The 54,894-nt window shown below is 73.4% G+C and carries 55 protein-coding genes and 3 pseudogenes (1 of these 58 only partly in view); 34 read left to right on the top strand and 24 right to left on the bottom strand.

The annotated features are described in order from the left end of the window. Both ACFV6E_RS27835 and ACFV6E_RS27830 read right to left on the bottom strand, forming a co-directional pair. Positions 1-261: the 5' end (the start) of a PP2C family protein-serine/threonine phosphatase gene (locus ACFV6E_RS27835; RefSeq protein WP_385465291.1), read on the bottom strand. The gene continues 1,152 nt to the left of window position 1, outside the view; only the first 261 of its 1,413 coding nucleotides appear in the window; the start codon lies at positions 259-261; its stop codon lies off the left edge, out of view. A 303-nt stretch (positions 262-564) separates the two neighbouring features. Next, the gene (locus ACFV6E_RS27830) at positions 565-1,578 is read right to left on the bottom strand and encodes a Gfo/Idh/MocA family protein (RefSeq protein ID WP_385168579.1); all 1,014 of its coding nucleotides are present in this window, start codon (positions 1,576-1,578) and stop codon (positions 565-567) included. A 112-nt stretch (positions 1,579-1,690) separates the two neighbouring features. On the opposite strand from ACFV6E_RS27830, the pseudogene ACFV6E_RS27825 reads away from it, so the two are divergent. From ACFV6E_RS27825 to asnB, 3 genes and pseudogenes are all read left to right on the top strand, one after another. Continuing rightward, positions 1,691-2,068: pseudogene (locus tag ACFV6E_RS27825) on the top strand (amino acid permease); the annotation flags it as partial. 2 nt (positions 2,069-2,070) lie between these two features. Further along, positions 2,071-2,622, top strand: a pseudogene (locus tag ACFV6E_RS27820) (arginine deiminase family protein); the annotation flags it as partial. 387 nt (positions 2,623-3,009) lie between these two features. Then, a complete protein-coding gene (gene asnB, locus ACFV6E_RS27815; RefSeq protein ID WP_385168576.1) occupies positions 3,010-4,851 on the top strand; it encodes an asparagine synthase (glutamine-hydrolyzing) in 1,842 nt (613 codons plus the stop codon). On the opposite strand, the gene ACFV6E_RS27810 is transcribed toward asnB, so the two are convergent. Both ACFV6E_RS27810 and ACFV6E_RS27805 read right to left on the bottom strand, forming a co-directional pair. Next, positions 4,844-5,392 (bottom strand): DUF4232 domain-containing protein, encoded by a 549-nt coding sequence (locus tag ACFV6E_RS27810; RefSeq protein WP_385465287.1) that lies wholly within the window; start codon positions 5,390-5,392, stop codon positions 4,844-4,846. The two genes, asnB and ACFV6E_RS27810, sit on opposite strands and share 8 nt — an antisense overlap. Before the next feature lie 205 nt (positions 5,393-5,597). Further along, positions 5,598-7,175: an alpha/beta hydrolase gene (locus ACFV6E_RS27805; protein ID WP_385465284.1), complete on the bottom strand. Its 1,578-nt coding sequence runs from the start codon at positions 7,173-7,175 to the stop codon at positions 5,598-5,600. A 307-nt stretch (positions 7,176-7,482) separates the two neighbouring features. Here ACFV6E_RS27805 and ACFV6E_RS27800 point away from each other — a divergent pair, with 307 nt between their 5' ends. Next, positions 7,483-8,196 carry a chaplin gene (locus ACFV6E_RS27800; RefSeq protein ID WP_385465281.1) on the top strand — a complete coding sequence of 238 codons (714 nt, stop codon included), beginning with the start codon at positions 7,483-7,485 and terminating at the stop codon, positions 8,194-8,196. Between the two features lie 142 nt (positions 8,197-8,338). Beyond that, positions 8,339-9,187, top strand: coding sequence for a GNAT family N-acetyltransferase (locus ACFV6E_RS27795; protein ID WP_385465279.1), 849 nt, complete (start codon positions 8,339-8,341; stop codon positions 9,185-9,187). A gap of 21 nt (positions 9,188-9,208) precedes the next feature. On the opposite strand, the gene ACFV6E_RS27790 is transcribed toward ACFV6E_RS27795, so the two are convergent. Continuing rightward, entirely contained in the window at positions 9,209-10,306 is a 1,098-nt protein-coding gene (locus ACFV6E_RS27790; protein ID WP_385465276.1) for an acyltransferase family protein, read from the bottom strand. 118 nt (positions 10,307-10,424) lie between these two features. After that, a complete protein-coding gene (locus ACFV6E_RS27785) occupies positions 10,425-11,639 on the bottom strand; it encodes an MFS transporter (RefSeq protein WP_385465273.1) in 1,215 nt (404 codons plus the stop codon). A 151-nt stretch (positions 11,640-11,790) separates the two neighbouring features. Here ACFV6E_RS27785 and ACFV6E_RS27780 point away from each other — a divergent pair, with 151 nt between their 5' ends. Beyond that, positions 11,791-12,174: a MerR family transcriptional regulator gene (locus ACFV6E_RS27780; RefSeq protein WP_385166861.1), complete on the top strand. Its 384-nt coding sequence runs from the start codon at positions 11,791-11,793 to the stop codon at positions 12,172-12,174. Here ACFV6E_RS27780 and ACFV6E_RS27775 read toward each other — a convergent pair. Further along, positions 12,171-12,917, bottom strand: a complete 747-nt coding sequence (locus tag ACFV6E_RS27775; protein WP_385166860.1) for an MBL fold metallo-hydrolase — start codon at positions 12,915-12,917, stop codon at positions 12,171-12,173. The genes ACFV6E_RS27780 and ACFV6E_RS27775 overlap by 4 nt on opposite strands. Before the next feature lie 267 nt (positions 12,918-13,184). Between ACFV6E_RS27775 and ACFV6E_RS27770 the strand changes: the two genes are divergently transcribed. The 6 genes from ACFV6E_RS27770 (at position 13,185) to ACFV6E_RS27745 (ending at position 16,787) form a co-directional block, all read left to right on the top strand. Continuing rightward, a complete protein-coding gene (locus ACFV6E_RS27770; RefSeq protein WP_385166858.1) occupies positions 13,185-13,745 on the top strand; it encodes a quercetin 2,3-dioxygenase in 561 nt (186 codons plus the stop codon). Positions 13,746-13,749: 4 nt separating this feature from the next. Continuing rightward, positions 13,750-13,896, top strand: coding sequence for a DUF1427 family protein (locus ACFV6E_RS27765; RefSeq protein ID WP_385166856.1), 147 nt, complete (start codon positions 13,750-13,752; stop codon positions 13,894-13,896). Beyond that, positions 13,893-14,333, top strand: a complete 441-nt coding sequence (locus ACFV6E_RS27760; protein WP_385166854.1) for a DUF1427 family protein — start codon at positions 13,893-13,895, stop codon at positions 14,331-14,333. The genes ACFV6E_RS27765 and ACFV6E_RS27760 overlap by 4 nt, the downstream gene beginning before the upstream one ends. Further along, complete coding sequence (locus ACFV6E_RS27755) at positions 14,330-15,310, top strand: amidohydrolase family protein (RefSeq protein ID WP_385166852.1); 981 nt, start codon at positions 14,330-14,332, stop codon at positions 15,308-15,310. Before ACFV6E_RS27760 ends, ACFV6E_RS27755 begins: the two co-directional genes overlap by 4 nt. Positions 15,311-15,360: 50 nt before the next feature. After that, positions 15,361-16,275, top strand: coding sequence for an alpha/beta hydrolase fold domain-containing protein (locus ACFV6E_RS27750; RefSeq protein ID WP_385166850.1), 915 nt, complete (start codon positions 15,361-15,363; stop codon positions 16,273-16,275). 68 nt (positions 16,276-16,343) lie between these two features. Next, entirely contained in the window at positions 16,344-16,787 is a 444-nt protein-coding gene (locus tag ACFV6E_RS27745) for a MarR family winged helix-turn-helix transcriptional regulator (protein WP_385166848.1), read from the top strand. A gap of 42 nt (positions 16,788-16,829) precedes the next feature. Here ACFV6E_RS27745 and ACFV6E_RS27740 read toward each other — a convergent pair whose 3' ends face one another. Beyond that, positions 16,830-17,519, bottom strand: a complete 690-nt coding sequence (locus ACFV6E_RS27740; protein ID WP_385166846.1) for a response regulator — start codon at positions 17,517-17,519, stop codon at positions 16,830-16,832. A gap of 220 nt (positions 17,520-17,739) precedes the next feature. Between ACFV6E_RS27740 and ACFV6E_RS27735 the strand changes: the two genes are divergently transcribed. After that, entirely contained in the window at positions 17,740-18,558 is an 819-nt protein-coding gene (locus ACFV6E_RS27735; protein ID WP_385465271.1) for a GNAT family N-acetyltransferase, read from the top strand. 175 nt (positions 18,559-18,733) lie between these two features. Here ACFV6E_RS27735 and ACFV6E_RS27730 read toward each other — a convergent pair whose 3' ends face one another. Beyond that, positions 18,734-18,997 (bottom strand): GlsB/YeaQ/YmgE family stress response membrane protein, encoded by a 264-nt coding sequence (locus ACFV6E_RS27730; protein WP_385166842.1) that lies wholly within the window; start codon positions 18,995-18,997, stop codon positions 18,734-18,736. A 394-nt stretch (positions 18,998-19,391) separates the two neighbouring features. On the opposite strand from ACFV6E_RS27730, the gene ACFV6E_RS27725 reads away from it, so the two are divergent. Next, positions 19,392-20,162, top strand: a complete 771-nt coding sequence (locus tag ACFV6E_RS27725) for an ArsR/SmtB family transcription factor (protein WP_385166873.1) — start codon at positions 19,392-19,394, stop codon at positions 20,160-20,162. 189 nt (positions 20,163-20,351) lie between these two features. On the opposite strand, the gene ACFV6E_RS27720 is transcribed toward ACFV6E_RS27725, so the two are convergent. Together ACFV6E_RS27720 and ACFV6E_RS27715 are read right to left on the bottom strand one after the other, a co-directional pair. Further along, on the bottom strand, positions 20,352-21,098 hold the full coding sequence (locus ACFV6E_RS27720) for a hypothetical protein (RefSeq protein WP_385465268.1): 747 nt from the start codon (positions 21,096-21,098) through the stop codon (positions 20,352-20,354). 81 nt (positions 21,099-21,179) lie between these two features. Next, positions 21,180-21,914, bottom strand: coding sequence for a sigma-70 family RNA polymerase sigma factor (locus ACFV6E_RS27715; RefSeq protein ID WP_385166838.1), 735 nt, complete (start codon positions 21,912-21,914; stop codon positions 21,180-21,182). 152 nt (positions 21,915-22,066) lie between these two features. Here ACFV6E_RS27715 and ACFV6E_RS27710 point away from each other — a divergent pair, with 152 nt between their 5' ends. Together ACFV6E_RS27710 and ACFV6E_RS27705 are read left to right on the top strand one after the other, a co-directional pair. Then, entirely contained in the window at positions 22,067-23,104 is a 1,038-nt protein-coding gene (locus ACFV6E_RS27710; RefSeq protein WP_385166836.1) for a MerR family transcriptional regulator, read from the top strand. A 160-nt stretch (positions 23,105-23,264) separates the two neighbouring features. Next, positions 23,265-24,509: an NAD(P)/FAD-dependent oxidoreductase gene (locus tag ACFV6E_RS27705; protein ID WP_385166834.1), complete on the top strand. Its 1,245-nt coding sequence runs from the start codon at positions 23,265-23,267 to the stop codon at positions 24,507-24,509. 7 nt (positions 24,510-24,516) lie between these two features. On the opposite strand, the gene ACFV6E_RS27700 is transcribed toward ACFV6E_RS27705, so the two are convergent. Continuing rightward, positions 24,517-25,890 (bottom strand): cryptochrome/photolyase family protein, encoded by a 1,374-nt coding sequence (locus ACFV6E_RS27700; protein WP_385166833.1) that lies wholly within the window; start codon positions 25,888-25,890, stop codon positions 24,517-24,519. A 131-nt stretch (positions 25,891-26,021) separates the two neighbouring features. Further along, entirely contained in the window at positions 26,022-27,551 is a 1,530-nt protein-coding gene (locus ACFV6E_RS27695) for an SDR family oxidoreductase (RefSeq protein ID WP_385166831.1), read from the bottom strand. A 157-nt stretch (positions 27,552-27,708) separates the two neighbouring features. Here ACFV6E_RS27695 and ACFV6E_RS27690 point away from each other — a divergent pair, with 157 nt between their 5' ends. From ACFV6E_RS27690 to ACFV6E_RS27680, 3 genes are all read left to right on the top strand, one after another. Continuing rightward, on the top strand, positions 27,709-28,230 hold the full coding sequence (locus ACFV6E_RS27690; RefSeq protein WP_385166829.1) for a MarR family winged helix-turn-helix transcriptional regulator: 522 nt from the start codon (positions 27,709-27,711) through the stop codon (positions 28,228-28,230). 116 nt (positions 28,231-28,346) lie between these two features. Next, positions 28,347-30,440 (top strand): MMPL family transporter, encoded by a 2,094-nt coding sequence (locus tag ACFV6E_RS27685; RefSeq protein ID WP_385465265.1) that lies wholly within the window; start codon positions 28,347-28,349, stop codon positions 30,438-30,440. Between the two features lie 75 nt (positions 30,441-30,515). Then, the gene (locus ACFV6E_RS27680; protein WP_385166825.1) at positions 30,516-30,683 is read left to right on the top strand and encodes a hypothetical protein; all 168 of its coding nucleotides are present in this window, start codon (positions 30,516-30,518) and stop codon (positions 30,681-30,683) included. A gap of 27 nt (positions 30,684-30,710) precedes the next feature. Here ACFV6E_RS27680 and ACFV6E_RS27675 read toward each other — a convergent pair whose 3' ends face one another. Continuing rightward, positions 30,711-31,133, bottom strand: coding sequence for an ATP-binding protein (locus tag ACFV6E_RS27675; RefSeq protein ID WP_385465262.1), 423 nt, complete (start codon positions 31,131-31,133; stop codon positions 30,711-30,713). Positions 31,134-31,140: 7 nt separating this feature from the next. Further along, positions 31,141-32,016 (bottom strand): MEDS domain-containing protein, encoded by an 876-nt coding sequence (locus tag ACFV6E_RS27670; RefSeq protein WP_385465259.1) that lies wholly within the window; start codon positions 32,014-32,016, stop codon positions 31,141-31,143. Between the two features lie 372 nt (positions 32,017-32,388). On the opposite strand from ACFV6E_RS27670, the gene ACFV6E_RS27665 reads away from it, so the two are divergent. From ACFV6E_RS27665 to ACFV6E_RS27645, 5 genes are all read left to right on the top strand, one after another. Next, positions 32,389-32,472, top strand: coding sequence for a putative leader peptide (locus ACFV6E_RS27665; RefSeq protein ID WP_385166871.1), 84 nt, complete (start codon positions 32,389-32,391; stop codon positions 32,470-32,472). Between the two features lie 409 nt (positions 32,473-32,881). Then, entirely contained in the window at positions 32,882-34,204 is a 1,323-nt protein-coding gene (locus tag ACFV6E_RS27660) for an aldehyde dehydrogenase family protein (protein ID WP_385465257.1), read from the top strand. Between the two features lie 226 nt (positions 34,205-34,430). Further along, positions 34,431-35,321, top strand: a complete 891-nt coding sequence (locus tag ACFV6E_RS27655) for a glycoside hydrolase family 19 protein (protein ID WP_385166817.1) — start codon at positions 34,431-34,433, stop codon at positions 35,319-35,321. 103 nt (positions 35,322-35,424) lie between these two features. After that, positions 35,425-36,798, top strand: a complete 1,374-nt coding sequence (locus tag ACFV6E_RS27650; protein WP_385166869.1) for an RICIN domain-containing protein — start codon at positions 35,425-35,427, stop codon at positions 36,796-36,798. A 79-nt stretch (positions 36,799-36,877) separates the two neighbouring features. Further along, positions 36,878-37,783, top strand: a complete 906-nt coding sequence (locus ACFV6E_RS27645) for an aldo/keto reductase (RefSeq protein ID WP_385166816.1) — start codon at positions 36,878-36,880, stop codon at positions 37,781-37,783. A gap of 30 nt (positions 37,784-37,813) precedes the next feature. On the opposite strand, the gene ACFV6E_RS27640 is transcribed toward ACFV6E_RS27645, so the two are convergent. After that, entirely contained in the window at positions 37,814-38,524 is a 711-nt protein-coding gene (locus tag ACFV6E_RS27640; RefSeq protein WP_385166815.1) for a dienelactone hydrolase family protein, read from the bottom strand. Positions 38,525-38,720: 196 nt separating this feature from the next. On the opposite strand from ACFV6E_RS27640, the gene ACFV6E_RS27635 reads away from it, so the two are divergent. After that, complete coding sequence (locus ACFV6E_RS27635; RefSeq protein ID WP_385465255.1) at positions 38,721-39,119, top strand: VOC family protein; 399 nt, start codon at positions 38,721-38,723, stop codon at positions 39,117-39,119. 49 nt (positions 39,120-39,168) lie between these two features. Further along, positions 39,169-40,251: an adenosine deaminase gene (locus ACFV6E_RS27630; protein ID WP_385465253.1), complete on the top strand. Its 1,083-nt coding sequence runs from the start codon at positions 39,169-39,171 to the stop codon at positions 40,249-40,251. A gap of 19 nt (positions 40,252-40,270) precedes the next feature. Here ACFV6E_RS27630 and ACFV6E_RS27625 read toward each other — a convergent pair whose 3' ends face one another. The 3 genes from ACFV6E_RS27625 to ACFV6E_RS27615 all read right to left on the bottom strand — a co-directional run bounded on the left by ACFV6E_RS27625 (position 40,271) and on the right by ACFV6E_RS27615 (position 43,399). After that, positions 40,271-40,774, bottom strand: coding sequence for a DinB family protein (locus tag ACFV6E_RS27625; protein ID WP_385166810.1), 504 nt, complete (start codon positions 40,772-40,774; stop codon positions 40,271-40,273). Between the two features lie 66 nt (positions 40,775-40,840). Then, positions 40,841-42,352, bottom strand: a complete 1,512-nt coding sequence (locus ACFV6E_RS27620; RefSeq protein WP_385465251.1) for a carotenoid oxygenase family protein — start codon at positions 42,350-42,352, stop codon at positions 40,841-40,843. A 99-nt stretch (positions 42,353-42,451) separates the two neighbouring features. Then, positions 42,452-43,399, bottom strand: a complete 948-nt coding sequence (locus ACFV6E_RS27615) for a LysR family transcriptional regulator (protein WP_385166806.1) — start codon at positions 43,397-43,399, stop codon at positions 42,452-42,454. A 112-nt stretch (positions 43,400-43,511) separates the two neighbouring features. Here ACFV6E_RS27615 and mgrA point away from each other — a divergent pair, with 112 nt between their 5' ends. After that, entirely contained in the window at positions 43,512-44,513 is a 1,002-nt protein-coding gene (mgrA, locus tag ACFV6E_RS27610) for an L-glyceraldehyde 3-phosphate reductase (protein ID WP_385166804.1), read from the top strand. A 52-nt stretch (positions 44,514-44,565) separates the two neighbouring features. Here the strand turns inward: mgrA and ACFV6E_RS27605 are convergent, their stop codons facing one another. Beyond that, positions 44,566-44,952, bottom strand: a complete 387-nt coding sequence (locus tag ACFV6E_RS27605; RefSeq protein WP_385166802.1) for a nuclear transport factor 2 family protein — start codon at positions 44,950-44,952, stop codon at positions 44,566-44,568. A 398-nt stretch (positions 44,953-45,350) separates the two neighbouring features. On the opposite strand from ACFV6E_RS27605, the gene ACFV6E_RS27600 reads away from it, so the two are divergent. Beyond that, positions 45,351-45,761 (top strand): hypothetical protein, encoded by a 411-nt coding sequence (locus ACFV6E_RS27600; RefSeq protein WP_385166867.1) that lies wholly within the window; start codon positions 45,351-45,353, stop codon positions 45,759-45,761. Between the two features lie 74 nt (positions 45,762-45,835). Here the strand turns inward: ACFV6E_RS27600 and ACFV6E_RS27595 are convergent, their stop codons facing one another. From ACFV6E_RS27595 to ACFV6E_RS27580, 4 genes and pseudogenes are all read right to left on the bottom strand, one after another. After that, positions 45,836-47,095 (bottom strand): streptophobe family protein, encoded by a 1,260-nt coding sequence (locus ACFV6E_RS27595; RefSeq protein ID WP_385465249.1) that lies wholly within the window; start codon positions 47,093-47,095, stop codon positions 45,836-45,838. Positions 47,096-47,150: 55 nt separating this feature from the next. After that, the gene (locus ACFV6E_RS27590; RefSeq protein ID WP_385465247.1) at positions 47,151-47,576 is read right to left on the bottom strand and encodes a PRC-barrel domain-containing protein; all 426 of its coding nucleotides are present in this window, start codon (positions 47,574-47,576) and stop codon (positions 47,151-47,153) included. A 317-nt stretch (positions 47,577-47,893) separates the two neighbouring features. Then, positions 47,894-48,445 (bottom strand): annotated as a pseudogene (locus tag ACFV6E_RS27585) (PRC-barrel domain-containing protein); the annotation flags it as partial. After that, entirely contained in the window at positions 48,442-48,600 is a 159-nt protein-coding gene (locus ACFV6E_RS27580) for a hypothetical protein (protein WP_385465244.1), read from the bottom strand. The pseudogene ACFV6E_RS27585 and the gene ACFV6E_RS27580, both read right to left, overlap by 4 nt. Before the next feature lie 229 nt (positions 48,601-48,829). On the opposite strand from ACFV6E_RS27580, the gene ACFV6E_RS27575 reads away from it, so the two are divergent. From ACFV6E_RS27575 to ACFV6E_RS27550, 6 genes are all read left to right on the top strand, one after another. Further along, positions 48,830-49,171, top strand: coding sequence for an STAS domain-containing protein (locus ACFV6E_RS27575; RefSeq protein ID WP_385166797.1), 342 nt, complete (start codon positions 48,830-48,832; stop codon positions 49,169-49,171). Positions 49,172-49,314: 143 nt separating this feature from the next. Beyond that, on the top strand, positions 49,315-49,767 hold the full coding sequence (locus ACFV6E_RS27570; protein WP_385166795.1) for an ATP-binding protein: 453 nt from the start codon (positions 49,315-49,317) through the stop codon (positions 49,765-49,767). 154 nt (positions 49,768-49,921) lie between these two features. After that, positions 49,922-51,160, top strand: coding sequence for a PP2C family protein-serine/threonine phosphatase (locus ACFV6E_RS27565; protein WP_385166793.1), 1,239 nt, complete (start codon positions 49,922-49,924; stop codon positions 51,158-51,160). Continuing rightward, entirely contained in the window at positions 51,157-52,812 is a 1,656-nt protein-coding gene (locus ACFV6E_RS27560; RefSeq protein ID WP_385465241.1) for an ATP-binding protein, read from the top strand. Before ACFV6E_RS27565 ends, ACFV6E_RS27560 begins: the two co-directional genes overlap by 4 nt. Beyond that, positions 52,809-53,252, top strand: a complete 444-nt coding sequence (locus ACFV6E_RS27555; protein WP_385166789.1) for a response regulator — start codon at positions 52,809-52,811, stop codon at positions 53,250-53,252. The genes ACFV6E_RS27560 and ACFV6E_RS27555 overlap by 4 nt, the downstream gene beginning before the upstream one ends. Before the next feature lie 151 nt (positions 53,253-53,403). Beyond that, a complete protein-coding gene (locus ACFV6E_RS27550; protein ID WP_385166787.1) occupies positions 53,404-54,864 on the top strand; it encodes a diacylglycerol/lipid kinase family protein in 1,461 nt (486 codons plus the stop codon). Positions 54,865-54,894 lie beyond the last annotated feature (30 nt).

Below are 54,894 nucleotides of genomic sequence, written 5' to 3'. Positions count from 1 at the left end.
GGCCGGGGAAGCCACGGGTACGGGTGGAGGGCCGTCCCGGAGCTGCGCCAAGTGCTGGTCCAGGTCGTCGAGCTGGTGCAGTGCGAGATCGCACAGCGCGCGCTGCCAGCGGCCCTGGAGATCGGCCGTACCGGCCCGCGCGTCCCGCCGCACCGCGTCCATCTCGCCCCGCAGCCGCCGTGTCTGCGTGATGAGCGCGTCGACCGTGCCGCGCAGGGGCGGCTGGTCGGCCTGGCTGTCCGCAGAGACATGGGGTGGCATTCACGTACTCCGTTGCGGGGTCGGTGCGACCGGGCTGGGGTCCGTTACGACTGTCGCACAGCTCGACACTCCCTGTAAGGGATTTGGCGACACGCAATGCGGACATGCATGTGGCATATGCCTAAGGCTTCGCGGGGTCCGTGCATCACCGTCCTCGGCCGCCCGGCGGACCGTCAAGTGCGCTCAGCTTGTATCGACTTGACGGCCCGTCGGAAGTCGGGAACCGGCCCAATCGCATGTTCGAGGAACATGTGCACGGCCGCGGGTGTGCGCGGTCCGGTCGTGCACAGGCCCGGCTCCCGGTCACCCGTACAGAGCGGGACGCGGTACGAGGTCCACGGTCACCCGGTCGCCGCTCAGCTGGGCGCGGACGCCGGCCTCGGCCACGGCGGCGGCCGCGTATCCGTCCCAGGCGCTCGGCCCGGTGACCAGGCCCCGCCGGGTGGCGTCGACCCAGGACCGCACCTCGCGGTCGTAGGCGTCCGCGAACCGTACGAGGTAGTCCTCGGCCACGTCCTCGCGGGCGCCGTCCGCCGTCGTGACGACCATGGTGTGCTCGTCGCCGATCCGGGCGCTGCCCCGCTCGCAGACCGCCTCGCACCGCACCTGGTAGCCGAAGCCGGAGTTGACGAAGATCTCCACGTCCACCAGCGCGCCCCCGGCGGTCTCGAAGAGCACGAGCTGCGGATCGCCGAGTCCCTCCGGTGCGTGCGCGGTCGGCCGTGGACGCAGCACCGATACGGCCGTCAGCTCCTGCCCCAGCAGCCAGCGCGCCGCGTCGATCTCGTGCGAGACGGAGCTGTTGACGAGCATCGCCGTGGTGAAGCCGGGCGGGGAGGCGACGTTGCGGTGCGTGCAGTGCAGCATCAGCGGGCGGCCGAGGCGGCCGGTGTCCAGCAGGTCCTTCAGGCGCATGTACTCGGCGTCGTAGCGCCGCATGAAGCCCACCTGCGCCAGCCTGCGGCCGAGCCGCGCCTCGGCCTCCACCACGCGCAGCGCCCCGGCGGACTCCGGCGTCATCGGCTTCTCGCACAGGACCGGCAGCCCGCGCTCGAAGGCGGCGAGAAGCGCCTCCTCGTGCGCGGGCCCCGGGGACGCGATCAGCACCGCGTCCACCCCCGGCGCGTCGAGCGCTGCCGCCGCCTCCGCGTGCACCCGTACGCCGTCGATCCCGGCGGCCGCCTCCGCGGCCCGGCCGGTGTCCGGATCCGCCACCGCCGCGACCCTGGCGCCGCTCACCAGCCGGTCGAGCCGGCGTATGTGGTCGGCTCCCATGTGTCCGGCCCCCAGTACCGCCACACCCAGTAGCTCACTCATGTGCTCCGCACCTCCCGCGCCTACGGACCGGTCCATGTGATCACGTGTGCTCGCCCTCCGGCGACTACGCTTATCGGGCATAAGGGATGTTCCGCTGATAACGTAAGAGCTCATGACGCAGATCGAGGCGGACGGCCGGGCGGCCGCGGCCAAGCTGTCGCTGCCGACGCTCACCACGATGGTCGTCGGCTCCATGGTCGGCGCGGGTGTCTTCTCGCTGCCGCGGCTGTTCTCCGCGGAGACGGGTGTCGCCGGTGCCCTGATCGCCTGGGCCGTGGCCGGTACCGGCATGCTGATGCCGGCCTTCGTCTTCCAGCGGCTCGCGGTCCGCAGACCCGATCTGGACGCCGGGGTGTACGCCTACGCCAAGGCGGGCTTCGGCGAGTGTCTCGGCTTCTTCTCGGCGTTCGGGTACTGGGCCAGCGCCTGCGTCGGCAACGTGACCTACTGGGTGCTCATCATGTCGACCGTGGGCGCGGTCGTGCCCGCGCGGTCCTGATGGGCATGAGCGAGCGCACCTCGCGCCAGGCCATCACCCAGGTCGCCGCGGCGCTGTTCCGGCAGGGCGCCGCCGAGCACGTCGTCGTGGCGGGCATGTCCCGGCTGCGCTCCGCGATGCACCTCGACACCGTGTTCACCTTCGCCGACCGCGACCTCGGCACGCTGTACCCGGCGATCATGGACGGCGTCCGCACCTTCTCCCTGCGGCCCTCCGACAGGGCCCCGGGCATCGAGATCACCGACGAGGGCGGGCGCCCCTCCATCGAGGTCGTCGCCCGCACGCTCGGGCTGCCCGGACTGCGCGTCGTGGAGACCGGCGGCGACGTCTGCGCCTCGGAGCGCCGGCAGTGGGACAGCGGCAACAACGCGGTGGCCCTGGAGCCCGGCGTGGTGTTCACCTACGACCGCAACACCCAGACCAACGCGCTGCTGCGCCGGGCGGGCATCGAGGTGATCACCATCGTCGGGGCCGAGCTGGGGCGCGGCCGGGGCGGCGGGCACTGCATGACGTGCCCGATCGTGCGGGACCTGGTGGAGTTCTGAGTGCCGTGCGACGGGGCGGAACCCGTCACTTCCCGGGGTCCGTGCGGCGGGCCGGGCCCTGTCACTTCCCGGGGTCCGTGCGGCGGGCCGGAACCGTCACCGGCGCCGGTTTCCGCGCTGTTGGGCGAATCTTTGCCGATGGCCGGATCATGCTCCGCCGGGCCCGCAACCACGGGGATCGAAGGGTCGGCGGCGGGCAAAGCCCGGCTGGAATCGGGAGGGTGCGCGGGGCCCCTCAGGTTACGGACGTGTTGACTGCGCTTCGCCGGCTGACCGAACCTCGATATATAGCTGCTAGATACAACTGGTTTGCCGGATGTGCTCGCACCTCCGCGAAACCGCTGGTGGGCGCGGTGCTTCGGGTGAACCGGACGCGGGAGGTAACGCATGTGCGGCATCACCGGATGGGTCTCCTTCGACCGCGATCTGCGCGCCGAGGCGGCCACATTGGATGCGATGACGGAGACGATGTCCTGCCGCGGCCCCGACGACCGGGGCGTGTGGAGCGAGGGGCCCGCGGCCCTCGGACACCGCAGGCTCGCGATCATCGACCTGCCCGGCGGGCGCCAGCCGATGACCGCCGGCACCCCGGACGGCACGGTCGCCCTCGTCTACTCGGGCGAGGCCTACAACTTCACCGAACTGCGCCGTGAACTGACCGGCCGCGGCCACCGCTTCACCACCGACTCCGACACGGAGGTCGTGCTCCGCGGCTATCTGGAGTGGGGCGAGGCGGTCGCCGAGCGGCTCAACGGCATGTACGCCTTCGCCCTCTGGGACGGCCGCCACGACAAACTCGTGATGATCCGCGACCGCATGGGCATCAAGCCCTTCTACTACCACCCGACGTCCGACGGCGTCCTGTTCGGCTCCGAGCCCAAGGCGATCCTCGCCAACCCGCTGGCCCGCCCCCGGGTCCGCCTCGACGGCCTGCGGGAACTGTTCGCCATGGTCAAGACGCCCGGGCACGCCGTGTGGGACGGCATGCGCGAGGTCGAGCCCGGCACCGTCGTCACCGTCGACCGCAACGGCATCCGGCGCAGCGTCTACTGGGAGCTGCCCACCCGGCCGCACACCGACGACCGGGACACCTCCATAGCCACCGTCCGCTCGTTGCTCGACGACATCGTGCGCCGCCAGCTCGTCGCCGACGTGCCGCGCTGCACCCTGCTCTCCGGCGGGCTCGACTCCTCCGCGATGACCGCGCTGGCCGCACGGCAGCTCGCCGAGCACGGCGAGAAGGTCCGCAGCTTCGCCGTCGACTTCGTGGGCCAGGCCGACCACTTCGTCGCCGACCAGCTGCGCACCACCCCCGACACCCCTTACGTGCACGACGTGGCCCAGGACTCCGGCACCGAACACCAGGACATCGTGCTCGACTCGCACGCCCTCGCCGACCCCGAGGTGCGCGCCAAGATGATCCGCGCCCGCGACCTGCCCATGGGCTTCGGCGACCTGGACGCCTCGCTGTACCTGCTGTTCCGGGCCATCCGCGAGCACTCCACCGTCGCGCTGTCCGGCGAGTCCGCCGACGAGGTCTTCGGCGGCTACCTCCAGTTCTTCGACGAGGAGGCCCGCAAGGCGGACACCTTCCCCTGGCTCGTACGGTTCGGCAAGGACTTCGGCGACGACGCCGACGTACTGCGCCCGGAGCTCACCGGGAAGCTCGACCTCACGTCGTACACCGCCGACAGCTACCGCACGGCCGTCTCCGCGGTCCGGCGCCTGGACGGCGAGAGCGACTTCGAGTACCGCATGCGGCAGATCTGCCACATGCACCTGACCCGGTTCGTCCGGGTCCTGCTCGACCGCAAGGACCGGGCCAGCATGGCGGTCGGCCTGGAGGTACGGGTACCGTTCTGCGACCACCGGCTCGTCGAGTACGTCTACAACACGCCCTGGTCCCTGAAGTCCTTCGACGGACGGGAGAAGAGCCTGCTGCGCGAGGCGACCGCCGACCTGCTCCCCAAGTCCGTGTACGACAGGGTCAAGAGCCCGTACCCGTCCACCCAGGACCCCAAGTACGCCGTCGCCCTCCAGGACCACGTCAAGGATCTGCTGGCCGACCCCGCGCACCCGGTCTTCGACCTGGTCGACCGGGAGGCGGTCCGCCGGGCCGCGCACCGCGACACCCCGCAGATCACGCAGGCGTCGCGACGCGGCCTGGAACGCACCCTCGACCTGGCGCTGTGGCTGGAGATGTACCGGCCGGAGATCGTGCTCAGCTGAGATTGAGGCCGAGGGTGCGGTCGGCGGCGGCCTCGGACGGCTGCCACCAGGTCGTCACCGGCTCCCACACCAGGACGGCGTCACCCGCGCCCAGCTCCCGCGCGGTGAACGAACGCCCGTGGTGGGACGGGGCGACCGCGACCCCCACCGAGCCGACCCGGCGGGCCTCGGGGTCCGCGGGGTCGGCGACGGTGCGCACGGCCGCGTGGACCGTGGCGCCCGCGCCGATCCGGTACGGCGCGCTCTCGCCGTCCGGCACGGGCAGCGCCGCGCCGTCCAGGTCGCCGAAGGTCACGGTGGGGAAGCGGTCGAGGGCGCAGGCCACCGGCAGCCGGTTGGTGACGGCGACGTGCAGCACGCGGGGGTCGTCGGAGGCGGTGGCCCGCACGGTCAGCGCCCGCTCCGGGCAGTCGGCGGGCCGGGCGACGGCGGCCGAACCCTGGGGCGCCGAGACGAGCACGGCGGCGAGGGCTGCCGCCAGAGCGAGAACGGAACGTACGGGACGGGCAGAACGTGTGGGACGGACGGAGCGGATGCGCATGGCTGGACTTCCCCCTGTGATGAGCACGTGGTTGCACACGTACGAGTCCGGCGCGCCCGGTCGGGGCGGCGCCTGCCCAGTGTGACGGCCGGGGCCCGCGAGGGGTTGTAGGCGACTCGCCCGTTTCCTCCGGCCGCCGCCGCACCCCCGGCCTCCGCGCGGGACCGGGGACGTGCCGTAGCGCGGAACCGGGGGCGGCGTGCCGTCAGTCGCGCAGCTCCGAGCCGCAGGAGCTGCCGTCGTCGGGCAGGGACCCGTACAGCAGGAAGTCGTCCACTGTCCGGTGCACGCACTTCGAGGAGGCGTAACCGGTGTGGCCCTCGCCCCGGTTGTCGAGGACGACGGCGGCGGAGCCGAGCCGGTCGGCGGTCTCCTCTGTCCAGCGGTACGGGGTCGCCGGGTCGCCGCGGGTGCCGACGAGCAGCATCTTCGCGCTCTTGACGTCCCGCACCCGCTCGCGGATGAAGTCCGTGCCCTTGGGCCGCCCGTAGCACATCAGCACCTGGGCGAGCCGGTAGCGGCCGAACACCGGCGACGCCTCCTCGTACTCGGCGCGCAGCCTGCCCAGGTCCTTGGTGATCCGGTCGGCGGAGGGCCGGTCGGGGTCGTCGGCGCAGTTGATCGCCATGAGCGCGGCCGGCAGGTTGTCGAGGGGCACTTCCTCGGGCGGGGTGAGGCCGCCGTCCCGCCGCCGGTCCTGCCGGGTGTCCGGCAGCGCGACCCCGCCCGTCAACTGCACCAGTCCGCGACTGTCACCGTCCTCCACCAGGGCCGAGAGGCTCTGCTGGAGCGTCGGCCAGAGCTGGCGGCTGTAGAGCGCCTGGGTCAGCGCGCCGACGAGGTCCTGACCGGTGAACGGCCGCCCGAAGTCGGTGGGCACCGGCCGCGCGTCCAGCGACTCGACGAGCTGCACGACCTGTTCCCGGGCCAACCGCGTGTCCTGTCCGAAGGGACAGGCCATGTCCTTCGTGCACCAGTCGAGGAAGTCCTCCAGAGCGGTCTGCTGACCCTCGGCGCCCGCCACGCCCTGCTCGGTCAGCGGCTCGGTGAGCGTGTCCACCCCGTCGAGCGCCATCCGCCCGACCCGCTTCGGGAACTGCGCCGAGTACACCGCGCCCAGCCTGCTCCCGTACGAGAATCCCAGGTAGTTGAGCTTCTTGTCGCCGAGCGCGGCCCGCATCACGTCCATGTCCCGGGCGGCGTCGACCGTGCCTATGTGCGGCAGTACGGGACCGGAGTGCTTCTCACACTCCCCGGCCACCTTGCGCAACTGCTCCAGTTCCTCGCGCGGATCACCGTCCGCACCGTCCGCCGATTCTGCGTCGGTAGCCTCCGCGGCCCCGGCGGTGCCTTCCCCGCAGCTCACGGGGGAGGACTGGCCGACCCCGCGCGGATCGAAGGTCACCACGTCGTAGTTGTCCGTCAGGCCCATGAAGTCCTTGCCGCCGACGGCCAGTTGGGCGATGCCCGAACCGCCGGGGCCGCCGAAGTTCAGCAGCACCGAGCCCCGCTTGTGGCCCGTCGCCCGGTACCGGGCCAGCGCCACGTCCAGCGTCCCCCTGCCCGGGTGCGCGTAGTCGAGGGGCACGGTGACCTTCCCGCACTGCATGTCCTCGGGCATCTCCATGCCGGCGCAGGCGGACCAGCCGACCTTCTGGTCGTAGAAGCGGGACAGGGCGGGCTCTTCGGCGGTCGCGGTCGTGGCGGGCAGTCCCGCCGCCAGCAGGGCCAGCGTCGCGAGCGAGGTTCCGGTGAGCGTGCGGCGATGGTGCACGGACAGCATGCATGCCTCCAGGGGTCGCCCGGCGTGCGGACCGGGGACACCCCGCGACCCGCGGACCGGGGACATCCCCTCGATCACGATAAGCGGGCACCCGCGACGGCGCCTCCGGGCGAGCGCGACCGCCCGGGGGGCCGTATCCTGCGCGTTTCCCGCGCCGCCCGCCCCTTTACCAGTCGTCCGAGGCCGACTCGACAAGCCTGTCGCTCGATGGGGTGAAAGGCGGAAAAGCCATAACTCCGATGGTGCGCCCGCAGTTCTTCCCGTTGCGGGCGAGCGCCCGCGACGATGTCTGGAAGGCAGGGAACCTATGAGACGGGTCACCCGGAATGGTTTGATCGCCGCGGCGGCCGCCTCGGGCGCACTGGCGGTGACGATGCCCGCGTACGCCGACTCGACGGCCGACGGGGCGTCGGCGGGCTCACCCGGAGTGATCTCGGGCAACACCGTTCAGCTCCCGGTGCACGTCCCGGTGAACGTGTGCGGGAACACCGTCGACGTGGTCGGCGTCCTGAACCCCGCGATGGGCAACGGCTGCGCCAACACCTCCGGCGGCCATGGTCACGGCCACGGTGGCGCGACGCACGGCGGCTCCGCCGCGCACAGCGCGCAGGAGGGCTCCCCGGGCGTGGTCTCGGGCACCGGCATCGCCCTCCCCGTCGACCTCCCGGTGAACGTCAGCGGCAACTCCGCGAGCGTCGTCGGCATCGGCAACCCGGTCATGGGCAACGAGTCGGCCAACAGCTCGGGCGACCGGCCCCACCACCCCGGCGAGCCCGCCCCGCAGCCGCCCGGGAACCACGAGCCGCCCGCGCACCACGAGCCCCCCGGGGCCGAGGAGCCGCCGGAGTCCGGCCGCCCGCCCGCCGCCGTCGAGCAGCAGCGCCCCGAGCCGGGCCCCGCCGTGACGTCCCTGGCCAGCACGGGGGCGGACGCCACCGTCCCGGCCGCGTTCGGCGCCGCTGCCATGCTCCTGGGCGGAGCCGTGCTGTACCGGCGCTTCCGGCCCGCGGCGACCCGCTGATCCACAGCCGCCATCACGGCCACAGGCGTACCGCCCCACCGGTCATGCGTCCGGTGGGGCGTTCGTGCGTCTGCGCAGCGGGAAGGCTTGCCGCGGTGCGGCCGACCACCGCACACCACGACACGTGAAGTGGAGCGCAACGATGACCTCTTTGGCCCCCCACGACCTCGTCGTCGCCCCGGCCGCCCAGGACGACTGGAGGACGGTCACCGAGTGGGCGGCGGACGAAGGGTGGAACCCGGGACTGTCCGACGGGCCGTGCTTCTTCGCACAGGACCCCGACGGCTTCTTCATCGGGCGGATCGACGGACAGCCGGTCTCGGCGGTCTCGGTCGTCAACTACGGCACCGACTACGCCTTCCTGGGCTTCTACCTCGTACGCCCCGGACTGCGCGGCCACGGCTACGGGCTCGCCACCTGGAAGACGGCGTTCGCGCACGCAGGCGGCCGGACCGTCGGCCTGGACGGGGTGGTCGCGCAGCAGGACAACTACCGGTGCTCCGGATTCGAACCGGCCCACCGGACCATGCGGTTCAGCGGCACGGTGCCCGAACTCGCGGCCCCGGCCGGCGTCACACCGGTCCGCGACCCGGAGTCCGTCCTGGCGTACGACAGCGCCTGCGTGCCGGCGGACCGGCCGCGCTTCCTTTGGCGGTGGCTCACCGAGGACGGGCACCGCGCCCTGGCCCGGGTCGTCGACGGGCGGCTCACCGGCTACGGGGTGATCCGCCCCGGGCGTGACGCCCTGCGCGTCGGGCCGCTGTTCGCCGACACCGCCGAGGACGCACGGGCCCTGTTCGCCGGGCTGACGGCCGGGGCGGCCGGGCAGCAGGTGGCCGTCGACGTCCCGCTGCCCCACACGCCCGCCGTCGCCCTGGCCGAGGACCTGGGGCTCGCCCCCTCCTTCGAGACGGCGCGGATGTACACCGGACCGGTCCGGCCCTTCGCCGCGGAGCGCGTGTTCGGCGTCTCCACCCTGGAGTTGGGCTGACCCGTCCGGCCGGATGTGCGGTCAGCGGGATTCCTGGGCCCGGGTGTCCGGCCGCACCTGTGACGCCGGCTGTGGCTCGTCCGTCCGGGGCGGGCGGGCGAACGCCCAGTCCATCCGCGGTTCGACGACGAAGCGGAACACCGCGCGGACCGGCCCCGTGCACAGCAGCGTGATGCCGGTGACGGCGATCGCGGTGACGGCGAGTTCGCCGAGCGGGGTGTGCAGCCAGGGGTGGTCGTACCAGTCCCAGAACCGGGACGACTTGATCAGGAAGCCGTGCAGCAGATAGCCGTACATGGTGCCCGCGCCCAGGACCGTGAACCAGGTGCGCCGTCCCGGCACCCACGCCAGGAAGCACGCCGTGAGCAGCAGCGCGAGGGCGAACAGCGCGGGCGTCGTGAGCACCCCCGCCCAGCGCGGCGCCCCCTGGCCCGTGACGCTGCCCCGGTGGTACAGCCAGCCCGCGTCGAACCAGGGCGCCACCCAGTACGCGACGCCCAGCGCGGCCACCGCCGCCGGCAGCGCCACGAGGCGCGCGCGGCGGGTGCGCAGCCGCTGGAAGTGCTCGGCGCGCAGCGTCAGTCCGAGGACAAAGTACGGCAGGAAGCTCAGCACCCGCTGGAGCGCGAGGTCGCCGCCGAGGTCGGGGGAGACCGCGGCCAGCACCGCGAAACCCAGCGCGATCGGCACCGGGTGACGCAGCGCCAGCCACACCGGCGTGGTGATCCGCCAGATGAACAGCGCGACCAGGAACCACATCACGTACCAGGGGTCCAGCAGGCTCAGCGGATACCCCGGGTCGTCCTGCGCCCACCGGTAGAAGAGCGTGTACGCCGTCTCGAAGACGAGATACGGCACGACGACACCGGTGAGCAGCCGCCGCAGCCGGCCCGGCGCCATGTCGAAACTCCGCGAGAAGTACCCGGAGACCAGCGCGAACGCCGGCATGTGGAAGGCGTACACGGTGAGGTAGGCGGCGGTGGCGGCCCGGCTGCCGTAGGTCAGGGGCTCCCAGGCGTGCCCGCAGGCCACCAGCACGATGGTGAGGTATTTGGCGTTGTCGAAGTACGCGTCCCTGCGGGGGCGTGCCGGTTCGCGTGCGACGTCTTCGTGCGGCACCACGTCTCCATGGCCTAGTGGGCGGCTGATTCTGCGACGCCTGCCCGGTTACGGTCTTCGCAGTCACCGGCGATCCTGGCAGACCCGGGCCCGCACGTGCCGCCGAACGCGCCTTCCGCTACGCGGTCCGGTCGGCGGCCGGGCGCCGACCGGGGAATGCCCGCCGGCGTCCCACGGCGACGACGGCCGCCGCCGCGGCGACCAGCGGGAGCGCCGTCCACGGCAGGGCGGCGGCGCCCGCACCCTCCAGGACCAGGCCCCCGGCGAAGGACCCGGCGGCGATACCCGCGTTGTAGACGGTGGTCTGGAGCGAGGTGGCCACGTCCGCGTCCGCCGGACCCGAGACGTCGACCAGCGCGGTCTGGATGAGCGTCGGCGCCCCGCCGAACGCCGCGCCCCACGCCGCCACCGGGACGAGCAGCGTCACCGGAGAGCCGCCCGCGACGCCCAGGGCGAGCAGCGCGGAGACGATCAGGACCAGCGCGGCCAGCAGCGTGCGCCGCAGCTGCGCGTCCACCAGCACGCCGGTGACCCAGATCCCCACGACCGTCGACACCCCGAACACCATCAGCACCAGTCCGGTACGGCCGAACCCGGTGTGCTCGGCGAACGGCGCGGCGTACGTGTACATCACCTGGTGCCCGAGGAGCAGCAGCAGCGTCACGGAGAGGACGGTGGCGATGCCGGGCCGGGTGGCGACGCGGCGCAGCGGCACCCGGGCGCCCGGCGCCCCGCCGGGGAACTCCGGCACCCGCCACCGTATCCACGCCGCCACCACCACGGCGAGCACGGCCGGTACGGCGAAGGCCGCGCGCCAGCCGAACGCGCCGGCCAGCGCGGTGCCCGCCGGTACGCCCAGGGACAGCGCGCAGGTGATCCCCGCCAGCACGATCGCGATGGCCCGGCCGCGCCGCGCGGCGGGCACCATCCGGGCGGCGTGCCCGACGAGCAGCGCCCACAGGGTGCCGCCCATGACACCGGCGGCGAGCCGGGCGGCGAAGCTGAGCGGATAGGAGGACGACAGCGCCGTCACGGCGTTGCAGCAGGCGAAACCCGCGAGCGCGGCGAGCAGCACCGCACGCCGGGGCAGCGCGCGCAGCGCCGTGGTGACGGGCACGGCGGCCAGCGTGGAGGCCACCGCGTACCCGGTCACCAGGTACCCCACCCGGCTCTCGGAGACCCCGAGGCCGGAGGCCATCGGGGGGAGGAGACCGGCGGGCAGCAGCTCGGTCAGTACGGCGGTGAACGCGGCGGTGGACAGGGCGAGCAGCCCCGACAGCGGCAGTGCGGCGGCAGCACGAGGGGTGCGGCCGACCGTGGGAGCGACGGACATGCGACCATGCTGGAACGTTCACATCAGTGTTAAAGCAAGCTGATCGGTGTGCGGGAGGGCGTGATCCGCGAGGCCGCGGCGCGCTCTGCGGAGACAGGCCCGGCGGGCGGGTAACGGGGAAGGGCTGACGGGTGACGGGGAACGGGAAGCGATGAAGATCGGTGAACTCTCGCGCCGCACCGGCGTCCCCACCAGGCTGCTGCGCTACTACGAGGAGCAGGACCTGCTGCACTCCGAGCGGGCGGAGAACGGCTACCGCTCGTACGGCGAACCGGCCGTCGCCGCCGTGCAGCAGATCCGCGGGCTGCTGGACTCCGGTCTGACCACCGAGATGATCCGGGCCATCCTGCCGTTCCTGTCCGGACCCGACGCCATCCATCTGCCTCCCGAGTGCCTGACGCCGGAGACGGCGGCGCTGCTGCGCGGCCACATCGACCGGATCCAGTCCCGTATCGACTGCCTCGCCCGCAACCGCGACCGGCTGCGCTCGTACCTCGCCGCGGTGCAGCCGGACGCCGCCGGTACCGGCGGCTAGCCGATCTCGCGGGCGCGTTCCACCGCGGCCCGCACCGGGCCGCGGTGCACAGGACCGTGTCCCGGGAGCAGGACGTCGGCGTCCAGGATCTCCAGGCGGCCGAGCGCCGCGCGGTTCCGCTCGCGGTCGTGGTCGAACATCTTCGGCAGCATCTGCGGACCGCGCACCCGGGACGTGGGATGGCCGCTGACCAGCGAGTCCCCGGAGATCAGGATGCCCGCCTCCGGCAGGTGGTAGGCGGTGTGCCCCTCGGTGTGACCCGGCGTGTGCACGGGCACGGGGCGGCCGGGCAGATCGAGCGCGCCCTCGCCGGGGAACGGCTGCGGCCGGGTCATCCGTACGTCCGTGAGGCCGCCCGACCGCACGGCGTGCGTGATCCAGGGCACCACTCCGGGCCGCCACGCCTGGCGGACCACCTGGCCCACCGAGACCTGGTGCAGGAACTCACGCCGGGCGTGCGGCACTTCGGCCTCGTGCAGGTACACGGGGGTGCCGTGGGTGGCGCTCAGGTACTCGGCGGAGCCGAGGTGGTCGGAGTGCGCGTGGGTGATGAGGACGGCGGTCACCGCCTCGGGCGCGTGCCCGAGCGACTTCAGCGACGCCAGCACGTGCTCGCGGTCCCCGGGGTAGCCGGTGTCGATCAGTGTGGCGGCGTCACCCTCGGACAGGACGATCCAGTTGGTGTTGCTGCCGTGCACCAGGTGAACTCCGGGCGCCACCTGGACGATCGCGTCCTCGCGCATGCCTCTCCCCACGGACTCGGGTGTCGCACGGCCGGGTCCGGCCGTGTCAGGGCGAAGCTATCGCGCGGGTCGGGCCGGCTCCCGCGCCGGGGTCCGTGATCAGCCGGTACGAGCTCCGGGGCGCCGTGATCAGCCGGTGTGCGGGCGCCGGGGGCCGGGGTGCTCCGGGATCCGGTACCGGCAGGGGGCTGGCCGTCCGTGCGGCCGTGTGGCAGCATCTATGTCAGGTAACCTGACATTGCATTCGTGGGAAACCGGAGACTTCGCATGACCATCGAGTACGCCACCCCGTACAGGACCCGCTCGCACATTCCGCCGGAGCCGGGCAAGCCCTACTTCATCGAGAAGGGCATGGGCGACCGCGCCCACCTCTTCGGCGACCTCTTCACCATCTACGCGGGCGGTGAGCAGACGGAGAACCTGTTCAACTTCTTCACCGCCGAGGGCCCCAAGGGCGACATCATCCCGGCCCACTCGCACCCGGACACCTACGAGGTCTTCTTCATCACCCACGGCGCCGTCCGGCTCTTCGTGGAGGACCTGGAGGGCGAGCAGTACGAGAAGCTGCTCACCCCGGGCGACTTCGGCTTCGTACCGAAGAACTGCCCGCACGCCTACCGGATGGAGCGGCACCACTCGCAGATCGTCGGCGTCGCCGCGGGTCCGGGCGGTACCTTCGAGCGGTTCTTCGAGCGCCTCGGTACCCCGACCGACGAGCTCACCCTGCCGGCCCGGCCGTTCGTGCCCGACGGGCAGAAGTTCGCCACCGTCCCGCGGCAGAACGACGTGACCTTCCTGCCCGGCCACCAGTGGCGCACCGGAGGCTGACCCCGTGCCGTACGTCAAGGCGCTGGCCGTCGGCGTCGTGGTGGGCGTGCTGTACGTGGCGGTGCGGGTGAAGTCGCCCGCGCCGCCGCCGGTCGCCCTGTTCGGACTGCTGGGCATGCTGCTCGGCCAGGCCGTCCTGGAGGCGCTGTGAGCGCGGCCGCCGGGGATCCGGAGCGGGGCGTCCCGCGGCCCGCCGAAGGTTCCGGCCGGGTCGGAGGTCTCCGGCGGGCCGGGGATTCCGGGCGTGCCGGGGGTTCCGGCCGGGTCGGAGGACTCCGGCGGGCCGGGGGTTTCGGGCGCGCCGCCGTCCTGTCCTTCGGCGCGGGCCTGATGATGGGCGCCGTCTACTGGGCACTGGACATCACCTCGCCCGCACCGCCCCTGCTGGGGCTCACCGGACTGGCCGGCATCGTCGTCGGGGAGCGCACCGCCGCGCTGGCCCGCGCCCGGTGGCAGGCCCGCCGCCGGACCCGGCACGCGACCCCGGCGGACCCGGCTTCCGCCTTCCCCACCCCCTCACCCACGGACAAGTGCCCGCCCCTCGGAGGAGACCGGGGGGACGGGCGCGGACAAGGAACCTCCCCATGAGCACACCGGCGAGCACACCGGCTGACGCGACCGCACTCGTCGACGTCCACGCCCACTTCGTCACCGACTCGTACGTGCGCCGGGCGCGGGCGGCCGGGCACGAGCTGCCCGACGGGATGCCCGGCTGGCCCTCCTGGTCGGCGCGCGAGCACCTCGACCTGATGGACCGCAGCGGCATCGGCACGGCCATGCTCTCCGTGTCCTCCCCGGGCGTCCACTTCGGCGACCCGGCGGCCGCCCGTGCCCTGGCCCGTGAGGTCAACGAGGACGGCGCCGCCATCGTGCGGGACCACCCCGGCCGCTTCGGGCTGTTCGCCTCGCTGCCCGTGCCCGACGTCGACGGCGCGCTCGCCGAGATCGAGTACGCCTTCGACACGCTCGGGGCCGACGGCGTCGTCCTGGAGACCAACACCGACGGCGTCTACCTCGGCGACCAGCGCCTCGAACCCGTCTTCGCCGAGCTGGACCGCCGCGGCGCGGTGGTCTTCCTGCACCCCACCTCGCCGGTGTGCTGGGAGCGGTCCGCGCTCGGCCGGCCGCGCCCGATGGTCGAGTTCATCTTCGACACCGCGCGCAGCGTCACCGACCTCCTCTTCGCCAAAACCCTGGAGCGCTGCCCGAACCTCGAGGTGATCGTGCCGCACTGCGGCGGGGCACTGCCCGTCCTGGCGGACCGCGTCAACGGTTTCATGAAGCTGTTCATGCCGGCCGGGCAGGCGCCGGACGCCGTCGCCCAGCTCCGCCGGCTCCACTACGACCTCGCAGGACCCGCCTTCCCGCGCCAGGTCCCCGCCCTGCTGAACCTCGTCGAACCGGAGCGGCTGCTCTACGGCAGCGACTACTGCTGGACCCCGGCCGCCGCCGCGGAGGCGCACGCCGCGTCCCTCGACACCGCGCCCGCCCCCGCCGGGGGCACCACCTGGCGGGAGCTGACCACGGCCAACGCGCACAAGCTCCTGCCCCGCCTCGCCCGCTGACCTCCCTGGGGCCTGTCGCCGACCGGCCCCCTCACGAACCGGAGACCACCATGGCCGCACCGCCTCCGTCCTTCCCGCCGGCCCTGCTCGCGCCGCCGGACCCGGCCCGGCTGCCGCTGCCGCCCGCCGCGTCCCCGGAGCCCGGCGTACGGCTGCTGCGCGGCGCCGTCTACTCCGTGCCCGAGGGGATCCGGCCCCTGGAACTCGACCTGTGGCTGCCGGAGCGGGTGCCGGGACCGGTGCCGGTGGTCGTCTTCGTGCACGGCGGCGGCTGGCGCATGGGCCTGCGGGACGACCTCGGGCCGCGGTTCCGCACCTGGTCGCCGGGTCCGTTCGCCCGGCTGGTCCGGGCCGGCTGTGCCGTCGCCTGCCCCGACTACCGGCTGACCGGCGAGGCCACCCACCCCGCGCAGCTCGACGACGTCTCGGCGGCCCTCGGCTGGCTGCACACCAGGTCCGCCGAGCTCGGCCTCGACACCGGCCGCACCGTCGTGTGGGGCGAGTCCGCGGGCGGTCACCTCGCCGCACTCGCCGCGCTGACCGCGGGCGAGCGCCGCGGCTCGGCGACGGTCCGCGGCTGCGCCGTCTGGTACGCGCCCGCCGACCTCACCGCCCTCGCCGCGGACTACCCCGAGGGCCGGTACGACCCCGCCGACCCGGGCACCTTCGAGGCCCGGCTGATCGGCGCGGCCCTCGCCGACGCACCGGAGCGCGCCCGCGCCGCCAGCCCGGTCGGCCGGGTCACGGCCGGCGCGCCCCCGTTCCTGGTCCTGCACGGCACCGACGACGTGATCGTCCCCTGCGTACAGAGCGAACGGCTCGTCACGGCCCTGCGCGAGGCCGGGGCGGAGGCCGAACTGCACCGGGTGGAGGGCGGCGACCACCTGTGGGTGGGCCTCTCGGACGACGCCGTCGAGCACTGCTTCACGACGACACTCGACTTCGTGGCCCGCTGCACGAGCTGATGCGTTGTGGTGGGCGGTGGGCGGCGAGTGGATAATTTCCCTGTACGTCGTCGACCCTCCGAGGAGCCATGAGCCATCGCGCGGCCAACCTGCCCCAACTGCTCGCCGAGGCCAGGCGCTGGTTCGACGAGGCGCTCATGGCGAGCATGGAGGCGGCGGGGGAGCAGCCGGTCAGCACGGCGCAGGCGTCCGTGTTCGCGATGCTCGACGCCGAGGGCACGACGGTCTCGGAGCTGGCCCGGCGCATCGGCGTCACCCGCCAGACGGTCCATCAGGCGGTGCACGGCCTGATCGGGATGGGGCTGCTGCGGCAGGTGCCCGATCCGGCCTCCGCCCGCAGGCGCTTGATCCGCACCACCGACGAGGGGCAGCGCGTCCACGAGCGGGCCCAGGCCGCCGTCGCGGTCATAGAGTCCGTCCTCGCCGAGCGCATCGGCGGGCCGCGCGCGGCCGGTCTGCGCCACGCGCTGACCGCCGACTGGGGCGAACCGCCCCTCGTCCCGGCCCCCTGACGCCGTTCCCCCGACCGCGGTGGTCCCGCCCTTCGAAGGGGGTCAGGGCGCCCGGAGCACGGCCGGGCGGACCGGCCCGGCCAGCCCCAACTGGCAGGCCACGACGACCAGTTGGGCCCGGTCGCGGGCGTTGAGCTTGGTCATCGCCCGGCCCACGTCGGTCCGTACGGACATCGGGCTGACGTCGAGGCGGTCGGCGATCTGCGTGTTGGAGTGGCCCTCGGCGGCCAGCGTCATCACCTCGCGTTCACGGGCGGTGAGCGCGGCCAGGGTCTTTGGCGGAGACAGCGGGGCGGCCACCGGCGTGACGAGATAGCGGCTGATGACGGCGCGGGTCGCGAGCGGGGAGAGCAGGGCCTCGCCGGACGCCACGGTGCGGACCGCGCCGAGCAGCGTGTCGGCGTCGGCGTGCCGGCCCAGAAAGCCGCTGGCCCCGGCGCGCAGCGCCTGGGCCACGTACTGGTCGATCTCGGCGGTGGCGAGGATCAGGACGCGGGTGCCGGTCAGCTCCGGGTCGGCGCAGACGGTCGTGGTGGCGGTCAGACCGTCCGTGCCGGGCAGCCGGATGTTCATGAGCACGACATCCGGGCGGTGGGCGCGCGCGAGCTCGACCGCTTCCCTGCCGTCGGTGGCCTCGGCGACCACGACCATGTCGGCGCAGGAGTCGATCAGGATGCGGAAGGCGGCCCGGAGCAGGGTCCGGTCGTCGGCGAGCAGCAGGCGGATGGTCATGGGCTTGACGTCTTCTTCCGTTCCGTGGCGGTCGGATACTGATTCCAGCGTGCGCGCCGACGCGCCCGCGCGACCGCCGACGACCGCCCGTTGGAAGAGCCCGGGAACGCCATTCGGGTCAACCGGGAGCGCGGGCGAGGTGTCCCCGGGGGGGCGGAGGCGGTGCTCCCGCGCCCGAAATTCGATTGCGGGGCCCCGGGGCGGATGCTGAAGTCGCCGGATGGATCATGCGAAGGTGCTGCGGCTGTTCGACCAGGACATGCGCGAGGGGGCGCGGCCCGACGGGCCCGGCGTCCGGGTGGAGCGGGTCGGCCCGGTGGTGCGCAGGATCGGCACCGAACAGGGCTGGAACGGTGTCCTCTGGTCGTCCCTCGACGCGGCCGGCGCCGACGCGGCGATCGCCGAACAGACGCGGTACTTCACCGGCCTCGGCCGTTCCTTCGAGTGGAAGCTGTACGGGCACGACGGCCCCGCCGACCTCGGGCGGCGGCTCCTGGCGGCCGGGTTCACGGCCGAACCGGAGGAGACGGTGATGGTCGCCGAGCCGGCCGGGACCGGCGGACCCGGCGGCCTGACCGACCCCGCACTCGACGCGGCGCGGCCCGACGGCGTACGCATCGTGCCGGTCACCGACCCGGCGGGCGTCGACCTCGTCGCCGACGTCCACGAACGGGCCTTCGGCACCGACAGCACCCGGCTCCGTCACGACCTGCTGGCCGGCCTTTCCGGCGACGCGGGCACCGCGGGCGACGTGGTCGCCGTGGTGGCGCTCGCCGGTACGGAACCGGTGAGCGCGGCCCGTATGGAGCTGCTGCCCGGCACCAGGTTCGCCGGGCTGTGGGGCGGCGGCACGGTGGAGGGCTGGCGCGGCCGCGGCATCTACCGTGCCCTGGTCGCCCACCGCGCCCGCATCGCCGCCGAGCGCGGCTACCCCTACCTCCAGGTCGACGCCTCCGACATGAGCCGCCCGATCCTGGCCCGCCTCGGTTTCGAGCCACTGACCACGACGACGCCGTACGTGTACGAGCCCACCGTGTGAGCCGGAGCCGGAGCCGGAGCCGGAGCTGGAGCCGGAGCCGCAGCCGAGGCCACGGCCGCGCGCGTGGCGACGGTCGCTGACGGTCAGCGGTGGGCGGCCGCTCCCGGGGTCGGGAACGGCCGCCCTTGCCGGACGCGCTGGTGCGGACGACGCGTCGGGTCTGCCGGGGTGCCGGTCAGGCGCGGGCCTTCGCCCGGTCCAGCGCGGCGACGCCGACCGCCGCGAGACCGATCTGGATGAGCCACTCGATCCAGTCGACGCCGTCGGTGTCGGCCACTCCGAACGCCGAGGCGATGGCCGCACCGATCAGCGCGGCGACGATACCGACCACGATCGTCCACAGGATGCCGATGCGCTGGCGACCGGGGACGACGAGCCTGCCCAGTACGCCGATGATGATGCCGATCACGATGGCGCTGATGATGCCGGAAATCTCCATCTCCGCCCCTCCTCTTCGCCCCTCTTGGTCAGGACCCCCGCACTGGGCGTGTTCCCGTCCCGCGCGCGAGCAGTCCGGCCGGGGCCGGGGGACGTCCGCCCGCCTGTCGAGGCCGAGGTCGGGGGTGTGGTGGAGGCGAGGTCGACCCACCGGCCGAGGCCGAGGCCAAAGGAGTGCGCGCACCGCATCGCCGAGCGCGGCTCCGTGACCGGATCGCCCTCGTGATACGGCCGCTCCGCCGGTTCGATGCCGTCGAGGAACTGCTGACCGAATCACGGGCGGGTCGCCGTACCGCGGCTCCGGTCCACGGGCGGGCCGCCGTACCGCAGCCTCGATTGACATGCAGGCAATCGCCTGCATAACGTGAAGTGTGGGATCGGAGAAAGACCCGGCCGTGGACCAGGTGTTCAAGGCGCTGGGCGACCGGACGCGCAGACGGCTGCTCGACCTGCTGCACGAGGACAACGGGCAGTCGCTGGGCGAGCTGTGCGAGCACATGGACATGGCACGCCAGTCGGTGACCCAGCACCTCGGGGTGCTGGAGGCCGCCAACCTGGTCAGCACGGTGCGGCGGGGGCGGGAGAAGCTGCACTACCTCAATCCCGTTCCGCTCCAGGAGATCCAGGAGCGGTGGATCGACAAGTTCGAGCGCCCGCGGCTGCGCGCGCTGAGCGCCCTCAGACGACGAGCCGAGGAATCCGCCATGACCGCCGAACCGAGCTTCGTGTACGTCATCTACATCGCCAGTACACCCGGGCGGGTCTGGGACGCCCTCACCGACGCGGACCTGACCGCCGCGTACTGGGGCCACAGCAACGTCTCCGACTGGCGCCCCGGATCCCGCTGGGAGCACCGCCGTACGGACGGTTCCGGCGTCGCCGACGTGGTCGGCACCGTCGTGGTGAGCGAGCGGCCGACCCGCCTCGTCACCACCTGGGCCGCGCCCGGGGAGGCGGAGCGGGCGGACGCGCACTCGCGGGTCACCTTCGACATCGAGCCGCACGCCGACATCGTCCGGCTGACCGTGACCCACGAGGACCTGGCCGACGAGGCCGCGGTACGCGAGGCGGCGTCCGGCTGGGCAGCGGTGCTCTCGAACCTCAAGTCCCTGCTGGAGACCGGCAGTCCGCTGCCGCAGCAGCCGTGGCTGGTCCCGGGCCACTGACCGCGGCCACCCCGGCGGCCGGCCGGGCGTCCGCCTCGCCGGCCCGGGAGCGGGGTCCGGGTCCCCGGGCCGGCGACGGCGGAACGAGCAGGCGGTGCCTGTCCGTCCGGAAGCGGGGTCCCGGCCCCCGGACGGACACGGGCGACCTGTGTCCGCGCGCCTTGCATCCATCGTTTCCGCGGCGGCCGCTCATTCGGATGCACGACGTCGCGACAGGCGCGACAGGCGCGCGAGGACGGCGAGGAGCACGGAGAGCGCGGCGACGGCGCCCGGCGCGCCCGGCGCGCGGAGGGCGAGCGGTGGCAGGCGTCCGGCGCCCGCCCGGCACGCGCCGCCCCCTCCGCCCCCTGCACCCCCGTCACCTCGGACGCCGCCGCCCGGCCGTCCGAGGACGCGCCACCAGATGAGGATCCCGACCGCGACGGCGGCGGTACGGAGCAGAAGACGGCCGAGAACCGGCGCGTGGGAAGGGGGCCCGCCGGAGGACGGGAGCGGCTCGACGTGATCTCCTGGAACGGGCGCTGCGGGCGCTGCGGGCGGCGCGGGCGGCGCGGGCAGCGCAGGCGGGGCAGGCGGCGTAGGCGGCGCGGGCGGGGCAGGCGGGGCTGGTGCCGGCTCAACTGTCTCCCGCTCCAGCGCTGTTGACTCGTCCGGTCCCCCCTCCCTTCCGCCTCGCATCTCCGTGCTGATCGCGTCCCACACGCGGGACGGCGGGGTGAGCAGGGTGTCGGCGGGGGAGGCGTCGCGGCCCGCGGTGACGGCGCGGCGGAGTTCGGCGAGGACGGTGCGGCACAGTGCGCAGCGGGAGAGGTGGAGTTCGAGGCCGGCCGTCCGGGGGCTGCGGGCGCCGTCGAGCGCGAGCGCGGCGAGGTCACCGGGTGAGGCGTGTTCCTCCGCTCCCGGCGGGACACGCGGGGCCCCCGGCCGATCGGTCATGTGCTCCTCCCTCGCCCTCCCTTCGCCGGTAAGGGCGCCGCCGGATGCACGCGTGGCCGGGCCGCCGCACGGCGGTACCGCTCAGCCGTGCACCGCGGACCGGAGGCAGCGGCGCAGTTGGTGGAGTCCGCGCCGGGCGTGGCTCTTGACCGTGCCCAGCGGCCACCCGGTGCGCTGCGCGATCTGGGTCTGCGTCAGGTCCTCGTAGAACGCCAGCCGCAGCACCCGCTGCTGCGGGGCCGGGAGTTTGGCCAGCTCGTGCTGGACGAGGACGCGGTCGAGCGCCGCTTCGGGCTGGGTCTGCGCGGGGTCGGCGAGCGCCAGCACGGAGCCCGCCGCGGCCACCAGGTCGGTCCGCCGGGTCCGTGCCGAGAGGGCGTCGGCGACCTTGCGGCGGGTGATGCCGACGAGCCAGCCGGCGATGGCGCCGCGCTCGGGCCGGTAGCCCGTACGCCCCCGCCAGGCGGCGAGGAACACCTGCTGCGTCACGTCCTCGGCCTCCCTGGAGTCGCCCAGTGAGCGCCAGGCCAGGGTGTGCACCAGGGCTCCCCAGCGGTGGTAGGCGGCGGACAGGCACGCCTCGTCACCGGCCACGAAGCCCCGGGCCAGTTCCTCGTCGGCGAGCGTCTCCTCCACGGGGGCCCACAGGGGCGGCTGCTGTGGGCCCCGCGTGGCCCGCGGCGTCGTCCTCGCGGGTGGCCCGCCGTGCGTGTCCGGTCGTATCCGCAGCTCACCGCCGGTCCGGCCGGTACGGGTCAGGCTCTGGGCCGGGCCGTCCCGCCCCGGGAACCTGTCGGTGAACGTGCTTACGATCATGGCCACGGCTCCTCACGGCGGGACGGAGAACGCCCCGGTTCGGACAACGCCTGTCGCCCGGGCACGCGGGAGTGGCACCCGGGTGACCCCATCGTGTGAACGGCGCCCAGAGGTGGGCAACTCGCACCGTTTGTGCGTCGTATAGTCCGCGCATGGGTGAAACCGGAGTGCCCGCGCAGCGGGTCGAAGACACGGCGCAGATCTCTGACACCGGCGTCACCACAGGGGCACTGGCCCGGCTTCTGGGGGTGTCGCCCACCACGTTGCGCACCTGGGACCGGCGGTACGGGATCGGGCCCGCGGTCCGTGCCGACGGCCGGCACCGCCGCTGGACGCCGCAGGACGTGGCGATGCTCGAGGAGATGTGCCGGCTGACCTCGGCCGGTGTGCCGCCCGCCGAGGCGGCCCGTACCGCCAAGAAGGTGCAGGGTTCCCTCCCGCCGGGACCCGGCCCGGCCCGCGCGCCCCGCAAGGCGGCCCCCCGCCCCAGACGCTCCCGTGCGGCCGGCGCCCTGCCCCTCGGCAACGCCCGGCTGGAGTGCCGCGGACTCGCGCGCGCCGCCGTGCGCCTCGACGCGCCCGCCGTCGAGGGCCAGCTCAACGAGCTGATGGCGCAGCACGGCCTGGTCACCGTCTGGGAGGACGTGATGGTGCCGACGCTGCACGCGATAGGCCGCAAGTGGGAGTCGTCCGGGGACCGTTACGTCGAGGTGGAGCACCTGCTGTCCTGGTACATCTCCACCGTGCTGCGCCGCGCGACCCCGGTTCCCGCCGTCCCCGGCGCCGCCGCCACCGGACCGGGCCCCGTACTCCTGGCGTGCGTCCCAGGTGAGCAGCACTGCCTGCCCATCGAGGCACTGAACGCCGCGCTCACCGAGGCCGGGCTGCCCACGCGGATGCTGGGCGCCGCCGTACCCGCCGAGGCGCTCGTCGAGGCGGTGCGGCGGCTGGGACCCGCGGCCGTCGTCATCTGGTCGCAGGCACGCTCCACGGCGAGCCTGTCGCTCGCCCGGCACATCGGCGCCTCGCGCTGGGGCGTGAAGGGCGCGCGCCGGCAGCCCGCCGTAGTCCTCGGCGGACCCGGCTGGGCCGGACACCGGACGCAGGGGATGATGCGCCCGGCCGGCCTCCGCGACGCGCTCACCGCACTGGCGAAAAAGTACGATACGGAGGAAACGGGCGCCGTCTGACGGGCCGGAGCCCCGCTGCCGCGGCCCGCGACCGCCGGTGCCGTTCATGCATCCGGCGAATCGGGGCAGCGGGAGAGCGGGGCGCGCCGCGCACGCGCGAGCGGACGGCGGCCGACCGGGGCGCCCGGCCGGACGCCCCACGACCCGAGAGGTGGTTGCCATGGCCGATACCCGCGACGCACCGGACGTGCTGGTGGTCGGGGCGGGTCTCGCCGGACTCGCCTGCGCCCGTGACCTGATCGCCGCCGGGCGCACCGTCCGGGTCCTGGAGGCGTCCGACGCGGTGGGCGGGCGGATGCGCTCGGACCGGGTCGACGGTTTCGTCCTCGACCGGGGCTTCCAGGTGTTCAACACCTCGTATCCGCAGGCCAGGCAGCGGCTGTCGCTGCGCGACCTGCGGCTGCGGCCCTTCACCCCGGGCGTCCTCGTGCACACCGAGGACCGCGGCACGCTCCGCTTCAGCGACCCCACGCGCACCCCGCGTGCCTCGGGAGACCTGCTCCCCGGGCGGCTGGCCGGCACCCGCGACCTGCTGGCCCTGGGCGTGCTGTCGTCCCGCGACATGCTGGCGCCGGTGCGGTGGCTGAAGCGGTCCCAGGACCGCACCACCCGGACGGCGCTGGCGGCGGCCGGTTTCTCCGAGGACTTCGTGGAGCGGTTCTTCCGCCCCTTCCTCTCCGGGATCTTCCTGGAGGACGAACTGGAGACCTCCAGCCGCTTCTTCCACCTCGTCTGGCGCAGCATGCTGCGCGGCACGCTCTGTCTGCCCGCCGACGGCATCGGCGCGGTGCCCCGGCAGCTCGCCGGCGCGCTGCCGTCGGGGGTGGTCCGCCTGGAGACGCCGGTGGAGCGGCTGACCGACGACGGCGTGGAGCTGACCGGCGGCGGTGAAGCGGCCGCGCGCGCCGTGGTGGTGGCCACCGGCCCCGGCCCGGCGGCGGGACTGCTGCCCAAGCTGGAGGTGCCGCCGTACCGGACCGTGACGACGTACTACCACGCGGCTGCGCGACCGCCGCTCGGCGAGCCCACGCTGCTCACCGACGTCCGCCGCCGCTTCCTCAACACCTGCGTGCTCAGCGAGGTGGTGCCGGGTTACGCGCCCGCGGGGGCGGCGCTGGTCGGCACCTCGGTCCTCGGCGGCGACACCGACGGCCGGGAGGCGGCCGTGCGCGCGGCGCTCGCGGACGTCTACGGCACGGACACGGCGGGCTGGCAGACGCTGGCCGTCCGTACCGTGCCGGACGCGCTGCCCGCGATGGCGCCCCCGCAGCCGCTCAGCCGCCGGACCAGGGTCGCGCCGGGGCGGTACGTGTGCGGCGACCACCGGGCGACCGGCTCCGTGCAGGGCGCGCTGGCCTCGGGAGCGCGCGCGGCCCGTGAGGTCCTGCGGGACCTGGGCCGCTGAGAGCGTCTCAGTCCCGGCCCCGTGCCCGCTTGAAGCGGTCCAGGGCCTCGGAAAGGTCCACCACCCGGTCGGGGTAGTCGAGGTTCTCGCGTTCGTCGTCCGGGAGTTTCCAGGGTTCGTGCACCGCGGAGCCCTCGACCCCGGCGAGTTCGGGCACCCAGCGCCGTACGTACGTGCCGTCCGGGTCGTACCGCTTGGCCTGGACGACCGGGTTCAGTACCCGGTTGGGCCGGGTGTCCGTGCCGGTGCCCGCCGCCCACTGCCAGTTCATCTGGTTGTTCGCCAGGTCGCCGTCCACGAGGTGGTCCAGGAAGTGCCGGGCGCCGACCCGCCAGTCCACGTACAGGGTCTTGGTCAGGAAGCTGGCGACGAGGAGGCGGCCGCGGTTGTGCATCCAGCCCTCGTGCAGGAGCTGGCGCATCGCCGCGTCGACCAGGGGGTAGCCGGTGCGGCCCGCCTTCCAGGCGGCCACGTCCTCGCGCGCGGACTTCTCGGAGCGCCAGCGGTCGTGCCGGGTGCGGTAGTCGGCGGCCGAGGAGGCGGGGCGCGCGGCCAGCACCTGGTGGTGGAAGTCGCGCCAGGCGAGCTGTCTGACGAACGCCTCGCCGCCGGCGCCGCCCGCCCGGCGGGCCCGGTGGACGGCCTCCGTCGGGGACACCGTGCCGAAGTGCAGATACGGGGAGAGCCGTGAGGTGGCGTCGCCCGCCAGGTCGTCGTGGCGGTCCTCGTAGTCCCCGATGCCCTTGCGCAGCCAGTCGGTGAGCCGTTTGCGGGCCTCCGTCTCGCCGCCCTCCGGCAGCCCCTGCGCCACCTTCTTCACCTTGCCGCGCGACGGGACGCGCTCCGAGCGCACGCCGTCGGGCACCCGCACCTTCCGGGGCGCGCCCAGCACCTCGCGCAGACGCTGCCCCGACCAGTGCCGGAAGTACGGGGTGAAGACCGCGAAGTGGTCGTTGGACGCCGGGGTGAAGGTGCCGGGCGCGATCACGGTGATCACGGTGTCGTGGACGTGCAGGCGGCAGCCCTCCGCCTCCAGGGCCTGGCGCAGCCGTTCCTCCCGGTGGTGGGCGTAGCGGCTGACCCCGGCCGCCATGTGCACCTCGTCGGCCTCCGCCTCGGCGACCACCCGGCACACCTGCTCTACGACGTCGCCCGAGCGCACGACGAGCCGGCCGCCGCGCTCGCGCAGACCCGCGTCGAGATCACCGAGGCAGTCGGCGAGGAACGCGAGCCGGTTCGGCACGGCGAAACCGGCCTTGTCGATGGCGGTGTCACGGACGAAGAGCGGTACGACCTCCCCGGCACCGTCGAGCGCCGCCCGCAACGGCGGATGATCGTGCAGCCGCAGATCGGAGGTGAACAGAACGACCGAGACAGTCATGGGGCGACTTTCGTGCGGGGCGGTGGGGGCGAGGTGGCGAACCCGTTTCGGACCGGGCGGACCGGACGGATGCGGGTGCCGTTGCGGATGTGGCGCGGGCCGACGGGACCGGCAGGCGCGGGGCGACCGGGTCAGCGGGCGCGGGCCGGTGGGCCCGGATGCGTGGACGCCTCCTTGAGCGCCGCCTTCGTGATGTTGCGGGCCATGCCGCCGAACACCACCGCGTGGAACGGGGACACGCTCCACCAGTACGCGTGGCCCAGCAGGCCGTGCGGGTGGAACAGCGCCCGCTGCCGGTACCGGGTGCCGCCGGCGCCGTCGTCCTCGGCGTACATCTCCAGCCAGGCCAGGCCCGGCAGCCGCATCTCGGCGCGCAGCCGCAGCAGATGTCCCGGCTCGATCTCCTCGACGCGCCAGAAGTCGAGCGAGTCACCGACCCGCAGCCGCGCCGCGTCGCGCCGGCCGCGGCGCAGCCCCACCCCGCCCACCAGCCGGTCCAGCCACCCCCGTACGGCCCAGGCCAGCGGGAAGGAGTACCAGCCGTTGTCGCCGCCGATGCCCTCGATGACCCGCCACAGCGCGGCGCGTGAGGTGTCGACGCTCATCTCGCGCCGGTCGGTGTACATGCTGCCGCCCGCCCAGTCGGGGTCGGTGGGCAGCGGATCGCTGGGCGCGCCGGGCACGGAGGCCGAGGACCACCGGGTGGTCACCTGGGCGTCCCGGACGCGTTCCAGGGCCAGCGCCACCGCCTCGTCGAAGCCGATGGGGTGCCCCGGCGGGTACGGCACGTACCGTGCGATGTCGTGGTCGTGGCAGACGACCTCGTAGCGCAGCGACTCGGTGAGCGGGCGGGCGAGGGCGCTGGGCACCGGGGTGACGAGGCCGACCCAGTGGCTGGACAGCCGCGGGGTGAGCATCGGCACCGGCACGATCAGGCGGCGCGGCAGATGGGCGATCCGCGCGTACCGGCACATCATCTCGCGGTAGGTCAGCACGTCGGGACCGCCGAGGTCGAAGGCCCGGCTGACGTCGGCCGGCATCCGGGCGCTGCCGACGAGCGTGCGCAGCACGTCCCGGACGCCGATCGGCTGGATCCGGGTGTGCACCCAGTTCGGGGTGACCATGACGGGCAGGCGTTCGGTGAGGTACCGCAGCATCTCGAAGGAGGCCGAGCCCGAGCCGATGATGACCGCGGCGCGCAGCACCGTGGTCGGCACCCCCGAGCCGAGCAGGATGCGGCCGACCTCGGCGCGGGACCTCAGATGCGGGGACAGCTCGCCTTCGGGCACGCCCTCGGGGGTGAGGCCGCCGAGGTAGACGATGCGCCGGACCCCGGCGGCGCGGGCCTGCTCGCCGAAGATCCGGGCGGCCCTGCGGTCGGTCGCCTCGAAGTCCTTGCCCGCGGCGAGCGCGTGCACCAGGTAGTACGCGATGTCCACGCCACGCATCGCCTCGGCGACCGAGCCGGCGTCCGTGACGTCGCCGCGCACGACCTCGGCCCGGCCGGCCCACGGGTAGTCGCGCAGTTTTGCGGGGGTGCGGGCCAGACAGCGGACCCGGTACCCCGCGGCCAGCAGTTCCGGCACCAGGCGTCCGCCGATGTAGCCGCTGGCGCCGGTCACCAGGCAGGTCGGCCCGGGGCCGGTCTCGTCGCCGCTCATGGATTGGTCCTCCGTCGGTCGCCTGGTCGTCCCTGCTCGGTCGGCCCCCTGTCGATCTCTTCCACGCCGACCGGCCCGGTGGATGCGTGGACGTACTCCGTCCGGGGACCGGCGCCGCAACGCCGGGGCGGGCCGCGGTCTTCTATAGGCTGACCGTGTGGCCAGACGAGACGACCGTGACGACCGTGCGGGGGACCGGCAGCCCGGCGGCGGACCGGGGCGCGCCCGCGCGGCGGGCCCTGACCTCGGCGCCTTCGCGGTGCAGCTGCGGCGGATGAACGGGGAGATCAACCGGCTGGTGCACGGCTTCGCGGGCGACCACGGGCTGCACGCCACCGACATCCAGGCGCTGGCCGTCGTCCTGGACTCGGCGGAGCCGGTCACCCCTGGCCGGCTGCGCGAGCACCTCGGGCTCACCTCCGGCGCCGTCACCGCCTGCCTGGACCGGCTGGAGCGGGCCGGGCACATCCGCCGGGTCCGGGAGAGCGCCGACCGCAGAGTGGTCCACATCCACTACGTGCCCGACGCGCGGTCGGCGGCCCGCGCCCACTTCCGGCCGCTGGCCGAGGCCACGGACAGTGTGCGGTCCCGTTTCAGCGACGAGGAGCTGGCGGTGGCGCTGCGCTTTCTCACGGAGCTGAACCAGGAGCTGTCGGCGGTCCGTTCCCCGGGACGCTGAACACGCCCCGCCCACCCGGCCGTCATTTAACTCAATGATTGAGATACTTTTCCATTGAGCTACTCGGGGTACTCGAGGCAGCCGCACCGCAACACCCCGCCGTCCCTGGGAGAAGGATGTCCACCACCCCGCGCCGTGCCCGCCTGCTGCTGCCCGTGGTCCTGCTCGTCGCCTGGCTCGGCATCGGCGGCGCCCTCGGCCCCTACGCCGGCAAGCTGGGCGAGGTCGCCACCAACGACCAGGCCGCCTTCCTGCCGCGCAGCGCCGAGTCCACCAAGGTCATCGACGAGCAGCGCGCCTTCCAGCAGGACGAGACGCTGCCCGCGATCGTCGTCTGGACCGCCGACGGCGAGGCGGTGACGGCGAAGCAGCGGGCCGCGGCCACGAAGGCGCTGACCTCGCTCGCCGGACGGCCGGGCGTCATCGGCAAGGCGTCCCCCGCCCTCGCCTCGAAGGACGGCAGGGCGCTCGAAGGTGTCGTCCAGCTCGCGCCCGGCCTCGGCGACGAACTGCCCGGCGCGCTCGACGCGATCCGCGCCGCCGCCGAGCGCGTGCCCGGCACAAAAGCGCAATTGGCCGGACCGGCGGCGAGCCAGGCCGACCTCTCCGACGCCTTCGCCGGCATCGACGGCATCCTGCTCGCGGTGGCCCTGGTCACCGTGCTGGTGATCCTGCTGCTCGTCTACCGCAGTGTGCTGCTGCCGCTGGTCATCATGGCCGGCGCGGTCTTCGCCCTGGGCCTGGCCTGCGCCGTCGTCTACGTCCTCGCCGACCACGACGTGGTCCGCGTCGACGGCCAGGTGCAGGGCATCCTGTCCATCCTGGTGATCGGCGCAGCCACCGACTACGCCCTGCTGCTGACCGCCCGTTACCGCGAGGAACTCGCCGAGCGCGAGGACCGGTTCGCCGCCGTACGGGCCGCGCTGCGCCGGTCCTGGGGCGCGATCACCGCCAGCGCCGGCACCGTCGCACTCGGCCTGCTCGCCCTCCTGCTCAGCGATCTGACCAACAACCGGGCGCTGGGACCGGTCGGCGCCATCGGCATCGTGTGCGCCGTGCTGAGCGCGCTGACCTTCCTGCCGGCCGCCCTGGTCCTCCTCGGCCGTACGGCGTTCTGGCCCGCGAAGCCCCGGCCGGCCGGGGACGAGGGGCGTACCGGCGTCTGGCAGCGGGCCGCGGACCTCGTGGACCGGGCGCCGCGCAAGGTGTGGGCCACCGCCCTCGCCGCCCTCCTGGTCTGCGCGGCCTTCGCGCCGACGCTCACCGCGAAGGGCGTCCCGCTCGACGAGACCTTCGTGAACGACGCGCCCTCGGTCGCCGCGCAGCAGACCCTGAGCCGGCACTTCCCGGGCGGCTCGGGCAACCCGGCCGTCGTCATCGCCGCCGCCGACCGTGCGACCGGCGTCATGGCCGCGGCCCGCGCGACCGAGGGCGTCGTCGAGGCCGCCGCGGTGACGGAGTCCGGGCGGCCCGGCGGGGGAGCCCCCCGGGTCGTCGACGGCAAGGTGCGCATCGACGTCACCCTGCGCGCCGCCGCCGACAGCGACGCCGCGAAGGACACCGTGGCCCGGCTGCGCACCGCCGTGCACGCCGTACCGGGCGCGCGCGCCCTGGTCGGCGGCTACACCGCGCAGAGTTACGACACCCAGCGCACCGCCGAACGCGACCGCACGCTCATCGTCCCCGTGGTCCTCGCCATCATCCTGGTCATCCTGACCGGCCTGCTGCGCTCCCTCGTGACACCCCTGCTGCTGGTGGCCACCGTCGCCCTCAACTTCCTCGCCACCCTGGGCATTTCGGCGCTCGTCTTCCGCCACGGCTTCGGCTTCACCGGCACCGACGCCTCCGTACCGCTGTACGGCTTCGTGTTCCTGGTGGCGCTCGGCGTGGACTACAACATCTTCCTGATGTCGCGGGTGCGGGAGGAGTCGCTGCGCCACGGGGTGCGCCAGGGCGTGCTGCGCGGTCTGGTCACCACCGGCGGGGTGATCACCTCGGCGGGCGTGGTGCTGGCCGCGACCTTCGCCGCCCTCGGCGTCATCCCGCTGGCGTTCCTGGTGCAGATCGCCTTCATCGTCGCCTTCGGCGTGCTGCTCGACACCCTGGTGGTGCGCTCCCTGCTGGTGCCCGCGCTCGTCCGCGACATCGGCCGGACGGCGTGGTGGCCGGGGTCGCTCGGCCGCCGCTCCGAAAGGAGTCGAGGACGGTGACATGTACCGGGTGGAAGCGGGCAAGCGGAATGTACGAGATTCCAGTCGGAGTCGTTGGTGGAGGTGCATGCCGGTATGGGCGCGAAGGTGTTGCAGCGATTTCCCGCAGGTGCTCCGCGCGGTTCGTGGCCTGCGGAGGAGTACGCGGCACGGCGCCGCGCCGAGGGTCAGCCCGCCACCGTCGTCATGGACCTCAAGTCGGACGCCTTCCTCGTGGTGATTCCCGCCCGCGAGGAAGGCTGAGCCCCGCCGCCTGTGCGGAGACGGACGTCAGCCGAGGCGCATCACGAAGCCGACCGTCGTACCGCCGTCCTCCGGTACGACGGTCAGCCGGTCGGCGACGAGGCGGGTGAACCACAGCCCCTCGCCGTCGGCGTCGGCGGACCCCGGGCCGGGCGTCCCGGAACCGGAACGGCCGGGACGGCCGGAACCGGGCCCGGTGATCAGGCACTCCAGTTCACGGGCCCGGCGCAGCAGGGTCAGGGTCGCCCGGCCGCCGTGCCGGACGGCCTCGGCGGCCAGGGCGTCCATCGCGGTGACGAAGTCGTCGCACCGCGGCTCCGGGAGCCCGGCCAGGGACGCCTGAGCGGCCACCAGCACCCGCAGCCGCGGCAGGTCCCCGCCGCCGAACCGGCTGCGCAGCAGGATCCCGCGCACGGAGTGCGCGAAACCGTCACCCATATCGAGAGGCATCAGGCGATCACCCGGACACTTCGATGTCGGCCGTTCGCGCGCCCAGCCGGTCCAGCAGGGTGGCGTGCCGCTGCGAACAGCGGATCCGTACGGTGCGCCCCGCGCCCGCCGTGTCGAGCAGCCGCACGGCGTCGCGGGCGCACCGCACGCTGAGGAACTCCAGACGCCGCAGATCGAGCGTCAGCCGCCCCCGCCCGGGGGCGTCGCATATCAGGCGCAGCGCCCGGAGGAACTCGGCGCGGGTGCTCGCGTCCGCCTCGCCGACCGCGTGCAGCGTGCCGCCGGTGCGCAGGCACGTCAACTGCCCGAGCCGCGCGAGCAGATCGCGCGGGTGGGCGTGACGCATCGCGCGCAGCACCGGCTCGGGGAAGCGGGACTCGTCGTAGGCGCAGATCTCGCTGTAGAACCCGTCCGTGAACAGGTGCCCGGCGCGCTGCTCCCGGTCCATCATCGTGTCGAGGTCCGCGCCGAGGTCGGCCACCCAGCCCATGTCGATGTAGGCGCGCAGGCCGGTGAAGCCCTCGTCCCGTGCCGCGCGGGTCTCCTCCACGATCCGCTCCCACTGCCGGTCGGCGGTGAACTCCCGCTGGGGCTCGATGAGCCGGCGCATGCTGCTCAGCGCCAGTCCGCCCGACCGGTGCGCCGTCGCCAGCAGCGGGCCCGGCGCGTCCTCGAAGGCGGACCACACCTGGCCGGAGGTCAGCCGGGGCGGGCCGAAGACGAGCACCTTCTCGCCACGGGCCAGCCCCGCCCAGACGAAGGCGGACATCACGTCGCGGCCGTGCGTACCGCTCTCATAGCGGTAGAAGGCGTGGTCGCCGGGGCGCATCCGTTGCACGGGGAGGGTCCCGGGGTGGTCTTCGTGGTCTTCGTGTGCGTTCATGTGCCGACCTCCTCGCCTCCCCTGCCGCTCCCCGCCGTTCGCCCGGACACGCACACCGTAGTGGAGCGGTGACCTGCCGATACGCGCTGTGCCCGAAGCGGCCGCAGCCGCCGTCCAACCGAACGGTTGCGGTCCGGTTCGGTCCGAAAGGCGCCCTCGCCCGCGCACAACCGAATCGGCCGCCGGGGGACAGCACGCCGCCCGGGCTCGACGGCCCGGCGCACGAACGCCTCGTGCGGAGCGTGTGCCCCGCGCGGCACCGAGTTCACCCGGCGGCGCCGCGGCATCAGCAGCACCCGCGCCGAGCCGTCGGTGAGCGGCCGTCAGGGTATTCCTTGACGCCCCGGACGGACGGCCGCGACGATCGGCGGCATGAAGACGCGACCGGACCTCACGCGGCGACGCCACGTCGACCTCGCGCGTGTCTCCAGCTCCGTCTGTCGCCGCGAAGCCTGACGAGCCCGACGGCAGGGCCCCTCCGCACCGGCGGTCCGTCGCGCGGCGGCCGCTGAATTCCCCCGGCGCAGCGCGTGATCCGCTTTTCGCCGACCGCTGTCCATTCCGGGTACCCGCCGCCATTTCTCACCGGCGGCCCGTACTCATCCGCTGAATTCCGACGCCCTCTCACGTCATATCCCCGCACCCGGTCGCTTCGGCCGCCGGGTCCCGCGCTCCCGCCATGAGCGCCGCCGACGGACCCGGCTCCCTCCGGCGAACCGGCCGGCCGCCGACCTGCGCCCGGTCTCCCGGCGAGACGGTCCGGGAATTACTTCCGGACATGAAACGTTGCCCTAGGCATCCACTTACCATCAGTTACGTACGAGAAGCGCGCGGCCAGCGCCCGCGCCCCGACCCGCGAGGCACCGTGAACCACCCCACCCCCGAGCAGCCCGCCGACGCCGTCGCCCGGCTGCGCGCCACCTTCCGCTCCGGCCGCACCAAGCCCGTCGAGTGGCGCAAGGAGCAGCTGAACCGGCTGCGCGAGCTGCTCACCTCGCACGGCGCGGAGCTCGCCGCCGCCCTCCGCGCGGACCTCGGCAAGAGCGAGAAGGAAGCCTTTCGCACCGAGATCGACTTCACCGTGCGCGAGATCGATCACACACTGGAGCGGCTGGACGGCTGGCTGCGCCCCGAGCCCGCGCCCGTACCGGCGCACCTCGGCGCCGACGCGACGGCCTGGACGCGGTACGACCCGCTCGGCGTCGTCCTGGTGATCGCGCCCTGGAACTATCCGGCGCAGCTCCTGCTGACCCCGCTGCTCGGCGCGCTGGCCGCGGGCAACGCGGTGGTGGCCAAGCCCAGCGAGCTGGCGCCCGCCACCTCCGCCGCGCTCGCCGGGCTGCTGCCGCGCTACCTCGACACCGACGCGGTCGCCGTGGTCGAGGGCGGCGTCCCGGAGACCACGGAGCTGCTCGCCCAGCGCTTCGACCACATCTTCTACACCGGCAACGGCACGGTCGGCCGCATCGTCATGCGGGCCGCCGCCGAGCACCTCACCCCCGTGGTCCTGGAACTCGGCGGCAAGTCCCCGGTCTTCGTCGACCGGGACGCGGACCTCGCGGTCGTCGCCGACCGGCTGGTGCGCGGCAAGTTCCTCAACGCCGGGCAGACCTGCGTGGCGCCCGACTACGTCCTGGCCGACCCCGTGACCGCCCGCGCCCTGGAGCCGGAGTTCGTCCGGGCGGTGCGGGAGGTCTTCGGCGCCGAGCCCCGGACCTCCGCCGAGTACGGCCGGATCGTCAACGAGCGGCACTTCGACCGGCTCGCCGCCCTGCTCGGCTCCGGGCGCACGGTCACCGGCGGCGACAGCGACCGCGCCGCCAAGTACATCGCGCCGACCGTCCTCGCCGACGTCGACCCCGCGGCGCCCGTCATGGGGGAGGAGATCTTCGGCCCGATCCTGCCGATCGTCACGGTGGCGGACCTGGACGAGGCCATCGGCTTCATCAACGACCGGGACAAACCGCTGGCGCTCTACGTGTTCACCGAGTCGGACACCACCCGGCGCCGGCTGGCCGACGAGACGTCCTCCGGCGGTCTCGGCCTCGGTCTGCCGCTCGCCCACCTCACGGTTTCGGACCTGCCCTTCGGCGGGGTCGGCGAGAGCGGCATGGGCAGCTACCACGGGCGCTATTCGATCGAGACGTTCAGCCACCGTAAGGCCGTGCTGAGCAAGCCGCTGCACTGACGGCCGGTGTCAACCTCGCTGCTCTGAGGGCGACTTCCTGCCAACGTTGTCACCGAATTGGTCTGGACCCTTGACTGGTACAGACCAAGGCGGTTGAGTGTGCGCCACAACCCCCCACCGCGGCCGCCCCGACGCCGTGGCCGGTGTACACCGGCGCGCGCACGAGGGCCTCGCTCCGCCCTGCCCCGTGCCGGGTGCGGCCGTGCAGCGCGAAGGAGCTGATCCCTTGTCGAAGCGCCGCCTCTCCGCCGTCCTGGCCGCCGTCGTCCTCGGAACCGCCGCCCCGGTGCTCATGCCGGCCGCGGGCGCCTCCGCCGCCTCCTGTTCCAGCTACGCGAGCTGGGTGGCCGGCAAGTCGTACGTGACCGGTGACATCGTCCGGTACACCGACGGCAAGGCGTACATCGCCGAGCACGACAACCCCGGTTACGACCCCACCATCAGCACCTGGTACTGGGAGCCGTACGCCTGCGACAGCGGCTCGGAGACGCCGTCCGCCGGGTTCCCCGTCAGCGAGGCGCAGTTCAACCAGATGTTCCCGAACCGGAACTCCTTCTACACCTACAGCGGTCTCAAGGCGGCGCTCAGCGCCTACCCGGCCTTCGCCAACACGGGCAGCGACACCGTCAAGAAGCAGGAGGCCGCCGCCTTCCTCGCCAACGTCAACCACGAGACCGGCGGTCTGGTCTACGTGGTCGAGCAGAACACCGCCAACTACCCGACGTACTGCGACTGGAGCCAGCCCTACGGCTGCCCGGCGGGCCAGTCCGCCTACTACGGCCGCGGTCCCATCCAGCTGAGCTGGAACTTCAACTACAAGGCGGCCGGTGACGCGCTCGGCATCGACCTCCTCAACAACCCCAGCCTGGTGCAGACGGACGCGTCCGTGGCCTGGAAGACCGGCCTGTGGTACTGGAACACCCAGACGGGCCCCGGCACCATGACGCCGCACAACGCCATGGTCAACAGCGCCGGATTCGGCCAGACGATCCGCTCCATCAACGGCTCCCTGGAGTGCGACGGCAAGAACCCGGCCCAGGTGCAGAGCCGCGTGGACGCCTACCAGCGGTTCGTCTCGATCCTCGGCACGACGGCCGGATCCAACCTGTACTGCTGATCCCGGCTGTCAGGAGCATGACGGAGCCCGGCGGCATCGACGGTACGGCCGCCGGGCTCCGCCCACCCATCCACTCCGGTCACCGAGGGACTACGTCACCGTGCTGCCGCTCCCACGCCCCCTGCTCGCCTTCACCGCCTCCGTCGCCGCGCTGGCCGCCGTGGTCCTCGCCCCCGCCCCCGAGGGCTTCGCGGCCGTACCGGACCCCGGCACCTACTACGTACAGAGCGCGACCACGGGACTCAACGCCGCGGACAGCGGCGGCGCCGTCGTCCAGCACAACCCCAAGGGCGACGAGGACCACCAGCAGTGGACGCTGCGCGCCACCGGATCCGCGTACGTGCTTCAGAGCGCCGACACGGCGGGCAGTTGCCTCGGCCGCTCCGGCGACCAGGCCAGGACGGTGGACTGCGCCGCCGCCGACGCCGCCTGGGAGGTGACGTCCACCGGCGCCGACCGGTACACGCTCCGGGCGCCGGGCACCGACCGCCACCTCACGGTGGGCGCCAAGCCCTCCGGCTCCAACTACCCGCAGCAACTGGCCGTCGGCGCGTCCGGCGCCCTCGCGTCCTGGTACCTCACCCCCGTGCGCCCGGCGACCGCCCCGATGCCGTCCGCGGACCAGCGCACCCTGGACCAGGTCACCTTCCTCACCGCGCACAACGCCTACGCCAACGGCGTCGACGGCGGCTTCGCCCCGCCCTTCGTGAACCTGGTGCCGAACCAGACCCGCTCCATCGAGCAGCAACTCAGCGACGGTGTACGGGGGTTCATGCTCGACATCCACCAGACCTCCGACGGCGCGATCCTCTGCCACAACAGCTGCACCCTCGTCAGCAAGCCGGTCGCGCTCCGGGTCGACATCCAGCGCATGGTCGACTTCCTGGAGCAGCACCCGGACCAGTTCCTCACCGTGTTCCTGGAGGACTACGTCGATCCGGGCGTCCTGCGCGACGAACTCGCCCGCGTCGACGGCCTGTCCGACGTGCTGTACCGCCCCGACCGGACCGGGGTCCGCGAGAACGGCTGGCCGAAGCTGGCGGACCTGCTGGCCGCCGGAGAGCGGCTGCTGGTCTTCACCGACCACAGCCGGTCCGCCGACGAGTCCGCGGGCCTGACCCGCGACAGCTTCGGGGTGATGTACCAGCGCGAGTGGACGGTGGAGAACTACTGGTCGATGGGGTCGGGCGTCGGCTCCTCCGACTGGTCCTGCTACAGCCGCTGGTACGACGCCAGTACCAACGTCCCGCTGACCCGCACCGAGACCGGCTTCCGTCCGCTCTTCGTCATGAACCACTTCCGCGACGCCACGATCGCCGCCACCGCCACCACGGACAACTCCAAGCTCACCGACCGCGCCGAGCGGTTCTGCCGCCCGGCCGCCCGCAAGAAGCCCACCTTCCTCGCCGTCGACCGCTACGACCTCGGGAACCCCGCGGCGGCCGTGAACACGCTGAACACGTACGTGGATCAGTGACCGGGCACGTGCGTCCCGGGCACGTGCGTCCCGGGCACGCGCGTCCCGGGCTCGCCGGAGGCCGTGCGAGACTGCCGCGATGACCTCGCAGACGATCACCGCGGCAGCCGCGGGCACCTGGCACCTGGGCGACCTCACCGTCAACCGTCTCGGCTTCGGCGCGATGCGGCTGACGGGCAGTGAGGCGTTCCACGGGGGCACGCCGAGGGACCGCGACCGTTCGATCGCCGTCCTGCGGCGCGCCGTCGAACTGGGCGTCGACCACATCGACACGGCCGCGTTCTACTTCTCGTCGCTGCGCTCCGCGAACGAACTGATCAACAGCGCGCTGGCCCCGTACGGGGACGGGCTGACCATCGCCGCCAAGGTCGGACCGCACCGCGAGTACTCGGGGGAGTGGGGCACCTCGGCCCGGCCCGGCGAACTGCGCGGCCACGTCGAGGAGAACCTGCGCCAGCTCGGCCGGGACCACCTCGACCTGGTCTACCTGCGCCGGATGCGCCAGGACTCCATCGCCGAGCACTTCGGCGCCCTCGCCGAACTGCGCGAGGCCGGTCTGATCCGGCACCTCGGCATCTCCGCCGTCGAGCCCCGGCACCTCGCCGAGGCACAGGCCATCGCCCCGGTGGTGTCCGTCCAGAACCCCTACGGGCTCGACGCGCCGGACCCCGACGGCGACACCCTGCTGCGCCTCTGCCGCGAACAGGGCATCGCGTTCGTGCCGTTCTACGCCATCGCGGGCAAGGGCCGGGAACGCGGGCCGGTCGCGACGGGCGACGACGAGGTGCGCGCCGTCGCCCGGGCGCACGGCGCGACCCCCGCCCAGGTCCGGCTGGCCTGGACGCTGCGCCAGGGGCCGCACGTGCTCGCCATCCCCGGCACCGGGGACCTCGGCCACCTCGCCGAGAACGTGGCCGCGGGCGCCCTGCGGCTCACCGACGAGGAGACGGCCCGCCTCGACGCGCTGCGGGAACGCGGTCACTGAAACCCGGGCGGGAACCCGGGCAGACGGTCCTCAGCCGAGCTGCCGGTGCAGGAACGCCACCGTGCTCTGCCACGCCTGCGCAGACGCCTCGGGGTCGTGGACCTCGGGGCGGCCGTCGTTGAAGAAGGCGTGCTGGGCCGGGTAGAGGCGGAAGTCCGGGTCGACACCGGACTGCTCCTTGATCGCCGCGGCCTGCTCCTGGAGCGCGTCCACGGGGATGCTCTCGTCCTGCTCGCCGTAATGGCCCTGGATCTGGGCCTTCAGGCCGGAGAAGTCGGGCAGCTCGCCCTGGATGACGCCGTAGAACGGCACGGCCGCGGAGACCCGCGGGTCGTCCGCCGCGAGGTGGAGCACGAAGCCGCCGCCCATGCAGAAGCCGACGGCGCCGACCGTCTCCGAGGTGACCTCGGGCAGGCCGAGCAGGTGGTCGACCGCCCCGGAGAGCAGCTCGACGCCGCGGGAGACCGGCAGCTCCTGCATCATGCGGTACGCCTCGCCGCTCTCGTGGGCGACGTTGCCGCCGTACAGGTCCGGGGCGAGGGCGACGAAGCCCTCCGCCGCGAGCCGGTCCGTGACGTCCGCGATGTGGTCGGTCAGGCCCCACCACTCCTGGATGACGAGCACACCGGGGCCGCGCCCGGCGGGCGGCAGCGCCAGATAGCCGTGCGCGGTCGAACCGGCGCTGGGGAAGGTGACGTTCTGGTGGGCCGGCGCTCCGGTCGGCCTGGGCTTCTCGGACATGGCACTCAACTCCTGTGGGGCACAGCGGTACGGGGGGACTGGTTCCCGAGTAGTCGATCACCACCTTGTCATGCGGGGGCCGGGTGACCGCGACCGGCCCGGCCGCCCGGCGGCGCCTTCTCTCCCCGGCCCCGTCCGAAGCCGTCCGGCCGATGCCGTACCCTGCGGTGTTACGTATAACTTCGGAGAGGTCCCCATGCGCCGCATCGCCCTGGTCACCCTCGTCGTCGACGACTACGACGAGGCGATCCGCCACTACACCGGAGCCCTCGGGTTCCGGCTCGCCGAGGACGCGCCGCGGCCCGACGGCTCCCGCTGGGTCGTCGTCGAGCCCGGCACGGTCGCCGGCGGCACCGGGCTGCTGCTCGCCCGGGCCAAGGACGAGCCGCAGCGCGCCCGGATCGGCGACCAGACCGGCGGCCGGGTGGGCTTCTTCCTGCACACCGACGACTTCGCCCGCGACCACGCCCGGATGCGCGCGGCAGGCGTCACCTTCCTGGAGGAACCGCGCCACGAGCCGTACGGCACGGTCGCCGTCTTCGAGGACCTGTACGGCAACCGGTGGGACCTGCTCCAGCCCGCCGCGGACGCCTGACCCGCCGCCCCCGACACCAGCCAGCCCAGAACCGCCGAGGTACACACGCATGACCGCGCCCCGCATCGACACCGACACCATCCGCCGGCTGCCCAAGGCCGTGCTGCACGACCACCTCGACGGCGGCCTGCGCCCCGGCACCCTGGTGGAGCTCGCCGACGCCGTCGGCCACCCGCTGCCCACCACCGATCCGCAGGCGCTCGCCGCCTGGTTCTACGACGCCGCGAACTCCGGCGACCTGGTGCGCTACATAGCCACCTTCGACCACACCCTCGCCGTGCTCCAGACCCGCGAGGGCCTGCTGCGCACCGCCGAGGAGTACGTCCTCGACCTCGCCGCGGACGGCGTCGTCTACGGGGAGGTGCGCTACGCCCCCGAGCTGATGGTGAAGGGCGGGCTTGCCCTGCCCGAGGTGGTCGAGACCGTGCAGGAGGGGCTCGCCGCGGGCATGGCGAAGGCGGCGGCCGCCGGTACCCCGGTCCGGGTCGGCACCCTGCTCTGCGGGATGCGCATGTTCGACCGCACCCGCGAGATCGCGGACCTCGCGGTGGCGTTCCGGGACGCCGGGGTCGTCGGCTTCGACATCGCGGGCGCCGAGGACGGCTTCCCGGCCGCCGACCACCTGGCCGCCTTCGAGCACCTGCGCCGCGAGAGCGTCCCGTTCACCATCCACGCCGGTGAGGCGCACGGCCTGCCGAGCATCCACCAGGCGCTCCAGATCTGCGGCGCCCAGCGCATCGGGCACGGGGTGCGCATCATGGACGACATCCCCGACCCCGCGGCGGGCAAGACGGGCCGCCTCGCGGGCTGGGTGCGCGACCGCCGCATCGCCCTGGAGATGTGCCCGACGTCGAACCTCCAGACCGGCGCGGCCACCTCCATCGCCGAACACCCCATCACGGTCCTGCGCGACCTCGGCTTCCGGGTCACCCTCAACACCGACAACCGGCTGGTGTCCGGCACCACGATGACCCGCGAGATGTCGCTGCTCACCGAGGAGGCGGGCTGGACCCTGGACGACCTGCGCACGGTCACGGTGAACGCCCTGAAGAGCGCCTTCATCCCGTTCGAGGAGCGCACCGCCCTCATCCGCGACGTCGTCCTGCCCGGTTACGCGGCGGCGGCCGTCTGAGAACCGGGGCTCCGGCCCCTCAGCCGGTCAGTCCCCGCACGTACGCGGCCTGGCCGATGTGCTGGAGGTCGTCGGACAGGACGCTGGCCAGCCGCACGCCCAGCGTGACCGGCGGATCCCAGTTCTCGTCCACGACCCGCTCCAGATCCTTGTCGCTCAGCCCGCGCACGTACTTCAGCGTCTGCTCGTGCACGGCGTCGTAGTAGCCGGTCAGCAGGTCGCCCGAGTCCACCCGGACCTGGGCGACCTGCTGCGGGGCGTGCCCGTACCCGGTGTCGCCGCGCGGCAGGCCGAGCCCGAAGCGGTCCACCCACTCCTGGGACAGCCAGACCTGTTCGAGCCCGGCCGCGTCCGCGATGTGGTCGTCCTGGACCCGGGTCAGGTGCCAGACCAGCCAGGCGATCGAATTGGCGCCGTCCCGCGGCTGCGCGTTGAGTTCCTTGGCGCTCAGACCGTCGAGGGTGGCGTGCACCTCCTCCTGGACGCGTCCGAAGGCCTCGTCGAGAAGATCCTTGGCATGCATGGCTCCAGCCTCTCTCACGTGCGGCAAGATCGCGATCTCCGGCCGGGTGCCCGTCCGCCGCCGCCCTCACGCGTCCGGGATCCAGCTCCCGTGGAAGCCGAGCGGCACCCGGCCGGGCAGCCGCACCCGCGCGACCGGCTCGCCCGTGAAGTCCTGGGCGGCCAGGACCAGCAGATCGGCCGCGCCGCGGTCGGGATCGTGGACGTAGGCCAGGGTGTAGCCGTCGTCCTCGGCATGCGCCCCCTCGGCGGGCACGAAGACGGCCTCGCCCGCGGCGGCGCCCCGCGGCAGCCGGTGCACCTGGGTGGTGCCGCGCAGCAGGTCGTGCTTGACCAGCGCGTTGCCGAAGGCACGGTCGGGCGGGTTCCCGTCGGCCGTGAGATAGGCGAGCGTCATGTCGGCGGCGGCGGCCGTATAGACGTAGCGGTGCCGCCGGGAGACCAGCGCCTCGTTGACGCGCGGGAATTCCTGCGGGCGGTCGTCCAGGCGCCGGGTGCGCACCCGGCCGTGCGCGAGGTCCACGGTCCAGCGCTCCACCGACGCGGTGCCCGCCGCGTAGGGGCCGCCCGAGCCGCGGCCCGCGACGTCGAAGGGCGCCGGGTACGTGGTCATGTCCACGATCACCGAGGCGCCCTCGTCGTAGGCGTTCACGGTGTGCGAGTAGAAGACCGGGTCCACCTCGAACCAGCGCACCGCGCCCCCGGCCCTCGGCAGCAGACCCACGCGCGCGGGACGCTCCGCGTGCCACACGTACGGCACCGGGTCGCCGCGCTCCGCGCCGGCCGGGTCGAAGACGACCGGCATGTCGAAGACGACCACGTACCGCTCGGTGAGCGCGAAGTCGTGCATCATCGGCGCGCCCGTCACCGGGATCCGCGTCGTGCGCAGCACCCGCCCGGAGGGCCCGATGACGAGGTGCCGGACGTGGTCCCACGCCGGGTAGTAGGTGACGGCGTGCAGCTCGCCCGCGCGGGCGTCGAACTTGGTGTGCGCCGTGAACGCGCCCTCCAGGGTGCCCCGGAAGTCGTACGTGCCGACCGTTTTGAGCTCGTCGTCCAGTTCGTAGGGCAGCGGCCCGCTCTCCTGGAGCGCCAGGATCCGCCCGCGGTGGCCGATGACGTGCGTGTTGCACGCGAAGTCGTCCGGCGGTACAGGGCCCTGGCGCGGTTCGCCCAGTTTGTCGGCCACGGCAGCCGAGCGGATCCAGCGGTTGCGGTACCACTCCGCGCGGCCGTTGCGCAGCCGTACGCCGTGCACCATGCCCTCGCCCAGCATCCAGTGGTGCGCCCGGGGGTCCTCGAGGCCGAGCACATTGGGGCCGTTGCGCAGGAAGCGGCCGTTCAGCTCGCGGGGGAGGCGGCCGGTGACCGGCAGGCCGAAGGCCGTAAGCTCCTCGGTGACCGGCGCGAAGGCAACCTCCAGGAACGGCCAGTGGCGCTCGGGTCGTGTGGTCGTGCGCGGTCGTGGCCGGGGCTGCGCCGCCCGGGCCGGGGCCCCTTTGGCCACCGTGCCGGCGATCCCTCCGGCCGCCGCGACCGCCGCCCCGCGCAGCACGCTGCGTCGGCTCCGATCCGTCATGTCCCTGCTCCCGCCTGCCGCCTCCCGGCCCGTCGTCCGGCCGTACGCGGCGTCTGTCGTCGTGGACGCCAACGAGTCTGCGGGCGGACGACGGGCGGGTCAGGAGTGCTGGGCCCCCGCCCGGGGTGGTGCCAGGCCCCCTGTTCTCCCTGCTCCGCCCGGCTCCGGCGACATGGACAGCAGCGCCATCAGCGCGCGGGCCGCCGGGCTGGTGGCGTCCTCGGGCGGCAGCATCGCGACGGTCTCGTACCGCATGTCCCCGGTGCCCTCGAGCGGCAGCGAGGCGAGGCCGCGGGCCTCGCGCTTGTGGCCGAAGTGCCGTGGCACGACCGCGATGCCGAGACCCTCGTGGACCAGTTCGAGGAGGCTGTGCACATCGCTCACCTCCAGGGTGACCGTCCGGCCGACGCCCGCCACCGCGAAGGCCGCGTCCGTGACGCGCCGCGGCCCCCAGTCGGGGTGGAAGTCGACGAAGGGCTCCCCGCGCACGTCCGCGGGCGTGAGGGGACCGCCGTCCGCGAGCGGGTGCTCCGGGTGGCACAGCACGGTCATCGGCTCGCCCGTCAGCGGCACCGAGCGCAGATGCTCGGAGTCCGGCCGCGTACGCACCGCGAAGGCCAGGTCGAGCCGGCCGCCCGCGACCTCCTCGGCGAGCGCGCCGGAGCCCGCCTGCCGCAGCCGGATCTCCACGTCCGGATGGGCCCGCCGGAAGGCGGCGAGCAGCCGGGCCACGGCCACGCCCGCGATGCACTGCTCGGTGCCCAGCGAGAGCGTGCCGCGCACCACGCCCTGCACGGCGGCCACCGCGTCCCGGGCCGCCCTGACCTGGACGAGCACCCGCTCCGCCTCGGCCAGCAGCGCCCGCCCCGCCTCCGTCAGCGTCACCCTGCGGGTGGTGCGCACGAACAGCGAGGCGCCCAGCTCCCGTTCGAGCGCGCGGATGGACGCGGACAGCCCGGACTGCGACACCATCAGGCGCTCGGCCGCCCGGGTGAAGTGCCGGTCCTCGGCGACGGCCACGAAATGCTGGAGCTGGCGCAATTCCACGATTGAGAAGACTAGACGCTGAATCCCATCCGATTCTTCTGTTGGACCGCTGCCCGGTGCGCGGGCGAAAGTGGGGGGCGTCTCTTTTGGCACTCTCCTCCAGGAGCGCACGTTGTACACGGCGAACACCGACCGTTACGAGGCCATGCCCTACCGCCGCAGCGGCCACAGCGGACTGAAGCTCCCCGCGCTGTCGCTCGGCCTCTGGCACAACTTCGGGCCCGACCGTCCGGTGGAGACCCAGCGGCAGATCCTGCGCCGCGCCTTCGACCTCGGCGTCACCCACTTCGACCTGGCCAACAACTACGGTCCGCCGCCCGGGTCCGCCGAGTCCGCGCTCGGGGACGCGCTCAAGGCCGACTTCGGCCGCTACCGCGACGAGCTGATCATCTCGACCAAGGCCGGATACCTGATGTGGCCGGGCCCGTACGGCGAATGGGGATCGCGCAAATACCTGCTGTCCTCGCTCGACCAGAGCCTGGACCGGATGGGCCTGGACCACGTCGACATCTTCTACTCGCACCGCCCCGACCCCAAGACTCCGCTGGAGGAGACGATGGGCGCCCTGCACTCCGCGGTCCAGCAGGGCAAGGCCCTCTACGTCGGCGTCTCCAACTATTCGGCGGAGCAGACCCGGCAGGCCGCCCGCATCCTGGGCGAGCTCGGCACCCCGCTGCTGATCCACCAGCCGCGCTACTCGATGCTCGACCGCCGCCCGGAGACCGAAGGGCTCCTCGACACCCTGGACGAGCTGCGGGTCGGCTCCATCGCCTACTCGCCCCTCGAACAGGGTCTGCTGACCGGCCGCTACCTCGACGGCATCCCCGAGGGATCGCGTGCCGCGAGCGACAGCCCCTTCCTCACCGCCGACACGGTCACCGAGGACCTGGTGCGCAAGCTGCGCGAACTCGACGGGATCGCCAAGTCGCGCGGCCAGTCGCTGGCGCAGATGGCCCTTGCCTGGGTGCTGCGCGGCGGCCGGGTGACCTCGGCCCTGGTCGGCGCGAGCAGCGCCGGACAGCTCGAGGACAGCGTGGCGGCGATCGGCGCGCTCGACTTCGAGGACGAGGAACTGGCCAGGATCGACGCGGTCATCGAGCCGTCCGGCCGGTGAGCCGCCGGCCCGGCGCCCGCCGGCGCCGGGCCTTTCGTCGCACCGCGTGACGTCAGGCGGCTCCGGCCGGCACCCGGTCCAGGAAGCCGAGCACGGCGCGGATCCGGCCCTCGCCGTCGAGCGTGATGACGTCGAACCCGGCGACGGGCGCCGAGCCGTCCGCCTCGCTGACGAGCTCCCAGCCGAAGCGGGCGGTGTCGTGATGCCCGTCGACCGTGCCCAGCGGCCGGAAGACGAAGCCGGGGAACTGCTCGCGCGCCGCCGCTATGACCGCCGCGAGCCCCTCGTGCCCGCGGACGTCCGCCAGCGGATCGGTGTACGTGCCGTCCTCGGCCCAGGCGGCGGCCACCGCCTTCTCCCGTGTCTTTCGGTCACCCGCGTTCCAGGCCTCGAAGTAGCGTGCGACGGCGTTTTCGTAACGGTCAGTGCTGTTGGACATGGTCGGTCAGCCTCCATCGGAAAAAGACGTGCCGGTCGGATGCCGGATTCCGTCACGTTTGCTCCGCGGGAACCCGGTACCGCAACCATGCCGGTCGACGGCCTGACCGGTCGATTACCTCGTGGGTAAGGGCGACTGTTCCCTTTCGGCCAAAAGAAGCTGTGAATGTGCCATGAGACTGGCTGGAATGGCGTGGTGACAGAGTGTCAGGAGTGGCGATACTCGATGAACAGGACGATTCAGCCACGCCCGCGGACTCCCTTCGCACGGAAGCGCACCTTCGTACCCGCACCGAAGCGCACCTTCGTACCGGCGTGCACAGCACATCAGCCGCACCGCACACGAGCCGCATGGAAAGGAAGGCCCGGCCGGCGACGAACGTCGTAATGGGGGAGATCGTGCACGACGAATTCCTGTGCCATGTGACCGCGTACGGCATGTGCGACGGTCAGCGCGTCGGCGTTCCCCTGGGGACGTACCGGGCGCCCACGCTGGCGCTGGCGCTGTGGTGGATGCGGGACCGGGCGTCCTGGATCGCCGAACGGCTCGACCCGCACCCCGACGACCCCCATTTCCCCCCGAACTCGATCGCGCCCGTCGCCGCGGGCGTCACCGATGTGCCCAGTGTGCTGCGCGCGTGGTGCGGGGACGCCGTCCAGCAGGAGCTGGTCGCCGAGGAACTGGCCGCCGGGAAGCTCGTCCGCATCGCCACGAACGACGACACCACCGAGTACGAGTTGCTGGCGGAGTCCGTGGACGCGCTGCGGATGCAGCGGCTGGTGCCGGTGCTCTCCACGCCGGCGGCGTGAGCGCATGTGCTACGCGGTCTGCTGTTGGCCGGCTGCGGCGCCGTCGTGGCCGGGCGCGCAGTTCCCCGCGTCCCTCAAGGGGCGCTGCCACTGCGCCCTGTGGCCAGTGCGCCGAGGAAACCGGTGACCAGCCCCCACAGCACGGCGAAACCCAGGGTCGTCCACACGTGGGGGTGCAGGACGAGTCGGCCCGACAGGGCGCCGTTCAGGTCGCCGAAGATCGGGAGTGACAGGGTGTAGTGGGTGTCGATGCGGGCCAGCAGGCAGATCAGCAGGACCGTGAGGGCCAGGGCGAGCGCCAGGCGTACGGCGTGCTGCCACGGTCGTGTGCCGGCGGGGGAGCGGCGCGCCGCCCAGTAGGCCGCGGCCGGCAGCAGCACGGCGTCGACGACGGGCAGCCACCAGACCCGGGCGTCGTACTCGGCGAGCGTGCGCAGGTCGAGCGTGGAGAGGTCCGGGGCGCGCAGCACCTGGTCGAGCAGGTGCGGCACCGGCAGCCCGAAGGGGCCGTCGACGCGGCCCTCCCAGGAGGCGCCCAGACCGATGGTGAGGGCGAGCCAGACCAGGTTGGGCAGCCCGAGCAGCAGCACGGCGAAGGTCTGTGCGGCGTGGCCCCGGGTGGCCGCCACCACCAGTCCGACGACCAGCCCGATCACCACGCTGCCGAGCAGCAGCGCCACCATGGCGGCGGCGGCCGGACGCACCGGCCGCCGGTACCGGCCGAGGCGGGCCGGCAGCGGCGTCCCGCGCGACACGAGCAGCGCCAGTACGAGGACGACCGCGAGCCACCCGAGTCCGCACAGGAGGGTGACCGGTACGTCCGCGCGGAACCCCGCCCGGGGCGAGACGCCGAACAGCCCGCCGAGGTCCGCGAGCGTGCCCCCGCCGAGCGGGACCGCGAAATCCTGCCGGGCCCCGTACGCGAGCCCGGTGAGCACAGCCAGCCAGCAGACCGCGATACGGGCGGCCCAGCCCGCCAGTGCGCGTCCGCCGGTCAGGGGCCGGTGCCGCAGCGGCCGCAGGAAACCGGCGCCGATCACCAGGGCACCGGCCAGGGTCACCGACAGCGGCATCGCGGTGAGCCCCGCCCGGGTGTCGGCGAGCGGCCCCGCGTCGGCCGAGACATCGAGGCCGCCGCCTGCCGCCGTCACGACCGTCGCGGCGACGGTCCCGGCGAACACGTGGCCCGGGAGCCCGTCCGCACCGGCGGCCCACAGTCCGAGCGCGGCGACCGCGCCCATCGCCACCGCCCCGGCCAGTACGGTCGCCAGGGCCTGGAGCCAGCCGGGACGGGCCGTACGTCGTGCCTGGTCGGGCGGTGCGTGGCGGGTCACATCACCACGCTAGGCAGTGCCCGCCGCACCCGCCCGCCGGGCAGGGCCAGGTGCCTCAGCCGGTGCGGACCACCAGGGCGTAGTCGCCGAGGCCGAGCAGCCGGTCGCCGGGGATCTCGCCGAGGGCCGTGCAGACCGTCCCGATGCGTCCGGTGGCCGGGTCGAAGGAGACGTCCTTGACGGTGCCGCGTTCGTCGCCGTCCTCGGTGAGCACCTTGGCGCGCAGCGCCTCGTGCGGGGCCGGCTCGGGCGGGGCGGCGGCGTCGGGCGCGCGGTCGGACCGCACCAGGACGGCGTCGGGACCGAAGGCGTGGAACGCGTCCCAGGGAAGCGTGAGCTCCTTGCGGCCCCGCGCGCCCGTGAGCCGTGCGTGGGTGACCCGTCCGGACGCGGTGTCGACGGCCAGCGACTTCACGACGCCGAGTTGGTCGGCCTCGCCCAGCGTCACCACCGGCAGCCCGCGGGCCTGCGAGAACATCATCACGAGCCCGCACCCTTCTCGAAGCCTTCGCCACCGGCACCGCCGGGGCGCGAAGCCGCGGCGGACTCGGCCGCCGCAGCAGACCCGGCAGCCGGAGCCGCGGAAGCAGACCCGGCAGCCGGAACAGACCCGGCAGCCGGAACAGACCCGGCAGCCGGAACAGACCCGGCAGCCGGAACAGACTCGGTCGCCGGAGTCGCCGGAGTCGCCGGAGTCGCCGGAGTCGCCTGAGCCGCTCGAGTCGCAGTAGCCGTCCCCGCAGGTTCGGCCCCCGGCGCCGGTTCAGGCGCCGACGTCTCCGCCGTCCGGATCCGGTACGCCTCGACCTGGCTGACGAACCCCGCCAGGTCGTCGGCGACGAAGCGGGTGGCGTCCGCCGGGATCACCAGGGCCTGGCCGGACACGGCGAGGGTCTCGCCGCGCGGTACGAACACCTTGCGCCGCCGCCGCTTGGAACCGGGTTCGAGCGACTCCCGCGCGGCGATCCGGAAGCCGACCACGCGCCCGCTCATCCCGCCCTCGACGACGATGTCCAGGACGGTGCCGACATCCGCGCCCGCGTCGGTCAGCACCCGCGCGCCGAGCACCCGGCCGTGCGCCGCCTCGTCCCTGGCGACCACCGCGGCGGGCTCGGCCAGCGCCTCCCGGCCGCGGATCATGACGGCGTGCCGGCCCAGCGAGTGCACCGCGCCCCACGGCAGGCTCTGCTTGAGCGGGCCCGACAGCAGTCCGCGCCCGCTGAGCGTGAACCCGGTGATCCGGCCCGCGGGACCGTCGAAGACGGTGTCCTTGACCTGCGCGACCACATCGCCCCCGAGGGTGACCACCGGCCGCTTGCCGAGGTCGCGTGCGCCCATCAGCTCGCTCATCGCGCCGCCCTCTTCTGGCCGCTCGCGCCGAACCGGCGTCCACGCTGCACCGCGATGACGGTCCCCGACCGCCTGCGCGTCTGTACCCAGACCGCGGCCACGGCCAGCAGCAACAGGGCAGCCACCACGACGACCAGCCACACCCACCAGGCCACCGTCCACCTCCGGTCCTCAGCGCCCCGGCCGCCGTCGGCCGGATCCGGCCCTGTCCGTCTGCCCCGCGCCGCCCGGAGGATGCGGGAGACGGCCGTACGGGACCGGACAATTGGCGACTGGCAACGATTGCCAAAGGTTAACCATCGGCTACGGTGGGCCGGACATTCCCCGAAGTCGACTCGAAGGGCTGCCGTGCATTCAGGTCGGAGTACCCCTCACATGGGCGCCATGTCGCTGTCCGTGCGCGCATCCGGCCGGGCCTCGGTGATCGCCGTGGGCGGTGAGGTGGACATCGACAACGCGGAGGAACTGGCCGAGGCGATCACCTCGGCGGCCGCCGCCCGGCCCGGCGCCCTGATCCTGGAACTGCGTGAGGTGACGTTCGCGGACTCCTCCGCCGTCAACGTCCTGCTGCGGGCCCACGGCGCCCTCGGCCCCCGGCTCGCGCTCGCGGCGCTCTCCCCGTTCATGGACCGCCTGCTCGACATCACCGGCGTCTCGCGGGTGCTCCGGGTGCACGAGACCGCGGCGGCGGCGCTGACCGCCGCCGACCTGGGACGACGGACGTGACGGAAGTCACCGGACCAGTGTCCGCAGCGGGCTTCCCGGCTCTCCTGATCCCGGAAAATATCGGGGTGACTGGGGAGGACATCTCGGGGTACGAGCACTTGTGCAGCAGCGACCGGACGTACCGGATTTCGAGAGAGACAGGCATGATCGAGCACTTGGGCGGAGCAGTGATACCGACTGGCTTCGACGTGCCCGTGGAACCGCTTCGGCGGGCGGCGCACTACACCGGCGAGCCGGGGTGCATCGCCGAGGCACGAGCCTTCGCGGAGCTGTTCCTCGAACAGCTCAGGTCCGAATGGTGCGCCGAACCGGACGCACGGACCGACGGTGATCTCCTCCTCGTAGTGAGTGAACTGGTCACCAACGCGGACCGGCACAGCCACGGGCCGTACATTCTCGAACTGGAGGGCACCGACGCCTCCGTCACCGTCACCGTCTACGACAGCAGTGGCACTCTGCCCCGGCTCTATCCGCGGGACCCCCAGCGCATCGGCAGGCACGGACTGGAGATCGTCCACGCCCTCGCGACGGAAGTGACCGTGGGACGCGTCCCGGTGGGCAAGTGCGTCAGAGCGGTACTGGACCTGCGCCGTTGAAGCGGTCGTCGCTTGTGCGAAGACGGACCGCGGGGAACGTGACGCGGTGCGGACCGCCCGGCACCGGGTCGCGTACCCGTGGACCCCGGGGGTGCGCGGCGGCAGTAGGCTCACCGCAGCCGACGGTCGGCGTGGGGCACTCGAGGGGGTGAGCGTGGCGGATCGCCCGCTGCGGACCGGTGAACGCGGCGCGCCGCCTCGTCCGGGCAGCTCCGACCCCCTGTGGGGGCTGGACGCCACCGCCGCACTGCTGCTGGTGGAGGACGACGCCGGGGACGCACTGCTGGTACGGGAGACGCTGGCCGACAGCGGCCTGCCGATGGACGTCACCTGGTGCAAGTCACTGACGGAGGCCAGGACCTTCCTGCGCGGCTCGACGCATGCCATGTGCGTACTGCTCGACCTGCATCTGCCGGACACCCATGGACTGAGCGCGGTCCGGCTGGTCCGGGAGACCTCGCCCGACGCGGCCGTCGTCGTGCTCACCGGAGTCGCCGAGAACGAGGCGGGCCTCGCGGCCGTCGCCGAGGGCGCCCAGGACTTCCTGTCCAAGGACGGGCTGACCCCCGAGGCCCTGGGCCGCGCCGTGCGGTACGCCCTCCAGCGCAAGCAGGTCGAGCGCTCCGGCGCCGAACTCCAGGCGAGCCGGCTGCTGGCCCAGGAGAACGCACGCCTGGAACGAGGTCTGCTGCCCCGGCCGCTGCTGCGCGGCGACAGCGGACAGGTGGCCTCCCGCTACAGCCCCGGACGCGACCACGCCCTCCTCGGCGGCGACTTCTTCGACGTCGTGGAGAGCGCCGACGGCGGCCTGCACGCGGTCATCGGCGACGTCTCCGGGCACGGCCCCGCCGAGGCCGCCCTCGGCGTGTGCCTGCGCGTGGCCTGGCGGGCCGCCGTGCTCTCCGGCTGCGTCGGCACCGCACAGGTCCGCCTGCTGGAGGAGATACTCGGCGCCGAGCGCGACGCCGAGTACATCTTCGCCACCCTCACCATCCTGCGCCTGGACAAGGACCGCACCCGGCTGCACGTCATCCGTGCCGGCCATCCGGGACTGCTCGTCCGCACCCCGCGCGGGATCGACCTGCTCGAACCGCCCACCGGGCCCGCGCTCGGCCTGATACCCGGCCATGCCCACTGGCCCGAGACCGAACTGCCGGCGCACGACATCAGCGCCGTGACGCTGTTCACCGACGGACTCTTCGAGGGCGTCGTGGCCCCCGGCACCCGGCTCGGTGAGGAAGGACTGCTCGAAGTGGCGAGGAAACACATGACCGCGCGGGGACGCCCGTTCGTCGACGCGCTGGTCGACGAGGTGGCGGCGCTGACCGCGGCGCACGGCGGACTCGCCGACGACGTGGCCGTCCTGCACATCGCCACGGACGGTGCCGAGTGATACCCGGCGCGGTGCGGGACCGGCCCGCGGACGACGCCGGCGAGGCCCGCGACAGACGCGTCGCCCGGTTCACCGTGCAGGGCTGGATCCAGGTCGTACTCGCCGTCAACGTCCTGCTCGTGGTCGTCTTCGCGGTGTCGGGCGCGATCCTGCAATCCCGGGCCGACGACCGCAGCGACCTGCTCACCGACCGCATCCAGCCCGCCCGCTCCACCGCGTACCAGCTGGAGACCGCGCTGGTGAACCAGGAGACCGGCGTCCGCGGCTACGTGCTCAGCCAGGACTCGAGCTTCCTGGAGCCGTACAAGACCGGCGTGCGCGAGGAGGCCAGGCTGCTCGAGCTGCTCGGCACCGAACTCGCCGGGCACTCGGTGATCGCCGACGACCTGGCGGACGTACGGCGGACCGGCGAGGACTGGCGCCGCGACTACGCCGGGCCCCTGATGGCGACGGCCCCCTCGACGACCGCGGGCGAGACGTCCCGCCTCGAGGCCAGCAAGGCCAAGTTCGACGAGATCCGCGGTCTGGCGGCGACGCTGGAGAAGGACCTCCTGACCCTGCGCGACCAGACCCGCGCCTCGGCGGAGGACAGCCGCCGCTCCCGCAACCTGTTCTTCCTGGGCATGTTCGCCGCCTTCCTGGCCAGCGGCGTGGCCCTGACGCTGCTGCTGCACCGGCTCGTGGGGCGCCCGCTGAAGGTCCTGGAAGCCGCCTCGGTGCGGGTCAGCGGCGGGGAGTTCGAGCGGCGGATCCGGCTCGACGGGCCGCGCGACCTGGAGTCGGTGGCACGCGCCGTGGAGGAGATGCGCCGCCGCATCGTGGAGGAACTGTCCGCGGCCCGCGCGCGCGAGGCACTGCTCCAGCGCCAGACCGCGGAACTCGACGCCCAGACTCTCGAACTGAAGCGCTCCAACGCGGAACTGGAACAGTTCGCCTACGTCGCCTCGCACGACCTCCAGGAGCCGCTGCGCAAGGTCGCCTCCTTCTGCCAGCTCCTGGAGAAGCGTTACGGCGACCAGCTCGACGACCGCGCCAAGCAGTACATCGACTTCGCGGTGGACGGCGCCAAGCGCATGCAGGTGCTCATCAACGACCTGCTGACCTTCTCCCGCGTCGGCCGGGTCGGCGAGGAGGAGGCCCAGGTCGACCTCGGCGCGGTACTGGACCGGGCGCTCGGCAACCTCAGCGTGTCCATGGAGGAGACGGGGGCCCGCGTCGTGCGCGAGGGCCCGCTGCCCACCGTGACCGGCGATCCGACCACCCTGACCATGCTCTGGCAGAACCTGGTCGGCAACGCCGTGAAGTTCCGCCATCCCGAGCGGCCGCCCGAGATCGTCGTGAGCTGCGCGGCCGAGCCGGAGGACGGCCGCTGGCGGCTGTGCGTACGGGACAACGGCATCGGGATCGACCCCGAGTTCCGGGAGAAGGTCTTCATCATCTTCCAGCGGCTGCACGGCCGCGACGAGTACGAGGGCACCGGCATCGGCCTCGCCCTGTGCCGGAAGATCGTCGAGCACCACGGCGGCACCATCACGCTCGACGGAGCCAGTGGTGAGGGCACGACCGTGTGCTTCACTTTGCCCGAGGCGCGGCCGTCCTCCCTTCCCGGGAGCGACCAGGCACCGCGTCCTGCCGAAGGAGCCCGAACGTGAGCACGCGCGCCGAACCCATCCAGGTCCTGCTGGTCGAGGACGACCCCGGGGACGAGCTGATGACCCGGGAGGCGTTCGAGGACAACAAGATCCGCAACACCCTGCACGTGGTGCGGGACGGTGAGGAGGCGCTCGACTTCCTCTACCGCGCGGGCCAGTTCGCCGACGCGCCCCGGCCCGATCTGATCCTGCTCGACCTCAACCTGCCCAAGTACGACGGGCGTCAGGTCCTGGAGCGGATCAAGTCCGACGGCGACCTGGCGCACATCCCGGTCGTCGTGCTGACCACCTCCGCCGCGGAGGAGGACATCCTGCGCAGCTACAAGCTGCACGCCAATGCCTACGTGACCAAGCCGGTCGACCTCGACCAGTTCATCGCGGCGGTCCGGCAGATCGACGACTTCTTCGTGACCGTGGTGAAGCTGCCGAAGAGCCAGTGACCGCCGGGCGGCCGAAGAGTCAGTGACCGCCGGGCGCCCTCCGCCGCAACCACCCTCCATGAATGCGCCGACTCGGGGCACGAGGACTTCAGGCGGCACGGACCTTGCCCGCCGGGAGATCCGTTGTCGAGAGCAAGGGGTGGGTCGAACCATGACAAGTCCGAAGGCATGGCGGCGAACGGGCGGCCGGATAGGCCGGCGGCCGATCCCGCGGGCCGTACGCCGGGCCGGACTCGACAGCACCGGCAGGCCCGGCCTGCGCCGGGTCGCCGCGGGCGGCCTGCTGTGGGGCGGCGCGGCAGCCCTCCTCGGCGCGGCGGGCGACCGCACCGCACGCCGCGCCGCCCTGCGCGGCATCGGCACCGTCGCCATCGCGTCGGCCGCGACCCGCGCGCTCGCCCGCCCGGCGGCCCGCAAGGTGGAGCCCCTGGAGGCGGCCGGGCACGCCGCGTCGGCCGCCGCGTTCGCCGCGGGCGTCGTCCTCGAAGCGCCCCGCTACGGGCTGCTCGTGGTCCCCGGGGCCGTCGCCCTGACGATGGCGCGCAACCGCTCCCGGGTCCGGCACCCGGGCGACGTGGCCGCGGGTGTCGCGATCGGCATCGGAGCCGCCGCGCTCAGCGCCCGCTGGTGGCCGGTCAAGCCGGAGGCCGCGGCCGCCGCCGCACCGCCCCGCAGGCCCGCGCCCGCCCTGCCCGACGGCGCCGGACTGCACATCGTGGTCAACCCGTCCTCGGGACTGTCCCGCGCCTTGGACACCCCCGACGTGGCGGAGCAGCTGCGCGCCCTGCTGCCCAAGGCCGAGGTCCTGGTCCCGGGCGAGGGACAGGACCTGCTCGACCTCCTCGAACAGGCCGGGGAACGGGCCAAGGAGCAGGGCGGCGCGCTCGGCGCCTGCGGCGGCGACGGGACGATCAACGCCGCGACCGCGGTGGCGCACCGCCTCGGCCTGCCGCTCGCGGTGTTCCCCGGCGGCACCTTCAACCACTTCGCCGTCGACCTCGGCAACCTCTCGCTCGACGACGTCGTACGGGCCGTGCGGGACGGTGACGCGGTCGTCGCCGACCTCGGGCGGGCCCAGGTGCGCGGGGAGACGGAGCAGGTGTTCCTCAACACCTTCAGCCTCGGTGTCTACTCCGACCTGGTCGACGCCAGGGAGCGGCTGGAGAAGCGGATCGGCAAGTGGCCGGCGCTGGTGGCGGGGCTGGTCCGGGTGATGGCCACGGGCAGCCCCGTCGACGTCTCGGTCAACGGCAACCCCAAGCGCCTGTGGCTGCTCTTCGCGGGCAACGGCATCTACCACCCGGCGGGCTTCGCGCCCACGTACCGCACGCAGCTCGACGACGGTCTGCTGGACGTCCGGGCCGTCGACGCGTCGACCCCGCTGGCCCGGACCCGGCTGCTGCTCGCCGTGCTGACCGGCACTCTGCACAACAGCCGGGTCCTCACCACGGCACAGGTACGCAGCCTGCGCCTCGAAGTCCACCGCGGCGACCCGCGGTTCTCCTACGACGGAGAGGTGACCCGCGCCGCCGCGCCCCGGCTGGTCCTCGACAAGCTGACCCGTGCGGTGACCCTGTACCGGCCCGCGGAGAAGGACCAGTGGCTGCGCTGAGCGCCGGCAGGACGTCATAAGGCGGGTGGC

This window comes from Streptomyces sp. NPDC059785 (genome assembly GCF_042732375.1).
Classification (GTDB): Bacteria; Actinomycetota; Actinomycetes; order Streptomycetales; family Streptomycetaceae; genus Streptomyces.
This window is presented reverse-complemented; position numbering and strand designations above follow the sequence as displayed.

Bases quoted from the DNA above. Each gene is read 5' to 3' on its own strand.
- ACFV6E_RS27830 (WP_385168579.1), bottom strand. From the start codon at position 1,578: ATGAGTGAGCTACTGGGTGTGGCGGTACTGGGGGCCGGACACATGGGA.
- asnB (WP_385168576.1), top strand. From the start codon at position 3,010: ATGTGCGGCATCACCGGATGGGTCTCCTTCGACCGCGATCTGCGCGCC.
- ACFV6E_RS27810 (WP_385465287.1), bottom strand. From the start codon at position 5,392: ATGCGCATCCGCTCCGTCCGTCCCACACGTTCTGCCCGTCCCGTACGT.
- ACFV6E_RS27805 (WP_385465284.1), bottom strand. From the start codon at position 7,175: ATGCTGTCCGTGCACCATCGCCGCACGCTCACCGGAACCTCGCTCGCG.
- ACFV6E_RS27800 (WP_385465281.1), top strand. From the start codon at position 7,483: ATGAGACGGGTCACCCGGAATGGTTTGATCGCCGCGGCGGCCGCCTCG.
- ACFV6E_RS27795 (WP_385465279.1), top strand. From the start codon at position 8,339: ATGACCTCTTTGGCCCCCCACGACCTCGTCGTCGCCCCGGCCGCCCAG.
- ACFV6E_RS27785 (WP_385465273.1), bottom strand. From the start codon at position 11,639: ATGTCCGTCGCTCCCACGGTCGGCCGCACCCCTCGTGCTGCCGCCGCA.
- ACFV6E_RS27780 (WP_385166861.1), top strand. From the start codon at position 11,791: ATGAAGATCGGTGAACTCTCGCGCCGCACCGGCGTCCCCACCAGGCTG.
- ACFV6E_RS27775 (WP_385166860.1), bottom strand. From the start codon at position 12,917: ATGCGCGAGGACGCGATCGTCCAGGTGGCGCCCGGAGTTCACCTGGTG.
- ACFV6E_RS27770 (WP_385166858.1), top strand. From the start codon at position 13,185: ATGACCATCGAGTACGCCACCCCGTACAGGACCCGCTCGCACATTCCG.
- ACFV6E_RS27755 (WP_385166852.1), top strand. From the start codon at position 14,330: ATGAGCACACCGGCGAGCACACCGGCTGACGCGACCGCACTCGTCGAC.
- ACFV6E_RS27750 (WP_385166850.1), top strand. From the start codon at position 15,361: ATGGCCGCACCGCCTCCGTCCTTCCCGCCGGCCCTGCTCGCGCCGCCG.
- ACFV6E_RS27745 (WP_385166848.1), top strand. From the start codon at position 16,344: ATGAGCCATCGCGCGGCCAACCTGCCCCAACTGCTCGCCGAGGCCAGG.
- ACFV6E_RS27740 (WP_385166846.1), bottom strand. From the start codon at position 17,519: ATGACCATCCGCCTGCTGCTCGCCGACGACCGGACCCTGCTCCGGGCC.
- ACFV6E_RS27735 (WP_385465271.1), top strand. From the start codon at position 17,740: ATGGATCATGCGAAGGTGCTGCGGCTGTTCGACCAGGACATGCGCGAG.
- ACFV6E_RS27730 (WP_385166842.1), bottom strand. From the start codon at position 18,997: ATGGAGATTTCCGGCATCATCAGCGCCATCGTGATCGGCATCATCATC.
- ACFV6E_RS27720 (WP_385465268.1), bottom strand. From the start codon at position 21,098: ATGACCGATCGGCCGGGGGCCCCGCGTGTCCCGCCGGGAGCGGAGGAA.
- ACFV6E_RS27715 (WP_385166838.1), bottom strand. From the start codon at position 21,914: ATGATCGTAAGCACGTTCACCGACAGGTTCCCGGGGCGGGACGGCCCG.
- ACFV6E_RS27710 (WP_385166836.1), top strand. From the start codon at position 22,067: ATGGGTGAAACCGGAGTGCCCGCGCAGCGGGTCGAAGACACGGCGCAG.
- ACFV6E_RS27705 (WP_385166834.1), top strand. From the start codon at position 23,265: ATGGCCGATACCCGCGACGCACCGGACGTGCTGGTGGTCGGGGCGGGT.
- ACFV6E_RS27700 (WP_385166833.1), bottom strand. From the start codon at position 25,890: ATGACTGTCTCGGTCGTTCTGTTCACCTCCGATCTGCGGCTGCACGAT.
- ACFV6E_RS27695 (WP_385166831.1), bottom strand. From the start codon at position 27,551: ATGAGCGGCGACGAGACCGGCCCCGGGCCGACCTGCCTGGTGACCGGC.
- ACFV6E_RS27685 (WP_385465265.1), top strand. From the start codon at position 28,347: ATGTCCACCACCCCGCGCCGTGCCCGCCTGCTGCTGCCCGTGGTCCTG.
- ACFV6E_RS27680 (WP_385166825.1), top strand. From the start codon at position 30,516: ATGGGCGCGAAGGTGTTGCAGCGATTTCCCGCAGGTGCTCCGCGCGGT.
- ACFV6E_RS27675 (WP_385465262.1), bottom strand. From the start codon at position 31,133: ATGCCTCTCGATATGGGTGACGGTTTCGCGCACTCCGTGCGCGGGATC.
- ACFV6E_RS27670 (WP_385465259.1), bottom strand. From the start codon at position 32,016: ATGAACGCACACGAAGACCACGAAGACCACCCCGGGACCCTCCCCGTG.
- ACFV6E_RS27665 (WP_385166871.1), top strand. From the start codon at position 32,389: ATGAAGACGCGACCGGACCTCACGCGGCGACGCCACGTCGACCTCGCG.
- ACFV6E_RS27645 (WP_385166816.1), top strand. From the start codon at position 36,878: ATGACCTCGCAGACGATCACCGCGGCAGCCGCGGGCACCTGGCACCTG.
- ACFV6E_RS27640 (WP_385166815.1), bottom strand. From the start codon at position 38,524: ATGTCCGAGAAGCCCAGGCCGACCGGAGCGCCGGCCCACCAGAACGTC.
- ACFV6E_RS27635 (WP_385465255.1), top strand. From the start codon at position 38,721: ATGCGCCGCATCGCCCTGGTCACCCTCGTCGTCGACGACTACGACGAG.
- ACFV6E_RS27630 (WP_385465253.1), top strand. From the start codon at position 39,169: ATGACCGCGCCCCGCATCGACACCGACACCATCCGCCGGCTGCCCAAG.
- ACFV6E_RS27625 (WP_385166810.1), bottom strand. From the start codon at position 40,774: ATGCATGCCAAGGATCTTCTCGACGAGGCCTTCGGACGCGTCCAGGAG.
- ACFV6E_RS27620 (WP_385465251.1), bottom strand. From the start codon at position 42,352: ATGACGGATCGGAGCCGACGCAGCGTGCTGCGCGGGGCGGCGGTCGCG.
- ACFV6E_RS27605 (WP_385166802.1), bottom strand. From the start codon at position 44,952: ATGTCCAACAGCACTGACCGTTACGAAAACGCCGTCGCACGCTACTTC.
- ACFV6E_RS27590 (WP_385465247.1), bottom strand. From the start codon at position 47,576: ATGATGTTCTCGCAGGCCCGCGGGCTGCCGGTGGTGACGCTGGGCGAG.
- ACFV6E_RS27575 (WP_385166797.1), top strand. From the start codon at position 48,830: ATGTCGCTGTCCGTGCGCGCATCCGGCCGGGCCTCGGTGATCGCCGTG.
- ACFV6E_RS27570 (WP_385166795.1), top strand. From the start codon at position 49,315: ATGATCGAGCACTTGGGCGGAGCAGTGATACCGACTGGCTTCGACGTG.
- ACFV6E_RS27550 (WP_385166787.1), top strand. From the start codon at position 53,404: ATGACAAGTCCGAAGGCATGGCGGCGAACGGGCGGCCGGATAGGCCGG.